Annotated in this window: 44 protein-coding genes and 2 tRNA genes; 7 read left to right on the top strand and 39 right to left on the bottom strand. The window is 60.2% G+C overall.

Features of this window, described 5'->3' with window-relative positions:
* The first annotated feature begins 501 nt into the window (after positions 1 to 501).
* From SOX55_RS03035 to SOX55_RS03025, 3 genes are all read left to right on the top strand, one after another.
* Positions 502 to 1,419 (top strand): tyrosine-type recombinase/integrase, encoded by a 918-nt coding sequence (locus SOX55_RS03035; RefSeq protein WP_325285959.1) that lies wholly within the window; start codon positions 502 to 504, stop codon positions 1,417 to 1,419.
* Positions 1,409 to 1,600 (top strand): helix-turn-helix domain-containing protein, encoded by a 192-nt coding sequence (locus tag SOX55_RS03030; protein WP_325285958.1) that lies wholly within the window; start codon positions 1,409 to 1,411, stop codon positions 1,598 to 1,600. Before SOX55_RS03035 ends, SOX55_RS03030 begins: the two co-directional genes overlap by 11 nt.
* Positions 1,601 to 1,690: 90 nt before the next feature.
* Complete coding sequence (locus SOX55_RS03025; RefSeq protein WP_325285957.1) at positions 1,691 to 2,884, top strand: tyrosine-type recombinase/integrase; 1,194 nt, start codon at positions 1,691 to 1,693, stop codon at positions 2,882 to 2,884.
* A 106-nt stretch (positions 2,885 to 2,990) separates the two neighbouring features.
* Here SOX55_RS03025 and SOX55_RS03020 read toward each other — a convergent pair.
* The 13 genes from SOX55_RS03020 to SOX55_RS02960 all read right to left on the bottom strand — a co-directional run bounded on the left by SOX55_RS03020 (position 2,991) and on the right by SOX55_RS02960 (position 16,576).
* Positions 2,991 to 3,064: transfer RNA gene (locus tag SOX55_RS03020), tRNA-Gln, on the bottom strand.
* 70 nt (positions 3,065 to 3,134) lie between these two features.
* Entirely contained in the window at positions 3,135 to 4,043 is a 909-nt protein-coding gene (locus SOX55_RS03015; RefSeq protein WP_325285956.1) for a tRNA 2-thiocytidine biosynthesis TtcA family protein, read from the bottom strand.
* A 12-nt stretch (positions 4,044 to 4,055) separates the two neighbouring features.
* The gene (cls, locus tag SOX55_RS03010; protein ID WP_325285955.1) at positions 4,056 to 5,612 is read right to left on the bottom strand and encodes a cardiolipin synthase; all 1,557 of its coding nucleotides are present in this window, start codon (positions 5,610 to 5,612) and stop codon (positions 4,056 to 4,058) included.
* A 226-nt stretch (positions 5,613 to 5,838) separates the two neighbouring features.
* On the bottom strand, positions 5,839 to 6,909 hold the full coding sequence (dctP, locus tag SOX55_RS03005; RefSeq protein ID WP_325285954.1) for a TRAP transporter substrate-binding protein DctP: 1,071 nt from the start codon (positions 6,907 to 6,909) through the stop codon (positions 5,839 to 5,841).
* Between the two features lie 72 nt (positions 6,910 to 6,981).
* The gene (locus tag SOX55_RS03000; RefSeq protein WP_325285953.1) at positions 6,982 to 8,283 is read right to left on the bottom strand and encodes a TRAP transporter large permease; all 1,302 of its coding nucleotides are present in this window, start codon (positions 8,281 to 8,283) and stop codon (positions 6,982 to 6,984) included.
* Positions 8,284 to 8,300: 17 nt separating this feature from the next.
* Positions 8,301 to 8,804, bottom strand: a complete 504-nt coding sequence (locus tag SOX55_RS02995) for a TRAP transporter small permease (RefSeq protein WP_325285952.1) — start codon at positions 8,802 to 8,804, stop codon at positions 8,301 to 8,303.
* A gap of 408 nt (positions 8,805 to 9,212) precedes the next feature.
* Positions 9,213 to 9,932: an SdpI family protein gene (locus tag SOX55_RS02990; RefSeq protein WP_325285951.1), complete on the bottom strand. Its 720-nt coding sequence runs from the start codon at positions 9,930 to 9,932 to the stop codon at positions 9,213 to 9,215.
* 261 nt (positions 9,933 to 10,193) lie between these two features.
* Positions 10,194 to 11,930 carry a dihydrolipoyl dehydrogenase gene (lpdA, locus tag SOX55_RS02985; RefSeq protein WP_325285950.1) on the bottom strand — a complete coding sequence of 579 codons (1,737 nt, stop codon included), beginning with the start codon at positions 11,928 to 11,930 and terminating at the stop codon, positions 10,194 to 10,196.
* A gap of 16 nt (positions 11,931 to 11,946) precedes the next feature.
* On the bottom strand, positions 11,947 to 13,209 hold the full coding sequence (locus SOX55_RS02980; RefSeq protein ID WP_325285949.1) for a dihydrolipoamide acetyltransferase family protein: 1,263 nt from the start codon (positions 13,207 to 13,209) through the stop codon (positions 11,947 to 11,949).
* A 12-nt stretch (positions 13,210 to 13,221) separates the two neighbouring features.
* The gene (locus SOX55_RS02975) at positions 13,222 to 14,205 is read right to left on the bottom strand and encodes an alpha-ketoacid dehydrogenase subunit beta (RefSeq protein WP_325285948.1); all 984 of its coding nucleotides are present in this window, start codon (positions 14,203 to 14,205) and stop codon (positions 13,222 to 13,224) included.
* Positions 14,202 to 15,218 (bottom strand): thiamine pyrophosphate-dependent dehydrogenase E1 component subunit alpha, encoded by a 1,017-nt coding sequence (locus SOX55_RS02970; protein ID WP_325285947.1) that lies wholly within the window; start codon positions 15,216 to 15,218, stop codon positions 14,202 to 14,204. Before SOX55_RS02970 ends, SOX55_RS02975 begins: the two co-directional genes overlap by 4 nt.
* 46 nt (positions 15,219 to 15,264) lie before the next feature.
* Positions 15,265 to 15,741, bottom strand: coding sequence for a PPC domain-containing DNA-binding protein (locus SOX55_RS02965; protein ID WP_325285946.1), 477 nt, complete (start codon positions 15,739 to 15,741; stop codon positions 15,265 to 15,267).
* A gap of 73 nt (positions 15,742 to 15,814) precedes the next feature.
* Positions 15,815 to 16,576, bottom strand: a complete 762-nt coding sequence (locus tag SOX55_RS02960; protein WP_325285945.1) for an MBL fold metallo-hydrolase — start codon at positions 16,574 to 16,576, stop codon at positions 15,815 to 15,817.
* 269 nt (positions 16,577 to 16,845) lie between these two features.
* Between SOX55_RS02960 and SOX55_RS02955 the strand changes: the two genes are divergently transcribed.
* Complete coding sequence (locus tag SOX55_RS02955) at positions 16,846 to 17,532, top strand: FadR/GntR family transcriptional regulator (RefSeq protein WP_325285944.1); 687 nt, start codon at positions 16,846 to 16,848, stop codon at positions 17,530 to 17,532.
* 68 nt (positions 17,533 to 17,600) lie between these two features.
* Here SOX55_RS02955 and SOX55_RS02950 read toward each other — a convergent pair whose 3' ends face one another.
* The 23 genes from SOX55_RS02950 to SOX55_RS02840 all read right to left on the bottom strand — a co-directional run bounded on the left by SOX55_RS02950 (position 17,601) and on the right by SOX55_RS02840 (position 38,350).
* Entirely contained in the window at positions 17,601 to 18,053 is a 453-nt protein-coding gene (locus tag SOX55_RS02950; protein ID WP_325285943.1) for a helix-turn-helix domain-containing protein, read from the bottom strand.
* Between the two features lie 172 nt (positions 18,054 to 18,225).
* Positions 18,226 to 18,936 carry a V-type ATP synthase subunit D gene (locus SOX55_RS02945; RefSeq protein WP_325285942.1) on the bottom strand — a complete coding sequence of 237 codons (711 nt, stop codon included), beginning with the start codon at positions 18,934 to 18,936 and terminating at the stop codon, positions 18,226 to 18,228.
* A 14-nt stretch (positions 18,937 to 18,950) separates the two neighbouring features.
* On the bottom strand, positions 18,951 to 20,339 hold the full coding sequence (locus SOX55_RS02940) for a V-type ATP synthase subunit B (protein ID WP_325285941.1): 1,389 nt from the start codon (positions 20,337 to 20,339) through the stop codon (positions 18,951 to 18,953).
* On the bottom strand, positions 20,336 to 22,111 hold the full coding sequence (locus SOX55_RS02935; RefSeq protein ID WP_325285940.1) for a V-type ATP synthase subunit A: 1,776 nt from the start codon (positions 22,109 to 22,111) through the stop codon (positions 20,336 to 20,338). The genes SOX55_RS02940 and SOX55_RS02935 overlap by 4 nt, the downstream gene beginning before the upstream one ends.
* Positions 22,112 to 22,425: 314 nt before the next feature.
* A complete protein-coding gene (locus SOX55_RS02930) occupies positions 22,426 to 22,743 on the bottom strand; it encodes a V-type ATP synthase subunit F (RefSeq protein WP_325285939.1) in 318 nt (105 codons plus the stop codon).
* Positions 22,744 to 22,755: 12 nt separating this feature from the next.
* Complete coding sequence (locus tag SOX55_RS02925; protein WP_325285938.1) at positions 22,756 to 23,760, bottom strand: V-type ATPase subunit; 1,005 nt, start codon at positions 23,758 to 23,760, stop codon at positions 22,756 to 22,758.
* A 15-nt stretch (positions 23,761 to 23,775) separates the two neighbouring features.
* Entirely contained in the window at positions 23,776 to 24,366 is a 591-nt protein-coding gene (locus SOX55_RS02920) for a V-type ATP synthase subunit E (protein ID WP_325285937.1), read from the bottom strand.
* Between the two features lie 22 nt (positions 24,367 to 24,388).
* Positions 24,389 to 24,880 (bottom strand): V-type ATP synthase subunit K, encoded by a 492-nt coding sequence (locus tag SOX55_RS02915; protein WP_325285936.1) that lies wholly within the window; start codon positions 24,878 to 24,880, stop codon positions 24,389 to 24,391.
* Between the two features lie 17 nt (positions 24,881 to 24,897).
* A complete protein-coding gene (locus SOX55_RS02910) occupies positions 24,898 to 26,823 on the bottom strand; it encodes a V-type ATP synthase subunit I (RefSeq protein WP_325285935.1) in 1,926 nt (641 codons plus the stop codon).
* Between the two features lie 4 nt (positions 26,824 to 26,827).
* Positions 26,828 to 27,139, bottom strand: coding sequence for a hypothetical protein (locus tag SOX55_RS02905; protein ID WP_325285934.1), 312 nt, complete (start codon positions 27,137 to 27,139; stop codon positions 26,828 to 26,830).
* Between the two features lie 698 nt (positions 27,140 to 27,837).
* Positions 27,838 to 28,308: a low molecular weight protein-tyrosine-phosphatase gene (locus SOX55_RS02900; RefSeq protein WP_325285933.1), complete on the bottom strand. Its 471-nt coding sequence runs from the start codon at positions 28,306 to 28,308 to the stop codon at positions 27,838 to 27,840.
* A 71-nt stretch (positions 28,309 to 28,379) separates the two neighbouring features.
* Positions 28,380 to 29,264: a helix-turn-helix transcriptional regulator gene (locus SOX55_RS02895; RefSeq protein WP_325285932.1), complete on the bottom strand. Its 885-nt coding sequence runs from the start codon at positions 29,262 to 29,264 to the stop codon at positions 28,380 to 28,382.
* A 112-nt stretch (positions 29,265 to 29,376) separates the two neighbouring features.
* Positions 29,377 to 31,626, bottom strand: a complete 2,250-nt coding sequence (locus SOX55_RS02890; RefSeq protein WP_325285931.1) for an excinuclease ABC subunit UvrA — start codon at positions 31,624 to 31,626, stop codon at positions 29,377 to 29,379.
* Positions 31,627 to 31,772: 146 nt separating this feature from the next.
* Complete coding sequence (locus tag SOX55_RS02885) at positions 31,773 to 32,237, bottom strand: GNAT family N-acetyltransferase (RefSeq protein ID WP_325285930.1); 465 nt, start codon at positions 32,235 to 32,237, stop codon at positions 31,773 to 31,775.
* Positions 32,227 to 32,757 (bottom strand): hypothetical protein, encoded by a 531-nt coding sequence (locus SOX55_RS02880; protein WP_325285929.1) that lies wholly within the window; start codon positions 32,755 to 32,757, stop codon positions 32,227 to 32,229. The genes SOX55_RS02885 and SOX55_RS02880 overlap by 11 nt, the downstream gene beginning before the upstream one ends.
* Before the next feature lie 29 nt (positions 32,758 to 32,786).
* A complete protein-coding gene (locus SOX55_RS02875; RefSeq protein WP_325285928.1) occupies positions 32,787 to 32,984 on the bottom strand; it encodes a PspC domain-containing protein in 198 nt (65 codons plus the stop codon).
* A gap of 108 nt (positions 32,985 to 33,092) precedes the next feature.
* Positions 33,093 to 33,995: an alpha/beta fold hydrolase gene (locus SOX55_RS02870; protein WP_325285927.1), complete on the bottom strand. Its 903-nt coding sequence runs from the start codon at positions 33,993 to 33,995 to the stop codon at positions 33,093 to 33,095.
* 133 nt (positions 33,996 to 34,128) lie between these two features.
* Positions 34,129 to 34,605: a GNAT family N-acetyltransferase gene (locus SOX55_RS02865; protein ID WP_325285926.1), complete on the bottom strand. Its 477-nt coding sequence runs from the start codon at positions 34,603 to 34,605 to the stop codon at positions 34,129 to 34,131.
* Positions 34,606 to 34,607: 2 nt separating this feature from the next.
* A complete protein-coding gene (locus tag SOX55_RS02860; protein WP_325285925.1) occupies positions 34,608 to 35,363 on the bottom strand; it encodes a response regulator transcription factor in 756 nt (251 codons plus the stop codon).
* Positions 35,360 to 36,661 (bottom strand): sensor histidine kinase, encoded by a 1,302-nt coding sequence (locus tag SOX55_RS02855; protein ID WP_325285924.1) that lies wholly within the window; start codon positions 36,659 to 36,661, stop codon positions 35,360 to 35,362. The genes SOX55_RS02860 and SOX55_RS02855 overlap by 4 nt, the downstream gene beginning before the upstream one ends.
* Positions 36,662 to 36,853: 192 nt before the next feature.
* Entirely contained in the window at positions 36,854 to 37,414 is a 561-nt protein-coding gene (locus SOX55_RS02850; RefSeq protein WP_325285923.1) for a DUF7832 domain-containing protein, read from the bottom strand.
* Positions 37,415 to 37,553: 139 nt separating this feature from the next.
* Positions 37,554 to 38,156: a DUF4304 domain-containing protein gene (locus tag SOX55_RS02845; RefSeq protein ID WP_325285922.1), complete on the bottom strand. Its 603-nt coding sequence runs from the start codon at positions 38,154 to 38,156 to the stop codon at positions 37,554 to 37,556.
* A gap of 118 nt (positions 38,157 to 38,274) precedes the next feature.
* Positions 38,275 to 38,350: transfer RNA gene (locus tag SOX55_RS02840), tRNA-Pro, on the bottom strand.
* Positions 38,351 to 38,719: 369 nt separating this feature from the next.
* On the opposite strand from SOX55_RS02840, the gene SOX55_RS02835 reads away from it, so the two are divergent.
* Together SOX55_RS02835 and SOX55_RS02830 are read left to right on the top strand one after the other, a co-directional pair.
* Positions 38,720 to 38,965: a hypothetical protein gene (locus tag SOX55_RS02835; RefSeq protein WP_325285921.1), complete on the top strand. Its 246-nt coding sequence runs from the start codon at positions 38,720 to 38,722 to the stop codon at positions 38,963 to 38,965.
* A 155-nt stretch (positions 38,966 to 39,120) separates the two neighbouring features.
* On the top strand, positions 39,121 to 40,158 hold the full coding sequence (locus SOX55_RS02830; protein ID WP_325285920.1) for a replication protein: 1,038 nt from the start codon (positions 39,121 to 39,123) through the stop codon (positions 40,156 to 40,158).
* A gap of 251 nt (positions 40,159 to 40,409) precedes the next feature.
* Here SOX55_RS02830 and SOX55_RS02825 read toward each other — a convergent pair whose 3' ends face one another.
* A complete protein-coding gene (locus tag SOX55_RS02825; RefSeq protein ID WP_325285919.1) occupies positions 40,410 to 40,595 on the bottom strand; it encodes a hypothetical protein in 186 nt (61 codons plus the stop codon).
* Positions 40,596 to 40,647: 52 nt separating this feature from the next.
* Positions 40,648 to 41,301, bottom strand: a complete 654-nt coding sequence (locus SOX55_RS02820) for a SprT-like domain-containing protein (RefSeq protein ID WP_325285918.1) — start codon at positions 41,299 to 41,301, stop codon at positions 40,648 to 40,650.
* A 448-nt stretch (positions 41,302 to 41,749) separates the two neighbouring features.
* On the opposite strand from SOX55_RS02820, the gene SOX55_RS02815 reads away from it, so the two are divergent.
* Positions 41,750 to 42,751, top strand: coding sequence for an IS30 family transposase (locus tag SOX55_RS02815; RefSeq protein WP_325285917.1), 1,002 nt, complete (start codon positions 41,750 to 41,752; stop codon positions 42,749 to 42,751).
* A gap of 199 nt (positions 42,752 to 42,950) precedes the next feature.
* Here the strand turns inward: SOX55_RS02815 and metK are convergent.
* The coding region (gene metK, locus SOX55_RS02810; protein ID WP_325285916.1) for a methionine adenosyltransferase at positions 42,951 to 44,126 on the bottom strand (1,176 nt) is incomplete at its 5' end.

Below are 44,126 nucleotides of genomic sequence, written 5' to 3'. Positions count from 1 at the left end.
AGGAGGTTTTTGTATGTTGAAGCTTTTTATTACCAGAGGAAATGATTTCAGACCGGTCTGGACTGCCGGTCACTCCCGCTTCTGGCAAAGCGTGAGGTCCTTTTGTCGTGTTATCCAGTTGTGCCAGCAACTGGGCTTTGTATCCGGGCAGTCAGAGTGTCCGGCCGGTTATGCAAAGCTCTCTCAGCAAATCAGACCTGCACCGGAAGGTCGAAGAACACGAGTGGCAGTATGCCGCAGCCGTTCCCAACGGTCGTGTTCGCCGCAGTCTCACCAGGCAGGGAGTTCCCCTCTCTATGCGGCGTTGATACTAAACAGCCAATTTCATAATTTCATAAACAGAGACAGAGAACGGAACAGAGTTCCTAAGTGCTGATACAGCAAGGTTTCCTCAAGTGATCGGTTCCTGTTTCTGCGGAGATTATCTGGAAACGGGGCGTTTGTGCCAACGGGTGTACTGCGTCCATTGGGCATTTCAGAACACAGGAGGAGCCTTTTTATATGAGGATCAAGATTCAACAAGTCGGCATCTACGAGACTCTGGTATCCCAGTTGGATCGTATTTTCCGGCACAATCGGCAAGGCAGCTTTCATACGAAGCGGCGCTATTATGAGGCAATGAAGCGATTCTGTGCCTATCTGGCCGATGAGTTCCATCTACAGAAGCTGTCCAACGTTAGTGGGAAACATCTGGTCAGTTATGTGATCTATCTGCAGGACACCGGTAAATCGGCCAGTACCATCAAAACTGATCTGGCCGCCATCCGGTTTTTCCATGACAAAATGGATCACAAGTACACACTGCCTTCCAATGACGAGTTGGGCGTTGCATTGGAACGCCGCAGGTTTGGACAGGATGACCGCACCTGGAGCATGACGGAGTTCAACAAGATGCTAGGCAAGGCCCTGGCTATTGACCGCTATGACTTCATCCTTGCTCTGTACCTGGCCCGGTATGCAGGTCTCCGTATCCATGAGTGCTTTCGCATCGATACCGCTACGGCGGAGCGGGCGCTCCGGGAGAACGCCATCACCATCAAGGGAAAGGGCGGCAAGGTGCGGACTGTCCCCATCAACGAGAAAATTGCCATCGCCATGCGAAAGCAGCTGGAGCGCACGCCACGGGGTCATAAGCTGCTGGTGCCCGATGATATGCCCACGGACCGGGCCATCAACCATCTGCAATTTTTCATTATGAAGCACCGGGACGAAGTGCGAGATGTGGATTCCGACCGCCCTATGACCTTCCATGGGCTCCGCCATACCTATGCGGCAGAGAAGTACCAGGAGCTGGTCGACAGCGGTAAGAGCGCCCTGGATGCCCATTTCGAAGTTTCCCGTCTATTAGGCCATGAGCGGCCGGATGTGACCAATATCTATCTGGCCTCTGTGAGAAAGGAGACCGTGGATGAACACTAAATATCGCTCTTACGATGAACTCCCTCTGACCCTTCGGGTAGAGGACTTAACATTCATTCTCGACATCGGGAGAAATACAGCTTATGAGCTGGTGCGCTGTGGAAAGATCCGCAGCATTCGCATCGGGCGTCAGCTGCGCATCCCCAAAGATGCTATACAGGACTACTTAGCGCAGCGTTAAGTGAGAGAAAAATTGACCAGTCCCCGTGTTTGGAGTACAATAGAGGCACCCCAAACACGGTGGACTGGCCCACGCTCGGAAAGGAGTATTATGAAGCGCAATAAGAAAAATGCGCAGGGAGCAGGGACCATCCGCAAGCGTTCTGATGGCCGGTGGGAAGCACGATTTACAATCGGCTTCGATCCCGTCAGCGGAAAGCAGAAGCAAAAATCAATTTATGGAAAGACGCAGAAAGATGTCCGGGAAAAGCTCGCGCAGGTCACGGTTGAGATCGATGAAGGGACCTATATAGAGCCCTGTCAGATGACGCTGGAAGAATGGATGACCATTTGGCTGGCGGAATATATGGGTGATAAAAAATGGTCTACTATCAAGCACTACAAGGCTCAGGTAAAAGCCCACATTCTCCCTGCCCTGGGACATTATCCGCTGTCACAGTTAAATCCTCACATGATTCAGGCATTTGACAATGCATTGCTGCGGGGAACTGGGAAAGAGAAGCCTTTGACGCCGAAAAGTGTTCGCAATGTGCACGGTGTTCTGCGAAAGTGTTTGGCCGTGGCTGTGCAGCTGGAGTATATCCGCCGCAATCCCGCAGAGCCGGTGATCCTGCCACGGGTAGAAAAGAAGATCATCAAGCCGCTGACAGATGAAGAGGTTCGAAAGATGATCTGCGCCGCAGGTGACGATGGCTTCGGGACACTGTTCAAAGTAGTGGTATTCACAGGGCTCCGGCTCGGTGAGGCGTTGGGCCTGACCTGGGACTGCGTGGATTTCACCAAGCGGCGACTGACCATTGACAAACAGCTGCAAAAGCGCCCGATTGCTGATGGTGGATTCGTTTTTGCCTCCTTGAAAAACGATAAGGTGCGTGTTGTCGCGCCGGCTCCCTATGTGCTGGATCTGCTGAAAGAGTGGGAACAGCGTCAGAAAGAGTGGCGTCTGAAGTGCGGCCCGGAATGGCAGGGGTGGAAAAATGAAAAAGAGCGGCGGACCGCTCTTGTATTCACCAATGAGTTCGGCGGACATCTGCATCCCCAGACCGTATACAATCACTTCAAGAAGCTGGCAGCATCTGTCGGCGCTCCCAATGCCAGGGTGCATGATCTTCGTCATACCTACGCCGTCCTGTCTCTCCAAAACGGAGATGATGTCAAAACGGTGCAGGGAAATCTGGGGCATGCGACAGCGGCCTTCACGCTGGATGTCTATGGTCATGTTTCGGAACGTATGAAAGAGGACAGTGCCAACCGGATGCAGCGGTATATTGAGGGACTTCGTTAGCTTTTGCGCTGGCCCCAAAAGATTGTTAAAAAATCTCGTAAGGGTCAACGTAAGGGTCAAAACGCAGAAAAAAGTCCTGAAACCCTTGGGATTTCAGGACTTTTTATGGCAGCGGGTGAAGGATTCGAACCCTCACATACAGAGTCAGAGTCTGCTGTGCTACCTTTACACAAACCCGCTATACTGTCCGCCGCTCTTGCAACGAACAGATATTATTATACTGAAAGCAAAGAAAATGTCAATAGGGTTTTTAAAAATTTTTCGCCGATTTTCCGTTTTTTTCTTCCTCCGGAGCCGCCTCCTCCGCCGGGCCTGCCAGCCGGTCATAATACTCCACCAGCGGGTAACTCCGGCCCCGGAATTTGCAGCCGGCAAAGGTGTCAATCTGGGCGTCATGGATGGCGGCGAACATGCTCTTTTCCACGGTGGGATTGGTTTTCCGCAGCTCCCGCAGCAGCATCTTCATCTCCTGGCGCTTGCTCTCCCCGATTCCGTCGCCGGAGGCCTCCCGGGCCTCTGTGAAGCGGCAGGCACACTGGAGGAACCGCAGGTGATTGTAGTCCTTCCAGGCGATGATGCTGTCCTCGTGGACGCAGTACAGCGGCCGGATCAGTTCCATGCCGGGGAAGTTCTTGCTGTGGAGCTTGGGGGGCATGGACTGGAGCTGGGCGCCGTAAAACAGGCCCAGCAGCGTCGTCTCGATGACGTCGGACATATGGTGGCCCAGGGCGATCTTGTTGCACCCCAGCTCCTGTGCCTTGCTGTACAGAAATCCCCGGCGCATTTTGGCGCAGAGGTAGCAGGGATTCCGGTCCACCTGGGTGGTAACAGCGAAAATATCGCTTTCAAACACGGTGATGGGGATCTCCAGCAGCCGGGCGTTCTCCTCAATCAGCTGGCGGTTGGCAGGGTTGTAGCCTGGGTCCATCACCAGAAACACCAGCACAAAGGGGGCGTCCGTGTGGCGCTGCAGCTCCTGCATCAGCTTGGCCAGCACCATGGAGTCCTTGCCGCCGGAGATGCAGACGGCGATGCGGTCGCCGGGTGCAATCAGCTCGTACCGCTTCACGGCGGCGATAAAGGGGTTCCAGAGGCTTTTGCGGTACTTTTTGATCAGGCTCCGCTCGGCGATCTGGCAGGGTGTCAATTCTCTGGGCATGGGGTCCTCCTCTCACAGCCAGATGGCAAACAGCTTCAGCACCGAGGCAAAGATCCGCCGGTACCAGGGCCGTTTCTTCCACTCCTGCAGGGTGTAGGGGCGGCTCTCCCCCATGATATGGTCCATGTCCTCCAGCAGCTCCTCCACCACCGGCGCGTAGTACATCAGCACGGCGCACTCATAGTGGAGCTGGAAGGTCCGGTAGTCCATGTTGGTGCTGCCCACCAGGGCCACCTCCCGGTCCACCATCACGCTTTTGGCGTGGAGGAAGCCGGGGGTGTACTTATAAATCCGGACGCCGTGCTCCAGCAGCTGGCCCCAGTAGGTCTCCGCCACCAGATAGGTGAACTTGTGGTCCGGCACGGCGGGGATCATCAGCCGCACGTCCACGCCGGAGTCCGCGGCGATGCACAGGGCCTTCTGCAGGGAGTCCTCCACCGCGTAATAGGGCGTGGTGAGGTACAGCATCCGTTTGGCGGAGCTGATCAGCTGGAGATACGTCTCCTCAATGGGGTTGTCCGGGTTGTTCAGCGGGCCGTCGGTAAAGGGCTGGCAGTAGCCCCTGGCCCGAATCTCATGGCGGGGGCGGTAGTAGTCGTCCTCGTTGGGCAGAGTCCGGCCGATCATCTTCCACATACGGATAAACTGCATGGCCAGGCCCCAGGCCCCCTCCCCTTCCAGCCGGATGGCGGAGTCCTTCCAGTGGCCGAAGCGGTTCACCAGGTTGGCGTATTCGTCGCCGATGTTGATGCCGCCGGTATAGGCGAAATAGCCGTCGATGACGGCGATCTTCCGGTGGTCCCGGTAATTGAAATACAGGCGGTTTACATAACGATGGACCGGATTAAAGATTTCAATCTCGATGCCCGCCTGCTGAATCTCCTGGAGCATTTCGTCAGACAGCCGGGTGATATTGCCGAAGTCATCGAAGATGATCCGGATCTCCACGCCCCGCTCAGCCCGCTCCCGCAGCACGGACAGCATCCGGTCCCAGATCTTCCCCTCCGCCAGGATGTAGTACTCCAGAAAGATATACGTCTCCGCCCGGGCCATATGGTCCAGCAGATCGTCGAAAAAGGCGGCGCCGTCGCCGAAGTATCTGGCGTCTGTGTTCTCGTACAGCAGGAAATTCCGTTTCTGCAGGTAGGTGCTGAGGCGGCCCCAGGCGGGGTCCAGCTTCCGCAGGCGGCTGATATTGGCCGCGCTCTTCCGGCGGGCGCCTTCTCTATCAGACAGTTCCGGAACCTTCTTCAGGCTCAGGGTCTTGGCTTGGTGGGTTCCGCCCCACAGCAGAAACAGCAGCATTCCCGCCACCGGGACTGCCAGCAGCAGGCACATCCAGCTGAGCTTGTAGGAGGGGCAGCTGTCCCGCCGGGTGTAAATCCAGATGGCCACCGCAAAGCCCACCGCCTGCAGCGCTCCGTAGATAAAGCCCACATAATCGTGGAGGAAGCGGCTCAGCAGCAGTGTCAGGGCAATCTGCACCAGAATCACAGCCGCGCACATGGCAATGCTGGCAGCCGCGGAGATCCGCCGCTCCGTTCTTTCCGCTACAGCTGTTTTCCGCATAGTCGCTCCTTCCCCGCAAACGCCTTCCGGCGGGCCCGCGCCGGGTCATGTTCCCGCGGCAGCAGGCGTATAATCTGTCTGATTGTTCTATTATATCACGTTCTCCCGGAAATTCCACCGGATAATTCGATAAAGCGCACGTAAAAGAGAAAACGCACGGCCGCCGAAAGCAACCGTGCGTTTCCACAACGCAACTTTTTGAATGGGTCAACCGAAAATGCTATTCTCAGGCAGTGAAAGCGTTGATCAGATCCTCGGTCAGCAGGCTGACGATCTCGGGATCGGTGTACATGGGCTCGGTGGCAGCCTTGAACTCGGCAACAGCCGCGTCAGACAGCTCGGTGATGGTGACGCCGGCGTCGGTCCACTTCTTCATAACCTGCTCAACGCCCTCGCGCTGCAGTTTGCGCTGATTCTCAGCAGCCTTGGCACCGCACTCGTCGACGATCTGCTGCAGCTCGGGAGACAGGGAATCATACAGATCCTTGTTCATGGTGAAGAAGATGCAGTCATAGATGCCGGTCCAGTTGGCGCAGTACTTGTTGACTTCCTGGATGGAGGCGCCGTCAGCGGTGGGCAGGGGGTTCTCCTGGCCGTCATAAGTACCGGTCTGCAGGCCGGTGTAGACCTCGGACCAGTTGGCGTTGGACCAGTTGGCGCCCCACATGCCGTAAGCGGTGTTCAGAACCTTGCAGCCGGCGACACGGATCTTCAGGCCCTGCATATCAGCCAGAGACTCGATGGGACGCTTGCTGTTGGTGATGGCACGGAAGCCGTTCTCGCCGACACCCAGCAGGTGCAGGCCCAGATCCTCAACGACCTTGCCCACAGCGGCACCGGGCTCGCCGGTCAGCTTGGCGTCGACGTCATCATAGGAGTCGAACAGGAAGGGCATGGAGACCACGTTCAGACGCTGGTCAAAGTTGGCATAGATGATGTTGGAGTGAGCGGACAGCTCAATGGTGCCGTCGATGGCGCCCTGAATGCCCTCGGTCTGGTTGCCGGCAGTCAGCTGGTCGGCAGCGTAGACCTCAACGGTAACAGCACCGCCGGTAGCGTCGCTGACCATCTGGCCGAAGTCACGGCCCATGTCAGCCCAGCAGGTGTTCTCGGTAGCGGAGCAAGCAAACTTCCAGGTCTGCTTCTCGAAGGTGGTGCCGGTGCTGGCAGCAGCGCTGGAGGCGCCGCTGGCGGCGGGAGCGGGAGCGGCGCTGCCGCTGGAGCTGCCGGAACCGCCGCAGGCGGCCAGGGACAGAGCCATGGTCAGAGCCAGAGCCATTGCAAGAAACTTTTTCATGGGTTTTCCTCCTTAAAATTTTAGTTGCGTTTATCTGAAATCACTTCCGTGACAGCAGATCGAAAGGGGTTCTCAGCCCAGCAGGCAGGTGGAGAAGAAGGGCACGTAGGTGACGACCATCAGGGTGATGACGCAGGCCAGAATCATGGGCCACACGGCCTTGGAAATGGTCTCGATGGTGACTCTGGTCTTGTCGCGGACCTCACCCAGCTTGCCGGACACACCGATGGCCACGAACAGGTTGACGCCCACGGGAGGAGTCACCTGGCCGATGGCGAGGTTCACAGTGGACAGGACGCCGAAGTGGATGGGGTCGATACCAAGCTGAGTCGCCACGGGGTACATGATGGGGATGAAGATGTACATGGCGGAGTTGGCGTCCACGAAGCAGCCGGCGATCAGGAAGATGACGTTGACAATCAGCAGGAACACGATCTTGTTGCCCGCGATGGTCAGCAGCAGCGTCTGGGCGGCCTTGGAAATGCCGTGGACGGTGCAGATGTAGGAGAACAGGGTGGCAGCGCCGATGATGATCATGATGCCGCCGGTGGTCTTGGTGGAATCCACCAGCAGGTCATAGACATCCTTCAGCTTCATCTCGCGATAGATGAACAGGCCCACAATCAGGGCGTACACCACGGAGACAGCGGCGGCCTCGGTGGGAGTGAAGATACCGCCGTAGATGCCGCCCAGGATGATGACGGGCACCAGGAAGCCCCAGAAGGCGGTGCGGAAGGACTTCCAGCGCTTGCTCCAGGGAGCCTTCTCACGGGAGGCCTGCAGGCCCTTGCGGCGGACCTCGATCATGATGACAACCACCAGAGCCAGGCCCATCATGATGCCGGGGAGAATGCCGCCCATGAACATGTCGCCCACGGAGACGCCGGTGATGGAGGCGTACACCACGAAGGCAATGGAGGGCGGGATGACGATGGCGATGGAGGAAGCAGTGGCCATCAGGGCGGAGGCGAAGGGTGCGGAGAAGCCGCCGCGGTTGATCATGGCAGGGATCAGGATGATGCCCAGCGCGGCCACGGTAGCCGGGCCGGAGCCGGAGATGGCGCCGAAGAAGCAGGCCACCACCACGCAGACGATAGCGATGCCGCCTCTGCGGTGGCCGATGCAGTCATCGATGAATTCCACCAGACGGGTGGAAATGCCGGCCTTGGCCATGATGTTGCCGGACAGCACGAAGAACGGGATGGCCAGCAGCAGGAACTTCGCCATGCCGTTGTACACGTTGGTGGGGATGATGGAGAACTTGTCTCCGGAGAACGCCATTGCGAAGATGGAGGACATGCCCAGGCTCACCGCGATGGGGATGTTCAGCAGCAGCATCAGGAAGAAGGAACCAAACAGAATAAAGTTAATCATGTGTTTCTCTCCTCCCCTTACTCTTCCGTCTTCACGCAGTCGGCGTTGTTGGTCATCACGTCGATGCAGTACTCAATGGTGTGCAGGATCATAAACGCCGCGCCGATGGGCAGGAAAACAGTGAAGATCCACTCAGGCAGCAGCAGAGAGGGGGTCTGCTTGCCGTTGGCCATCTGGGTCAGCACTTTGTCAATACCGGTCTTCAGCAGGATGCTGCAGAAGGTGATGTTGGCGAAAGTAATGATGATGACAAAAACCTTCTTGCCCACGACACCCAGCCGGTCAAAAATCAGGGACAGGCTGATGAGACTGCCGTCGCGGGTGCTGAGGCCGCAGCCCAGCATGATCAGCAGGACGAACAGGTTGATCGTCAGCTCCTCCGACCAGGCGAACTGGTTGGGGGTCAGATAACGAACACACACGTTGGTAAACGTCAGCACCGTAACAAACACGAGAATCACGCTGGTGACGATCTTCTCAAAGCCGGCTACAATGCCCATTACCCTTTTGTAGGCTTTCATTGAATCAATCCCTTCCTAATTTGCGAATTGCGGTCGGAGCGCCGGAGCACAAACCTGCATAATCCCGAAAGATTCACACATTTTCATACATCTGACGCCTGTTTTGACCGCTCCACAGAAACAAAACGATTTTCTGCTCACGTGGACAAGTATAACACCGCGGCAAAATAATATCAATTCCCCCTGCCGGAATCCGGCGAATTTCAGCGAATCGTCAATCTTTCAGGACATTTTCGCACACTTTAAACAATTGCTGTACACGCCGGAACGCCGGGAACCGCTCTGTTCACCGGAGGGTTTCCCTCCGGGCAAAAACGGCCGCGTTTCCTGTTTCCCGCCCGGCATCAGCCGTTTCGCGGCCGCAGGGAACGCAAGAATATTCTGCCGCCTCCCGCCGCGGGAGGTGCTTCACCTCCGGGGCCGGCACAGGCCGTAGGCCATGGGCGCCGCCAGGGAGAGAAGGATCACCGCCGCCGTCAGCGGTGTGGAGCCGGAGGTGGCCATCACGCCGGCCAGGACCACAAGGCCCGCCGCCATCCACAGCCACCCGGCAAAACGATGCACGGTTTTCCACGCATCCGGACTTTGCTCAGTAAAGGAGAACCGCAGCGCCACCCGGGCGTCGCGGGGACAGTCCCACACGTGGGCGCCCAGCATCAGCAGGGCCAGTCCCATCACGCAGGGCGTCACAAAGGTCAGTGACAGCGGAATGCCCACCGCCTCCAGAATCATGCCGCTGCAGAACACCACCGACAGGATGGGAAAGCCCCACCGGCCCAGCAGCCGCACCGGCGTGGGCGGCAGCGTCATCCGCTTCTGGTTGAACCACAGCTGTCCATGGGCGACAGTATCCATCAGGCACATGAACGCCGGGAGGCCGAAGGCCACCATCCAGCGGGGGAAGGAATCGTCCTCCCCGTTGGCGCCGATGAGTCCCGTGGGGACGATCTCCGGGATGCGGCTCCACAGCCGCAGGCCCATCAGCATCGGCATGGCGCAGGCGGCCATCGTCACCGCGTACAGGATCACCGCCTTCTCTTTGGAGACGTGCTTCCCGAAAATCCGGGCGCTCTCGACCTCCATCTGCCGCTCAATCTCTGTTTTGTTTTTCTTTGCTTTGGAACTCATAGCCGCCTTGATGCTCCTCCCCGGCGCAAACTGCAAATCCTGTCCTATCATACGCTTCTCCCCCGCCGTTGTAAAGGGCGATTTGGGGAAAATGGGTACTTTGAACCGTTTTTCAGCGCCGCGCCGTGGCCTCTGAACAGCCTGCCTGCACAAAAACAGGCGGAACGCACCCAGCCGGCAGCCCCTTAGTGGAAAGACCCGAAGGGGTCGGCTTCGGGTCTTTCCACGGGGGTCACGGTTCGCGGCCGGAGCCGCGGAAACTTACTTGTTGGCGGTATGAATGGCGCGCTTGCGGGCGTGCAGGGCAGCCTCCCGCATGGTTTCGGTAACGGTGGGATGAGAGTGGATGGTGTTGATGATCTCCTCCAGCGTCATCTCCTCGCCGATGGCCAGAGCGCCCTCGGCAATCAGATCCGTGGCACGGGGCCCGATGATGTGCATGCCCAGGATCTCGCCGTACTCCTTGCCGGCGATGATCTTCACCAGGCCCTCGCCGCCGTTGAGGATCAGGGCCTTGCCGTTGGCGCTCATGGGGAACTTGCCCACGATGTACTCCAGGCCCTGGGCCTTGCACTGCTCCTCGGTGAGGCCCACGGAGGCCGCCTCAGGCTCAATGTAGACGCAGGTGGGGTTGGTCTTCTCGTCGTACACCGCATCCTGGCCCATGATGTTCTCGGCAGCCACCTCGCCCATGGCGGAGGCGGTGTGGGCCAGCTGAGCGTGGCCGAACACGCAGTCGCCGATGGCGTACACGCCGGGAACGGAGGTCTGCATCCGGTCATTGACGATGATGCGGCCACGGTCGTTGTCCAGCTTGCCGGCCTCCAGGTTCAGGGAAGCGGTGTTGGCACGGCGGCCGATGGCCACCAGCACCTTCTCCGCCTCAAAGCTGACGGTCTCGCCGGCCTTGTTCTTGCAGACCACCTTGGCGCCCACGGGAGAGGGTTCCACGGACTGCACGGGGCACTCCAGGTTGAACTCCATGCCCATCTTCTTCATGTGGGCCACGCCGATCTTGGTGAGGTCGCCGTCCAGCATGGGCAGCATGTGGTCCATGGCTTCCACCACGGTGATCTTGGTGCCGAAGGCCGCGTAAGCGCAGGCCAGCTCCAGGCCGATGACGCCGCCGCCGATAACCACCATGCTCTTGGGCAGCTTCTCCAGGCTCAGGGCGCCGGTGGAATCGATGCAGTTGGGGTTCTCCTTCAGACCGGGGATGGGAGGCTGGGCATTGACGGAGCCGGTGGCCACGATGATGGCGTCGGCGGTCATGGTCTCTTTGGTGCCGTCAGCCTTCTTCACCTCCAGGGTCTTGGGAGCGGTGAAGGAAGCCTCGCCGTCGATCTTCTTCACCTTGTTCATCTTCAGCAGGCCGGCCACGCCGCCGGTCAGCTTCTTGGAGATGTCATTCTTATGGGCGATGACCTGGGGGAAGTTGACGGTGACGCCGCTGACTTCCACACCGATGTCCTTGCCCTGGTTTCTGATGTCCTCCACCAGCTCGGCGCTGTGGAGCAGGCACTTGGTGGGGATGCAGCCGATGTTCAGGCAGGTGCCGCCCAGGTGCTCCTTCTCGATGAGGGTCACCTTGGCGCCCAGCTGAGCGGCGCGGATGGCGGCCACATAGCCGCCGGGGCCGCCGCCGATGACGATGACGCTGGTGTCACCGGCAGGCTTGGCGGGAGCGGCGGGAGCCGCAGGCGCAAAGGGAACGGCAGGTGCTGCGGCAGGCGCGGGAGCGGCGCCGCCGATGGCCTCGCCGGGCTTGCCGATCCAGGCCAGGGTGCCCTTCACAGGCACATCCTCGTCCTCCTGGGCCACGATCTTCAGCATCGTGCCCTCCACTTCGCTGACTACCTCGTTGGTCAGCTTGTCGGTGGTGATCTCCACCAGCACGTCGCCGACCTTCACTTCATCACCCTCATGCTTCACCCACTTGGAGACGGTACCCTCCTCCATGGTCAGGCCCAGCTGGGGCATTTTCAGTTCATAAGCCATTGGTCGTTTCCTCCCCTTACAGCAGGATGCTCATGGGGTTCTGCAGCAGATCCCGCAGATCCATCTGGAACTTGGCCACCACGGCGCCGTCCAGGGTGCGGTGATCCAGCGTCACAGACAGACGCATGACCTGCTTCTTCACCACGTTGCCCGCATCGTCCAGAGCCAGCTCGTCCTCGATGGCGCAGACGCCCACGATGACAGAGTCAGGCTGGTTGATGATGGGAGTGAAGGTCTCAATGCCGAACATGCCCAGGTTGGACACGGTGATGGTGTTGCCCTTGTACTCCTCGGGCTTCAGCTTGTTCTCCTTGGCACGGGTGGCCAGATCCTTGGCGGTAGCGGCCAGGGTATCCAGACCCATCTTATCGGCGTCGCGGATAACGGGAGTGATCAGGCCGGAGTCCAGAGCCACGGCCATGCCGATGTTGACATGGGCGCGCTGGATGATCTGATGGTTGGCCTCGTCGAAGCTCACCAGAATCTCGGGATGGCTCCGCAGGCAGACAGCCAGAGCCTTCAGCACCAGATCATTGACGGAATACTTCTTGCCGGTCATGGCCAGCAGAGTCTTGCGGAACTTCATCAGCTCGGTGACATCCACCTTGATGTTCTGGGTGACGGGCGGGATCTCGGTGTGGGAGGCCAGCATCCGCTCGGCCACCACCTTGCGCATACCGGACAGCTTCACCACGGTGTCGCCTTCCATCAGATCCAGGCCGGCCTTGGGAGCGGCCTTGGGAGCGGGCGCAGCGGCAGGAGCGGGAGCAGCCTCCACAACGGGAGCGGGAGCGTTCTTCTGGGCCTCAGCGGCAGCCAGAATGTCGGCCTGACGGATGCGGCCGGCGGTGCCGGTGCCCACGATGTTGGTGTAATCCACGCCCAGCTTGGCCGCGGTCTTGCGGGCCAGGGGGGAGATGCGGATGCGGGCGCCGTTGGCGGCAGCCGCGGGAGCGGGAGCGGCGGCGGGAGCGGCAGGAGCAGCCTCCGCGGCAGGCGCGGGAGCGGCAGCGGCGGGGGCGGCACCGCCCACAGCCTCGCCGGGCTGGCCAATGTAAGCCAGCAGGCCCTTGACGGGGATGTCCTCGCCCTCCTGGGCCACAATCTTCAGCAGAGTACCCTCATACTCGCTGACCAGCTCGTTGGTCAGCTTGTCGGTGGTGATCTCGGCGATCACGTCGCCGACCTTCACAGCATCGCCCTCATGCTTGATCCAGGAGGAGACAGTACCCTCCTCCATGGTCAGACCCAGCTGGGGCATCACAACTTCATAAGCCATGTTTTTCCCTCCTCACTTGTTCAGCACGCGCTTGACGGCCGCAGCGATGTCATCGGGATGGGGGAAGTTCTTGTCCTCCAGCACGGGGCTGAAGGGAGAGACGATGTTCAGGCCGCAGACACGCTCCACGGGAGCATCCAGCTCGTCGAACAGCTCCTCGGCGATCTGGGCGGAAATCTCGCCGGCATAGCTGCCGCGCTTGACTTCCTCGGACACCACGATGACGTTGTGGGTCTTGGAGACGGAGGCCTTGATGGCTTCCCAGTCGATGGGCACCAGGGTCCGCAGGTCCAGGACTTCCACATCAATGCCCTCGGCGGCCAGCTTCTCGGCGGCTTCCAGGGCGAAGTTGACCTCGCGGCTCCAGGTGATGATGGTCAGGTCCTTGCCCTCCCGCTTGACGTCGGCCTTGCCGATGGGCACCAGATAATCCTCGTCCTCGGGAATCTCTTCCTTCTTGGCGTACAGCAGCTTGTGCTCAAACACCACCACGGGATCGGGATCCCGCATGGCGGACTTGATCAGGCCCTTGGCGTCGGCGGCGGAGCAGGGAGCAACCACCTTCAGGCCGGGGAAGTGGCAGGCCAGAGCCTCCAGGGACTGGGAGTGCTGGCCGGCGTTGCGGCGGCCGGAGCCCATGGGCATCCGCAGCACCATGGGGATGGAGCACTGGCCGCCGGACATGTACTTCAGCTTGGCCGCCTGGTTGAAGATGGGGTCGGCGCAGACGGTGATGAAGTCGTTGTACATCAGCTCAATGCAGGGATGCATGCCGCGCATGGCCGCACCCACGGCCATGCCGCAGAAGCCCTCTTCGGAAATGGGGGTATCAATGACGCGCAGGGGGCCGAACTCGTCCAGGAAGCCCTGGGTCACGGCAAACACGTTGCCCATCACGGCCATATCCTCGCCCATGATGAACATCTTGTCATCACGGCGCATCTCTTCCAGCAGGCCCTCACGAATGGCCTTGCTCACGGTAATCTTCTTGCTCATCTTGCCACACACCTTTCGTTATCGGCAGTATACATGTCGTCAGTGACCTCGGAGGGATCGGGATAGGGAGACTCGTCAGCGAACTTCACAGCCTCGTCCATCTCAGCGGTGGCGGCGGCCTTGATCTCGTCCAGTTCCTCCTGCTTCACGCCCATGTCCATCAGCTTCTTGCCCAGCTTCTCAATGCCGTCGTTGGCCAGAGCGTCCTCCATGTACTTGGCGGGACGATACACGGCGGGGTCGCCGCAGTAGTGGCCCTGATAACGATAGACCTTGGCCTCCACCACATAGGGACCCTTGCCGCTGCGGGCGTGGTCCATAGCAGCGGTCATAACCTCGTAAACGGCAACGGGATCGGTGCCGTCCACCACGGCGTAGGGAACGTCATAGGCGGCGGCGCGGGTGGCCAGGTCGGGGGTGTTGGTAACGCGGTGAATCTCGGTGGACACGCCGTAGCAGTTGTTCTCGATGAACCAGACCATGGGCAGCTTCCAGGCGGCGGCCATGTTCAGGGACTCGTGGAACGTGCCCTCGTTGGTGGAGCCGTCACCGAAGCAGCCCACGGTGACGGAGTTGTCACCCATGATCTTGGAAGCCAGGGCGGAGCCGGCGGAGATGCACTGGCCGGCGCCCACGATGCCGTTGGCGCCCAGATGGTTCATCTTGGCCATATCGGCAATGTGCATGGAACCGCCCTTGCCCTTGCAGTAGCCGGTGCGCTTGCCGAACAGCTCGGCCATGGCCAGCTTGGGATCGCCGCCGCGGGCGATGACGTGGCCGTGGCCGCGGTGGGTGGAGGTAAAATAGTCCTGGGGCTGAATGGTGGCGAAGGCACCGGCCTCAGCGGCCTCCTGTCCGATGCTCAGATGGATGTTGCCGGCCAGCATGCCCTTGGTAAAGCATTCAGCCGCGTGCTCCTCAAAGGAACGGATTCTGCACATTGTGCGGTAGAAATCCAGCAGCATTTCCTTGGAGTACTTCTCAGTCTTCTTCTTGTTAGCCAAAGTTTTCACGCCTTTCTGTAAAATTAAGGGTTTATTTGGGGTATATCTGAAGTCCTTACGCCTGCCGAGGGGCAAACAGGGCATATCCCAGATCGTCATAGAACTTCCGGCCCATGACAAGACCGGAAATCTCGCCGATAATCACGTCCACCGTCAGCAGCACCTTGGTGCCCTCCACCAGGTGGCCGCCATGGGCGTTGCCGTGGCGGTCGGTGACCGTCATGTGAACATGCAGGTTGGTGTTTCCTTCCTCATCGTGGCAGATGATGCCGGCCGCGCTGGTCAGCTCAAGGGGACCGGTGAGGTGCAGCGTTTCGCCGTAGCCGTAGCCGGCCTTGTTGTCCATCTCCACGGGGTTGCAGAAGTGGGGGTCTTTCAGGCTGCCGATGGCGCTGATAATCACACCGTTGTTGATTCCGTTGGCCTTGCAGGCCTCCTCCAGGCCCAGCAGAACGTCGGTACCGGGCTTCAGCCGGACAGCCAGAATACGGCTCAGGCCGCCGACCGCAGTCTCCATCGTATCGTTCATCATTGCTTTTGCCTCCTTATTATAAATATTGTACAACTCTATCATTGTCCGGCGGAAACCGTCGGGAACAAACACATCAGAGCAGCAGCTGCTGGAATGGCTCCGTCAGCGCCCGCGCCTGCTGCCCGCCTTTCGGCCACTGCTCCAGATCCCGGAACAGGATCCGGCGCATGCCCATGGAATCGTCTTCGGCGAAGGGCACGTGGTACACGCAGATCTCCTCCGCGTCCAGCCGGCCGGAGAAGAATTTGGGCCGGTCCAGCACATGGAAAAACAGCGGGTTGACAAATGCTGCCCGCAGGTTCTTTCCGGAGAGCGCCGGGAACGTCTCGCTGGTATAGTCCGTGTCCACGGTAAAGAGCACCTGCTTATCGTCAAAATCAATGAGATAACAAAAATGCGGAACTCCGTAGTACTTCTTGTCCAGATGGCGGGTGGCGAAGGCCCGCACGGTGATATGAGGCTCGATGCGGTAGGCGGCCCGGTCCGTCTCCCGGGACAGCGACACACAGGGAATCCGGTGCTCCAGCATCCAGCTGTCCAGCCGGCTCTCCCCTTCCGCCGCCGGCTTGAACACGCCCTTCACCGGCCGGCGCTGCAGAAACTCCAGGGTCATGGCCGGGGAAAAGTGGTCCGGGTGGTGGTGAGTGAACAGCAGGTAGTCAATCTTCCGGAAGCGGCCGGTGCCCTCCAGCATCTGCTGCCACAGCTCCGGTGTCAGGTTGCTGAAGGGATGGCCCTCCGTGCCGTAAATGCCGTCCATCAGCAGCGTCACGCCCCGGTACTCCAAAAGAAGCCCCGCATTGACCACCAGTGTCACCCGCAGCGCTTCTCCCATGCTTCAACCTCTCTCCCGCCCATCAGACAACTCAAAAACCGAAAACACTCAAGTTGTCTTATGTCTTTCTCTGCCTCCTATATTAGTCACTCTCCCCAGAAAAGTCAATTCTCAAATAAACACATCTTCCATTTTTGTTAGAACATCTAATTTTTCCCTATTTTTTTAGACGCTTTTTCAGTTTCGTAAGGCAGTAGAAAAAGACGATTGCTTTTTCGAAATAAGTGTTGTAAGATGTCTTTCAGAAAGCAACTTACATAGGAGGGCTTATGGCTGCTACAACTTTTTCTCTGTCCGAACAGGCGGCAAACCGGATCATGGACATGATCCTTGTGCAAAAGCGCTTTCAGGCGGGAGACAAGCTGCCCAACGAACTGGAACTGGCCCAGGAGCTGCAGATCAGCCGGGTGACACTGCGGGAAGCCATCCGCATTCTCTGCACCCGGGGATTTGTGGAGATTCAGCGGGGGCGGGGCACCTTTGTCACCTCCAGCGGCGCCCTTCCCTCCGGCGAGACCCTGAGCCGGCTGGGAAACATGGCCATCAGCCGGCGGGACCAGCTGGAGGTGCGGCTGATGTTTGAACCCACCGCCGCCTATTACGCCGCCAAGCGGGCCGCCCCCGAGGAGCTGCAGTCCATCCGGGAGCTGGCCACGAAAATCGAGGACGTGGTGGCCGCCGGGCAGAGCCGGGACGAGCACGAGCAGAACTTCCACAACGCCATCGCGCTGGCCAGCCACAACGAATTCATGACGGTGCTGACGCCGGTCATCAACAAAGCCCTGGCTGACACCATCTCCGAGTTCGACCGCGGAACCGATCTGGTGTACCACTCCCTGCAGGATCACCGGCAGATCGTCCGCTTCCTGGAGCAGGGCAACGCGGAGGGCGCACGGTCCGCCATGCACCTGCACATCGTCCGCGCCTTCGACATCAACGGCATCCAGATCGACTGATCCGCGCCCCGAAGAGCCAAGAATTCCCCGGCGGAATTGTGTTTCCGCCGGGGAATTTTTCCGCGTATTTACATCTTGTTCAGCTCCCTGCGGATGGCCTTACCCAGCAGCTCCTGGCCCTCGGGGGACTGCAGCGTCTCCAGCACGGCAGCCCGCAGCACCTCCCGGAACTTTTTGCTGTTGATGAAGGCGTCAAACACTGCGCCCTCGCCGGGCTCCGCTTCGGCGGCCCTCGCCTCCCGCCTGGGGGCGGGGGCGGGCGCGGCAGGCGTCACGTCCAGAAGCGCGCCGTCCATCCAGTCGTCCATCCGGGTGGGATCGTCATTTTCTCCCCGCAGATAGGGCAGGGACACGCCGAAATAGTCGGCGATCTTCTTCTGCTGGTCCTGGGTAGGCGTCTGCCGGCCCGTTTCAAACTTTTCGACGGCCATTCTGGGGAACCCCAGAGCCGCCGCCAGCGCCGGGCGGCTGAGATTCCGCTCCGTGCGCAGCTGTTCCATGCGCTGTGCCAATGATACCATGGTCCATTCCTCCTTGTTTCCAATGGCACCATCATAGCACAAACCGACCGGGGGATACAACCCGTCATTTCCGAATCTCCCTACGCACGAACACAGGGCCTGCAGGAAAGGCCGCAGGCAGAAAACCGCCGCCGCGCAAAAAAGTGCGGCGGCGGTTTTTGTTGACAGCCGGTCAGGTGGACTGAGGCGGTTCGCCGTGGCCGAAGGTCTCCACGGCCCGGGCGGTCTCCGCCCGCTTCTCCTCCAGGGCATCCTTCAGCAGCATGTCCTTCACCTTCATCAGCCGGGTGGTGGTGGCGCGGTCATTCTCGTCCAGCTTCATGGAGATATAGCGGATGGTCTCCTGGGTATTGGGGATCATCACATACTCCAGCGCATTGACCCGGCGGCGGGTCTTTTCGATTTCCTCCGCCATCAGCTGGGCGGACTTTTCCACCTCCGCCAGCTTCAGCATCTTCCGGAACACCTTGCCCAGGGCATCCACCGCCGTGTCCAGCTCTCCGGAGGTGGCGGCGAAGCCGTAGGGATAGATGTCGCTGTCGGAGCCGGTGCGGGTCCTGAAATCGTACACCGGCACGTTCACCGACATGATGTTCTTATACTGCATGGTCAGCTCCACGCTCTGCTTGGGGTACATCAGCGCCTGCTCCATGGCCTGGGCGGACATGAGGGCGGAGGCCACGGTAAAGGAGGCGTGAACGGTCATCAGCTCCTCCTCCACCTCGGCCCGGAGGCTTTTCACCTCCCGCACCGTGTCCAGGAACTGCTTCATCAGCTCGTCCCGCTTGTCCTTCAGCAGCTTGTGGCCCCGCTGGGCGGTGCGCAGCTTGCCTTTCAGGCGGGTCAGCTCCATGCGGGTGGGGTTCACCGTGATATTCGCCATGGTTTCCCCCCTCCTTACTTCTGCTGGTCTTTCTTAGGCAGGTACTTGTCGATATACTCCGGCTTGATGCGCTTCAGTTCCGCCCTGGGCAGAATGCTCAGCAGCTCCCAGCCCAGGTCCAGCGTCTCCTCAATGGAGCGGTTCTCCTCGTAGCCCTGGTTGACGTAACGCTTCTCAAACTCATCGGCGAATTTGGCGTACAGCAGGTCCGTGGGCGTCAGGGCGGCCTCGCCCAGAATGCTCATCAGCTCCTTGTTGTCCTTGCCGGTGGAGTAGGCGGCGACCAGCTGGTTCATGGTGTTGGCGTGGTCCTCCCGGGTTTTGCCGGCGCCGATGCCCTTGTCCTTCAGACGGGACAGGGAGGGCAGCACGTCCACCGGGGGATGGATGCCCTTGCGGTACAGCTCCCGGGACAGGATGATCTGGCCCTCGGTGATATAGCCCGTCAGGTCGGGGATGGGGTGGGTCTTGTCGTCCTCGGGCATGGTGAGGATGGGGATCATGGTGATGGAGCCGGGGCTGCCCAGACGGCGGCCCGCCCGCTCGTACATGGTGGCAAGGTCGGTGTACAGGTAGCCGGGGAAGCCGCGGCGGCCGGGGACCTCCTTCTTGGCGGCGGAGACCTCCCGCAGGGCCTCGGCGTAGTTGGTGATGTCGGTCATGATGACCAGCACGTGCATGCCCTTCTCGAAGGCCAGATACTCGGCAGCGGTCAGGGCCATGCGGGGGGTGGAGATGCGCTCCACCGCCGGGTCATTGGCCAGGTTGGAGAACAGCACCGTCCGGTCGATGGCGCCGGTGCGGCGGAACTCACTGACGAAGAACTCCGACTCCTCGAAGGTGATGCCGATGGCGGCAAACACCACGGCGAAGTTGGAGGCGTCATCTCCCAGCACCCGGGCCTGACGGGCGATCTGGGCCGCCAGGTTGGCGTGGGGCAGGCCGGAGCCGGAGAAAATCGGCAGCTTCTGGCCCCGGACCAGGGTATTCAGGCCGTCAATGGTGGATACGCCGGTCTGGATGAACTCGTTGGGATAGTCCCGGGCGGCGGGGTTCATGGGCAGGCCGTTGATGTCCCGGTATTCCTCCGGGATGATCTCCGGGCCGCCGTCGATGGGCTCGCCCATGCCGTTGAACACCCGGCCCAGCATATCGGCGGACACGCCCAGCTGCAGCGGGTGACCCAGGAAGCGGACCCTGGCGTTGGCCAGGTTGATGCCGGCGGCAGACTCAAACAGCTGCACCACGGCGGTGTCGCCGTTGACCTCCAGCACCTTGCCCCGGCGGACGGAGCCGTCGTGGAGCTGGACTTCCACCAGCTCGTCGTAGGTGACGCCCTCCACGTCCCTGACCATCATCAGGGGGCTGACGATCTCCTCCACGGTTTTGTATTCACGGATCATGCCTGGTCACCTCCCTGCGCGGCCACAGCCTCGATCTGGGCCGCCATCTCCTGACGGATGGTCTCATACACCGCCTGGTACTCATCGGCAGGCACGCTCTTGGCGCGGCCGATGCTCTCCCGGGCGGGGATGTCAAACAGCTGCATCACCGGCGCGCCCTTGGCGATGGCGTCCCGGCACAGCCGGTCATACTCCAGGATCATGGCCAGCAGGCGGGCCTGCCTGTCATACTCGGAGAAGCTGTCCACGTCCATGAAGGCGTTCTGCTGCAAAAAGTCCTCCCGGACCATGCGGGCCGTCTCCAGCGTCAGCTGGTCGGCGGGAGACAGGGCGTCCTTGCCCACCAGCTGGACGATCTCATTGAGGCTGGCCTCGCTCTGCAGCAGGCTCATGGCCTGGGCCCGGTTCTGCATGAAGGCCGGGCCGAAGTTCTCGTCAAACCAGGGCTTCAGGGAATCCAGATACAGGGAGTAGGAGTTCAGCCAGTTGATGGCCGGGAAATGCCGCTTGTAGGCCAGGGACGCGTCCAGCGCCCAGAACACCTTCACGATGCGCATGGTGGCCTGCGCCACCGGCTCGCTGAGGTCGCCGCCGGGAGGCGACACGGCGCCCACGGCGGTGAGGCTGCCCCGGCGCTCCTCGGAGCCGATGCACTCCACGCTGCCGGCCCGCTCGTAGAACTGGGCCAGACGGGAGGCCAGGTACGCGGGATAGCCCTCCTCGCCGGGCATCTCCTCCAGACGGCCGGACATCTCACGGAGGGCCTCGGCCCAGCGGGAGGTGGAGTCGGCGATGACGGCCACGTCATAGCCCATGTCCCGGAAATACTCGGCGATGGTGATGCCGGTGTACACCGACGCCTCACGGGCCGCCACGGGCATATCGGAGGTGTTGGCAATCAGCACCGTCCGCTTCATCAGCGACTCACCGGTGCGGGGGTCCTTCAGCTCCGGGAACTCCCGCAGCACGTCGGTCATCTCGTTGCCCCGCTCGCCGCAGCCGATGTAGACCACAATGTCCACGTCGGACCACTTGGCCAGCTGGTGCTGCACCACCGTCTTGCCGGAGCCGAAGGGGCCGGGCACGGCGGCGGTGCCGCCCTTGGCGATGGGGAACATGGTGTCAATGACCCGCTGGCCGGAGCACAGGGGCTTCGTGGGGGGATACTTGTGCTGATAGGGGCGGCCCACACGGACCGGCCACTTCTGGGCCATGGTCAGGGGGATCTCCTTCCCGTCCTCGGTGGTGAGGGTGGCAATGGTATCCAGCACCGTGTACCGGCCCGCCGGGGCGATGCCGGTGACGGTGCCGCTGACCCTGGGAGGCACCATGATCTTGTGGAGCACCACCGGCGTCTCCGGCACGGTGCCCAGCACGTCGCCGCCGGTGAGCTTGTCGCCCACCTTGGCCACCGGGGTGAATTCCCACTTCTTCTCGTGGTCCAGGGCCGGGACCTCCACGCCGCGGGTGATGCAGGGGCCCACCTTCTCCACAATCTTCTCCAGGGGGCGCTGGATGCCGTCATAAATGCCCTCGATCATGCCGGGGCCCAGCTCCACGCTCATGGGCGCGCCGGTGGTGACCACCTCGGCCCCCGGCCCCAGGCCGGAGGTCTCCTCGTAGACCTGAATGGAGGCGGAATCTCCCTTCATGGTCAGAATCTCGCCGATCAGACGCTGGGGACCTACACGGACCACGTCGGACATATTGGCGTCCGACAGGCCCGTGGCCACCACCAGCGGACCGGATACCTTCACAACTTTACCGCTCAATTCGTCAACCTTCTTTCCCAGCAGTATTTGCCAGAGAAACACCTCAATGAAAGTGTCTCGTTTATTCGATAAGGGAACAAGAAATTGCAATTATTTTCGCCGCGGCGTGTACGTGGCGAAAATACCTCGACCCAGCCGCCCTGGGCGGCGTCACCAGTCCGCAGACTGGTGCGGGGGGATCTAACGGGGGGAACGCGGCGAAGCGCCGCCAGCGGCGGATAAAGCGAGCCGCTTTCGAGGAAGTGCCGCGATTGGCGGCCCTAACAGGGCCGGGAATCGCATCGGCACGACGGTGTGCCTGCTCCCCCTTGAATTTAAAGGATGTCAGCGCCCACGGCCCGCTCGATGGCGCTCTGGATGGCCTTGCGGCCCAGCCCCAGAGAGCCCTCCGCGCCGGGGATCAGGATGATGGCGGGACGCAGCTCGTCCTTGTACCGGGCGATGACATCCTCCAGCCCCGCGGCCAGCTGCTCCGTGAGATAAATCACGCCGCAGTTCTCCTTGGCCAGCCGGTGGATGATCTCCCGGGCCTCCTCCCTGGTGTCAGCGGGGTAGGTCTCCAGCCCCAGGGCCCGAAAGCCCATGACGGACTGCCAGTCCCCCACCACCGCGATGCGATACGTTTCAGCCATACGCTCTCCTCCTTATCCGGCGCTCCGGCGCAGCCGGGAGCGGATGACCTCCGGCGCAAGGCCGGCCCTGCGGCCCAGCAGCAGGATGCGGAGATTGGTGATCTCCGTGTCCCGGGCCGCCAGATACGCCACCAGCGGCGCCTCCCCGAAGGGGATCAGCTGCGCCCCGGCCAGATAGCCGTTCACCGCTTCGTCGCACAGCTTTTCAAACTCCGTCAGTGGTCCGCCCCGCAGCGCTGCCGCGCCGGCCTCCGCCGCGCCGGCCAGCACCGTGGGAGCGTACAGCTCCACCAGGCCCCGGCCCCGGTCATCGGCCACTGCCGTCAGCGCGTCGGCGGGAACCTCGCCGCCCTCCGTCAGCACGCCCTGCAGGAAGTCCGCGCCCTTGCCCATCCGCAGCGTCCGCACCAGCGCGCGCAGATTGGCGCTGTCGATGCGGGCACGGACGTACCCGGCGAGAAAGGCGCTGCCGGCGTCCTCCGCGGCGGCCAGCTCCTCCCAGAAGCTCCGGCGGTCCAGCAGCACGTCACACAGCTGGGGGTCCCGGGTGGTGTCCAGCACATCCTTCGCCTCCGCCACGGCGGCGGCCAGCATGGGCGGCAGGGCACCGTACTCGCCGGTGCGGATGGCCTCTCGCAGCTCCTCCGCCGGAACGCGGCCCAGCTCCGTCAGCATGGAGGCCGGGTCCGTACCCATGGCGCCGGCCTTCAGAATGGCCTTTGCATTGTGGTAATCATATTGCAGCTTGAACACGTCCAGATACCCGGCGTCGGGAACGCCGCCGGCCAGATCCGCCAGCGTCTCCCGCCGGACGGCGGACAGCGCCGCGTCCATCTCGTCGGGCGCCATGGCGCTCAGCGCCGGATAGCCGCAGTCCTGCAGCACCCGGGTGACTTCCTCCTCCGTCCGGGCGGAGAGCAGCTGCTCCATCCGCTCGTCGGTCAGCAAGCGGGTCTCCATGGCCCGGATGCGGGCGGAAACGGCCAGATAGTCCGTGTCCCTGATGGTCTTGGACAAAATACGTTCCCCCCTTTACGCTTCGGGAAACAGCAGTTTCGCCACTTCGCCGGACATCTCCCCCTTGCGCAGACGCACCAGCGTCTCGAAGGTGCAGTTCACCTCCACGTCGCCCCGGGACAGGATGAAGCCGCCCCGGATGTTCCGGGTCTCGGGAGAGAGGGTCAGGCTGCCGCCAAGACGGCGGTTGGCCTCCGCCACTGCCGCCGCGCCCACGCGGTCCCGGTCCTTCGGGGAAAACACCGCCGCGCCCACGCCGTCGGGGGCGGCACGGACCAGCAGGTCCGCCGCCACGGCAGCGGCCTGCTCCTCCGGCAGATCGCAGAGCCTGTCCAGCGCCAGGCCGAAGGCCCGCTCCACCATCTCCTGCTTGGCGGCCAGCAGCACCTTCCGGGACTCCATCTGGGCCACGCTCACCAGCCGCTCCTCGTGCTCCGCGGCGGCCTTCTCGTTTTTGGCCTTCCGCTGGGCGGCCTCGCTGTCCGCCTGGGCCTGCCAGCGCTCAGTGACGGCGGCGGCCTGCTTCCCGGCTTCCGCCAGAATGCCGTCGATCTCCGCCTGCATCTCCTGATCGATGCGGCGGGTGATGGTCTCGATACCTTTCATGGTCACACCCCTTTCCGCGGGGTCATCCGATATTAATGATCATCAGCATGGAGGCCAGCAGAGACAGAATCGCGTAGAACTCCACGGTGATGCACAGCACCATGCCCTTGGACCAGTGGTCGGGCTTCTTGGCCAGGATGTTGATGGAACCGGCAGCCACCCGGCCCTGGGCAATGGCGGAGAACAGGCCGCCCAGCGCCATGGGCAGGCAGGCGGAGAAGTACTGCAGGCCGGTCTGGACGGACATATCAAACACGGAGCCGTCGCCGCCCAGCAGACCCATGGAGAAGATGGCGAAGAACCACACCACCAGGCCGTACAGGCCCTGGGTGCCGGGGATCACCTGCAGGATCATGACCTTGCCGAACTTGCCGGGGTCCTGGCACAGCAGGCCCGTGCCCGCCTCACCGGCGATGCCGGTGCCCTTGGCGGAGCCGATGCCGGGGAGAACAGCCGCGAGGCCGGCGCCCAGAAGAGCCAGTGCCAGTCCGCCGAAAGATTCCAAGAAACTCATAATTTTTTCCTCCTTAATTATTCTACGTCCACGTATTTTGTATTGATTGCCAGAGGCTGGAAGGGCTTTCCCCCATCCTCATAGAATTTGTTGAAGTACTCCAGGCACTGGAGCCGCAGGTCGTGGACGTAGCAGCCCAGCAGGTTCAGCGCAAAGTTCAGCGCGTTGCCCACCATGGAGATGACCACAAAGATCACAATATTACCGGGGATGGCGCCCAGGGTGTTGAACACCTGGGCAATGACGCTGCCGGCCAGCATCAGCGCCATGATACGGGAATAGGACAGGATGTCGCTGAAAAAGCCGGTCACATGGTTATAAAGGGAGGCGAACACGCCGGTGAGCTTGCCCAGGCCCTTGCCGGTGATCAGGGGGCCGGCCACCACCAGCGCCACGCCGATCCACAGCACCGCGTTGGTGACCCCCAGGGCCATGCAGCCGATGCCGGCAAACACGATCCACCAGGTGACCTCCTCCAGCAGGGCGTCCAGATACGCCCCACGCTTCACCTTCCGCACAAGGCTGACAGCCATACCGGTGACAATCTGGACGAAGCCCAGGGCCATGGAGCCGATGAGGATGGGCAGCGTGTCATTCAGGGGCGTGAACAGCGCCGGCAGGGCGAAGTCCCCGCCGGTGGTCAGCTTCACCACCTGGGTCAGGAAGTCTCCGAAGAAGCCGCCGGTGACGGCACCGAAAATAAAGGTGCTGACACCGCACAGCCCCACCAGGCTGAACATATGGCCCATGGTGCCCTTGGGGCGGTAGCGGGTGGTGATATACCACCCCGCCAGCATCATCAGGATGCCGTAGCCCATGTCCGCCATCATCAGCCCGTAAAACAGGATGAAAAACGGCGCCATCAGGGGGTTTGGGTCCACGTTGTCGTAGGCCGGCAGGGAGTACATCTCCGTCACCATGTTCAGCGGGCGGGTCAGCCAGTTGTTTTTCAGCTGCACCGGCACCTCCGGATACTCCTCCGGCAGCGGGTCCGCCAGCTCGTAGGCGCAGCCCTCCTTCTCCAGCAGGGATTCCAGCTTCCCGGCCTTTTCCGCCGGCACCCAGCCCTCCAGAAAAAGGATGGTGCCGTCGGTCAGCAGCCGCTCCTGGCTCTCCTGCTGGGCGGCTTCCGCCGTCAGCCGGTCGGCGTACAGCCGCAGCGCCTCCTGGTGTTCCCCCTGGGACGCCAGGGCCGTCAGCGTCTCCTCCCGTTTCCGGGCCGTCTCCGCCAGAGCCAGGTCCAGCCGCCCCAGCTCCTCCGCCGGGGTGCCGGAGACCTCCGGGAAGGCCACGGCGCCAAAGCCCCGGTGCCGCAGCACCTCCATGGCCCGGTCCTCTCCGGCCCGCCAGCAGATCAGCAGCAGATAGTGCTGCTGTCGGTCGCTGCTGATTTCCAGCAGCTCCGCCGCCTCCTCAGCGGCGGACAGTTCATTTTTCACTTCGCCCAGGTCCACTGCCGCCGGGCAAACGCCCAGCCGGAACAGCACATGGGCCGTGCCCGGGCTGTTCAGCGGCAGGTCCATGGCCTGCCAGGGCAGCAGCACCGCCCTCCGGGACGCCAGGCCGGACTCCTCGTTCTGCAGCCGGGCCAGCGTCTGCAGCAGCCCGTTGATCTCGTCCGTCACGGCGCCGGCGGCCTTCACGGCGCCGTCACCCAGGAACTCCTCCTCCGGGATGGACCGGCGCCGGATGAACAGCCCGTTTTTCACGCCGCTGTACTTTCCCAGGGCGTCCAGCGCCGTCTGAACCTCCGCCAGCCGGGTCCGCATGGCCGGGAGCTCCGAATTCTCCCGGTGCAGCAGCGCCGCCCAACGGGGGTCCGACAGGATTTCCTCCGGCTGGCTGACCTCCACGCAGCCCAGGCGCAGCAGCTGCCGCAGCAGCTGCTCCCGCTGGCTGCTCAGCGCCACCACCCGGAGCTTTTTCATTTTGACGATGGCCATAGATTTACCTCACGACTCTTTCCACGATCAATGCCGCCGCGTCGGCCAACCGGCCCTCCGCGGCGGTGCGCAGCGCCTCCGCCTTCTCCTCAGCCTCCCGCCGGATGACCTCAGCCCGGGCGGCCGCCCGCTCCTCCGCCTGACGCAGCAGCTGTTTTCCCTCCGCGTCGGCCTGTTCACGGACGGAGCTGACCCCGGCCGCGCCATCCCGCTCCGCGGCGGCCACCAGGTCTTTGGCCTGCTGACGGGCGGCAGCCCTGCGCTCCTCGCTTCTGTGCTCTGAACTCAGAATTTTTTCAACAGCCTCAATGGACATATGCTCACCTTCTCTCCACAGCCGCGTAATCCGACTGTCAGACTTAAAATCCGCTTTCCAACAACGAGATATGACTTTATTATAATGAATCCCGCGTAAAAGTGCAAGGGGGTTTGGTGATTCTTCCGAATATCCGTGCCGTATGCGCCGGTTTCTCAGGCATTTTTGAGAAGATTCGCCAAAAACCGCGGTTTGTCCGGATTTTGTCCGCCCTGCAGGGACTTTCCCCTCTCCGGACGCTTCCGCCCCCAATTTTCTCATTGTTCCGGGGATGGCTCCATTTTATCCTCCTCCGGCCGCCCGAAAAATAGACAAACGGCCCGGATTGTCCAAAAACCGGACAGTATGCCTGATTTGTCTGCCCGGCAGAAGCAGAGAGAAGATACGCTGTCCAAATTGTACGGACACTTTCGTAATTTTGACGTCCCGTCTGTAGAATCAGTCATTTTGAACCATAGTTCTCCTTGGATGCACCGGTTTTGTTCATATTGTCAAAAAGTAAGGCCGGCGTCTATACCGGGGTAAAGCCCCGACGCAGGACACCCGCTGCCGCAGAAAAGCCGCTAAGATGGTGTTTGACCGGCCGTCCAAGACCATTCGGGCTCTGTATGAGCAGCCGGAGCGAGAACCGGCGGGTGCCGCCGGGCTGAATACTTCCGGATAAAAAAGCACATCCACCATCCGGTGGATGTGCTTTTTCATTTGCGGTCCGTTTTTCCGCCGGTGATGGCCTCCAGCAGCCCCCGGCAGCCCTCCTCCACGTCCCGCCACGTGGCGTCGAAGTCGCCGGTGTACCAGGGGTCCGCCACCTGGCCGGGCCGGTCCGTAAAGTCCAGCAGCAGGCGCAGCTTGCCGTCGGGGTCGCCGCCGCAGATGCGGCCCATCTCCCGCAGGTTCCCGCGGTCCATGCCGATGAGCCAGTCATACCGCCCGTAATCCTCCCGCCGCAGCTGCCGGGCGGTTTTTCCGGCGCAGCCGATGCCGTGTTCCGCCAGCTTCCGGCAGGCCGGCGGGTAGACAGGATTGCCGATCTCCTCGGTGCTGGTGGCGGCGGACTCAATGTGGAATTCCTTTTCCAGCCCCGCCTTTTTCACCAGGTCCTTCATCACAAATTCGGCCATAGGACTTCTGCAGATATTGCCCAGGCAGACAAAGAGAATACTCGTCATGTTCTCCGCTCCGTTTCCGTGTTTTGCCCAGTATACCACAGAACTCCGCCGCCGTCGAGAGGCAGCGCCCCTTACGCGCCGGTTTTCCGGACCGCCCGCAGCTCGATGTAGCCCCGCCCGCCCCGGGGTTCCATCTGAATGCGGGGGTTCTCGTCGTCCCAGCGGTAGCCGATCACCGCCGGATCATAGCCGTCCATGGCCTGCTGCACCGCCCGGATGGCCCCGCAGTAGTCCTCCTCCCGGAAGGGCTGGCCCTGGAACATCAGGTACTCCGCCTCCGGCAGGCGGATCACGTCAAAGCCCTCGGGGACGGCGCCGGCGTAGTCCGTCTCCACCTCCACGCCCTGCACGTAGGTGGAAGTGCCTGGCTTTTTGTACCGCGGCGGCAGCCACATGCACACCGGCTCGCCGCACAGCGAGCGCATGCTCATGAGGATGCCCCACACATCGCAGCCCACCTCCTCGCAGTAGGGGAAGTAATCCTCCGAAGCGGCGGCCCGTTTGATGATACACAGTCGCTCCGGCTTGCGGATGACCTGCACAAATACCGTCTGCAAATCGGACATGTTCAGATTCTCCTTTCGCAATTCCCTGTATTTCGCGCCGTAGGGGATGAACAGGGGGATGGGCACCGGGTCTTTGGCGTAATCGCCGGGATTGAGGCCGAACTCCCGGAAAAATGCCCTGGTAAACGTGTCCGCGCTGCCGAAGCCCAGGTCCATGGCGATGTCAATCACCCGGTCCCCGCCGGCCCTCAGCCGGGACGCCGCCCGGGACAGCCGCAGCCGCCAGACGTACTCCGCCGGGGTCAGGCCCAGCGTCTCCCGGAACAGGCGGTAGGAATACCAGGTGGAATACAGCGACACCCGGGAGAGGTCCGACAGGTGAATCTCCCCTGTCAGGTGCTCCCCGATATAGTCCTGCATCCGCTGGACTGCCAGAATCTGCTCTTTCATTCCGCTCACCCCCACAGTTTCCATTGTACCCCATCTCCCCGCCGTTTTCTCGACTTTCTTTGCTTTTCCGGAAAAAACAGCGGGGCGGAAACGTGTTCCGCCCCGCACAGGTTTACAGAGACCGCCGGAGATAGTCCGCCGTGATGGTCCGGCTGCAGCGCACCATCTCCTCCGGCGTGCCGGCGAACACCACCTGTCCGCCGGCGGTGCCGCCGTCCGGCCCCACGTCGATGAGCCAGTCCGCCCGCTTCATCACCTCCGTGTTGTGCTCGATGACGATGACGGTGTTTCCCCGGTCCACCAGACTGTCCAGCAGCTCCATCACCTTCCCCACGTCGGAGGCGTGGAGGCCGGTGGTAGGCTCGTCCAGCACATAGATGCTGCCCTTCCGGTTCAGGCATTTGGCCAGCTTCACCCGCTGGCGCTCGCCGCCGGACAGGGTGGACAGGGGCTGGCCCAGGGACAGGTACGGCAGCCCCACCTCCAGCATGGCGTCCAGCGCCCTGCGGAGCTTCTGATTGTCCCCGAAGAACCCGCGGGCCTCCCCGGCGGACATTTCCAGAATCTCCACAATGTTCCTGCCCCGGTACCGGCAGGCCAGGGCCTCCGGGCTGTACCGCGTGCCCTCGCAGGCCTCGCACACGGTGGTCACCGGGTCCATGAACACCAGCTCCGTCACCCGCTGTCCCCGGCCGCCGCACACCGGGCAGCCGCCCTTGCTGTTGAAGGAGAACAGAGACGGGTCCGTGCCGTTTTCCGCCGCCATCACCCGGCGGATCTCATCGAAAAACCCCAGGTAGGTGGCGGGGGTGGAGCGGCCGGTGGCGGTCACCGGAGACTGGTCCACCAGAATCACCCGGTCGGCGTACTGCTTCGCGAACACGTCCCGGATGAGGGAGCTTTTGCCGGAGCCGGCCACGCCGGTGACCACCGTCAGCACCCCCAGAGGGATGTCCGCCGACACGTTTTTCAGGTTGTGGACGCAGGCGTTCCGCACCGGCAGGAAGCCCGCGGGCTTCCGGGGCCGCTCCTTCAGGGGCGCTGCCTCCCGCAGGGCGTTTCCCGTGCGGGTGCCGGAGAGCAGCAGGTCCTCATAGCTTCCCTGAAACAGAATCTCGCCGCCCTCCTTCCCCGCCAGCGGGCCCACGTCAATCACCTGGTCGGCGATGGAGATCACGTCCTTGTCGTGCTCCACCACCAGCACTGTGTTGCTCTTGTCCCGCAGGCTCTGGAGAAGTTCGGTCATGCGGTGGACATCCCGGGGGTGCATGCCGGTGCTGGGCTCGTCGAAAATATAGATCATGCCGGTGAGGGCGCTGCCCATGTAGCGCACCAGCTTCAGCCGCTGGGCCTCGCCGCCGGAGAGGGTGGCCGACTCCCGGTCCATGGAGAGGTAGGGCAGGCCGATGCCGATCATCCGGTTCAACGACGCCGTCAGGGCCTCCACAATGGTTCTGGCCCGGGGGTCCCGGATGGTCTGCAGCACCCGCACCAGCTCCGGAAACTCCATGGCGCACATCTCGTCGATGCTGTATCCCGCCACCTTGCACGCAAGGCTCTTTTCGTTCAGCCGCCGTCCCCGGCACACCGGGCAGGGCCGCTCCTCCACCAGGTACATCAGCCGCTTCACCGACGCCTCCTTCAGATTGGAGGTGTCCCGGTTGATGAGCATGCGGTGGAGATAGTGGGACACGCCGTCCACCTTTTTGCTGAGCCGGGGGCCGTCGGGGGTGTCCGCGCCGTAGAGCAGGCGGCAGCGCTCCTGCTCCGTGAAGTCCTTCCACTTCTTGTCCAGAGGGAACAGGCCGGACTCGGCGTACTGCTTCCAGTACCAGTTGCCCACGTGGAAGGCCGGCAGGTCCGCCATGCCCTCCTGCCACGTCTTTTCCGGGTCGATGCGGCTCTCCACGTCCACCGTCATCACCTTGCCGATGCCGGAGCACTCCGGGCACATGCCGTTGGGATCGTTGAAGGAGAAGTAAGAGGCGGTGCCGGCATAGGGCTCCCCGATGCGGGTGTACAGCAGCCGCAGCGCGGCGTACATGTCGCTGATGGTGCCCACGGTGGACCGGGCGTTGCCCCCCAGCCGGGACTGGTCCACAATGACGGAGGCGCTGAGGTTCTCAATTCCCTCCGCTTTGGGCTTTTCGTACTTGGGCAGCCGCCCCCGCATAAAGGCGGTGTAGGTCTCGTTCATCTGCCGCTGGCTCTCGGCGGCGATGGTGTCAAACACGATGCTGGACTTGCCGGAGCCGGAAACTCCGGTGAATACCACAATCTTCCCCTTGGGAATCCGCAGGGAGATGTTTTTCAGGTTGTTCTGCTGCAAACCCTTCAGGACAATGAACTCCTGGGATGCCATAGGCACGCCTCCTTTTTCTTTTCTCCTTCTGATCATACGCCCTTTCCGGGGCGGATTCTCGACGTTCCTTGCCAAAAAGAGGACACGCCGCTGCCGGCAGCGGCGTGTCCGTGTTCCGATTACAGGGGCCGGCGGGCCGTTCCCGGTCAGGCTTCCCCGGCCGTTCCCTCCTCAAACCGCATGGGCGTGTAGCGCAGCCCGTCGGTGAGCCGCTCCGTGTCCGTGGGGACAAAGCCCAGGCGGCGGTAGACCTCCACCGCGCCGGGGGCGGCGTTGACGGTAAAGACCTGCCGGGCGTAATCCCGGCGCATGGACTCAAACAGGCGCCGGCCGATACCCCGGCGGTGATACGCCCCGTCCACAAAGAAGTCGGCAATGTGCTGGGGCGGGCGCATGCACAGGACCCCCACCAGCGTCTCCCCGTCAAATGCTCCGTAGAACCGCAGGCTCCGGGTCCGCTCCCCGTCATCCAGACTGGCCCGGAAGGCGGCCACCCCCTCCGCCGGATACTCCGGGGCGTCAAACTCCAGAAACACCCGCCAGCACAGCTCCAGGGCCGCCGGGTATTCCTCCGGCGTCAGAGCGCGGACGGTGCAGCTGTCAGCACACACGGCTGCACTCCTCCAGCTCCGCGCCGCAGCGGAAGATCAGGGAGGCCAGAATCAGCACGACACCCAGGGTGACGCTGAACCGGTTCCCCCAGTCCCCGGCCCCGGAGACGCCGAACACCTCCCGGAAGGCGGAGGCCAGAACCACCGCCGCCAGGGGCAGGGCGATGGTCCAGATGCCCAGATACCTGATCTGCTCCGCGCCGTCCCGGGTAAAGGGGGTGCCGTCCTCCTGCTCCTGACGGAAATACCGGAAGGACAGCAGGAACAGCGCGCCGTCCGTCAGGGCGAACACCAGCTCCGACAGCAGCACGCCGGTCATCTGGTTCAGGGTGCTGCTCCGGGTCATCACCAGCAGCGTCTCCCGGCTCACGCCCGCCACGCTGACGCCGGAATACCACGCGAAGCCGCACAGCAGGCCGGCAGCCGTGACGGCGGCCCACAGGAAAGACAGGATCATGGCCGCTTTTGAGAGAATCTCAAAGACCCGGAAGGTCTTCTGCACCCTGTTCAGACTGTTCATACCTGTTTCCCCCTCCCAAAACGCTCATCTCACAGGCTGCCGCCGGGGTCCCGGGGGATCACGATGGCAGCCACAATGTACGCCAGAATCCCGCTGCCGCCCATGGCGCACAGCAGCACCCAGGCCAGCCGGATCAGCGTGGGGTCCACGCCGAAATACTCCGCCAGACCGCCGCACACGCCGTCCAGCATCTTGTCCTTGTTGGATTTGTAAAGTCTCTTGCCCATCTTCGGTTCCTCCTGTTTCTGTTTTTCAGGTTTTCTCTCAGCCTGTTCTGATTCTACCCCATTCTCCGCCGGGGCGATAGGCCCGTTTTGCAGGCGGATGTGTCGGATTTATAGACCCAGCAGCTCCCACACCAGCGCTTCGTCCGTCAGGTGGATGTAATGGCTGCTGTGCTCCGCCCGCACCGGCGTGCCATGAGCGGCGCAGACGAGATAGGATTCCATCAGCCGCTGCCACAGTGCCTCGATCTTCCGGGCCTGAGCCTCCGACGCCCCGCCGTAGTCCCGGATCTCCCGCTGGGCGATCTCGGAGCTGTGGGTCACCAGCACCACCGGAATCGCCGGGAAGCGCTCTTTGTCCAGCAGGCCCGTCAGGTTCTCCGCCTCGTGGGCCGCGGCGTACTCCGCCAGCGCCGTCTCATAGGTCCGCCGGCGGCTCAGCAGGTCCAGAATCTCCCGCTTCTCCCGGCCGGAAAACCCGTAGCAGCACACTGGCGGCGCGCCGGCCATGGTGCGGCGCACCAGCCAGCCCAGGTGCAGCCGGGTCAGCTTTTCGCTGAGCCGCAGCCCCGCGGTTTTATCCGCTCCGCTTCTGCGGAACTCCTCCTCCGTCAGCTCCAGCCGGAAGCGGTAGTCCTCCGGGGACAGGGGGTCCAGCAGCACCAGCCTGTCCACCAGCTCCGGGTACTTCCGGGCAAACTGCCAGGCGTACAGGCCTCCCTGGGAATGGCCCAGAAGGGTGATCCTGCCGGCGTGGCCGGTCTCCTCCAGCAGCTCCCGCAGCTCCGAGGCGATGTGCTCCGGCGTGCGCTCCAGCGACGACGGGCCGCTTTCTCCGTACCCCGCCCGCTGATACACCAGCACCGTGTACCGCTCCGCCAGCTTCTCCGCCATAGGCCGCCACTCCGCCATGGAAGCGCACAGCCCCATTTCAATCACCAGATCCACCGGGCCGCAGCCGTGGATTTCAAAGGCCAGCTCCGCGGTGGAAACCCGGGCCGTTCCGCTTGTCATAACATCCGCTCCCTTCTCATCCGGTGTGCCCCGGATGATTGTATTTTAACGGAATCATTCCCGGGAGAATAGGCCGGTTTTGCAGGCGGATGTGTCGGTTTTCGATACTTTAATACAAAACGAAACGGAGGCCTTACGCCTCCGTCTCGGGGAAGATGTTCCTGTTTCCGGGCCGCCGGAACTCCTGGACAGGGCTGCCGAACTCCTCCGTCAGCCGCCCCTCCTCAAAGCCCATCCGCTTGTAAAACGCCCGGGCCGCCGCGCCCTCCGGCACCCCCGCCCGGTAGGTGGTGACGGTGATCTCCCGCTCCGGGCCCAGCAGCGCCAGCATGCGCTCCACCATCCTCCGGGCGATGTGCCGCCGGCGGCAGCTCCCGTCCACCGCCAGAAAGCACAGCTCTCCCGCCTCCCGGGAAAACAGCAGCGCGCCTTTCACTGCTCCGCTCTCCGCGGCGCAGATGGCCTCCTGCCGGGCCATGAAGGAGCGCACTGTGTTCCGGTGCTCCTCCATGGCCTCCCGGGTCTCCAGGCCGGGAAAGCTGTCCCGCACCTGCTCCACCAGCGCCATCCAGCCGTCCAGATCCCCCGGGGCCGCCAGTCTGATTTCCATGCTCACTTCCCCTCTCCGCCCGTGCTCTCCAGGAAATCCCGCCGGTACTGGGACGGCGTCACGCCCTCGTTCTTTTTGAACACCTTGGTGAACACCCGGTAATCCCCGTAGCCGGACTGCTCCGCCACCTCCGCCACCGGCAGAGGGGTGGAGAGCAGCAGCTTTTTCGCCTTCTCCATGCGGATATTGGTGAGATAGGCCAGGAAATTCACGCCGATCTCGTTTTTGAACAGCTGGCTGATATACTGGGGGTTCAGGTGAAACTGCTCCGCCAGCACGGAGAGGCTCACCTCCTCCGCCAGATGGTCCCGCAGGTACCGGGTGATGCCGGTGATGGCCCGCTCCCCCTGCTCCGCCGGCTCTTCTGCCACCCGCTGCTCAAACAGGGAGATTTTCAGGTTGTCGATGCAGCTGCCGAACTCCTCGTAGTTCACGGGCTTTAAGATGTAGTCCGTGATCTGCAGCCGCAGCGCCTGCTGGCAGTAGGAAAAATCGTCGTAGCCGGACACGATGACATAGGCGGTCCGGGGATGCTTGATGCGGCTGAGCTGAATGACCTTCAGCCCGCTCATGATGGGGATGTTGATGTCCATGATGACGATGTCCGGGCAGAGGGCGTCAATCCGGGTCAGGGCCTCCATGCCGTCGGCGGCCTCCCCCACCACCTCGCAGTCGTGGGCCTCCCAGTCAAAGAGCCGCTTGAATCCCTCCCGGATCATGATCTCATCGTCCACCAGCAGTACACGCAGTTTTTTCATTTCAATTCCTCCTGCAGCGGCAGCAGCAGATGGGCCGTCACGCCGCCTGTGGGATTTTCCGTATACCAGAGGCCGTACTCCCGGCCGCACAGCAGCTTGATCCGCTTCTGCACGTTCAGAATGCCGATGCTCCTGCCGGTGAGCTTGGGGGGCTGCTTGGCGTAATGCAGCAGCATTTCGTCAATGGCGGCCTTCTTTCCCTCCGCGAAGCCGCTGCCGGTGTCGGCCACCTGCAGCTCCATGCCCGCCGCCGTTTTCTGCGCCGAAATCCGCACCTCGCCCCGGTATCCCTTGTTTTTCAGGCCGTGGAGCAGGCTGTTTTCCACAATGGGCTGGAGAATGAAATTGGGCACCTGGGCGCCTCCCAGATCCGGGTCGATGTCATATTCGCACCGCAGCTCCGGATAGCGGCAGCACATCAGCTCCAGATAGGCCTCCAGCAGCTCCAGCTCGTCGTCCAGGTCCACCATCTGCCGGTCCACCTTCACGCTGAGCCGGAAGAAGTCCACCAGACGCATCAGCAGGTCCGCCACGGTTTTGTCCCCGTTCAGCTGGGCCTGGATGCGGATGGTGTCCAGGGTGTTGTAGAGGAAGTGGGGATTCACCTGGCTTTTCAGGTACAGCATGGACATCTTCTGCTCCGTCAGCTCCGCCCGGAGGATATCCGGGTTTTCCAGGGTCAGGTAAAACGACAGAGTCATCAGGGTGATGCCCATGCCGCTGATGAGCCAGGTATGGTGCAGCCCCTGCAGGGTGCAGACGGTGAACTCAATGCACAGCGCCGCGCCGATGACAATCTTCTTTTTCTGATTGATCTGCCGCCAGTTGACCGTCAGAAGTCCGGCGCAGAGCAGCAGATAGAAGGCGACGCCGCAATAGGGCACCAGCATATACAATCCGGAGGAGTAATTTCCCTCCGGGGTCACCGTGTAGGAGATGGGCAGCAGGAAATTCCCCAGCTCCGCCACGGCCAGAAAGATTCTGGCTGCCCGGTCCAGCCGCCGGGGCTTTCCGGTTTCCTCCTGCACCAGAATGGCGATATACTGATAGAACAGATAGATCACCAGCACCATGCTGCCCAGAAACAGCCTGTGGACGGCATCGTTCAGAAACCGCGGCACCGTCTCCAGATGATTCACGGTGTAAACCGTGACGCCGTCCAGCACCAGATGCACCAGAACCGTTACCAACAGCAGGGAAAAGGTTCTGTGCAGCTGGGTATAATGCTTCTCCGCCGAAAAGTAGATGCTCGCCACAAACACCATCACCAGAAACAGCGCAATCTCCATGCGCAGCATACGCCCTCACCTCTCTCCCCCATTGTAGCCCCTCCGCCCCCGCCGGGATAGGCCGGAAATGCAGGCCAATGTGTCTTTTTTGCAGGCTTCTCTGTCAATCCGATCTTACTATATCCGCCTCTCCCGGTCAAGAACGGCGGAAACAGGTATGACAAGAGGCGGGAGCATCTTCAACGACGCTCCCGCCTCTTGTTATCTCTTTAAATACATTTTATAGGCATGATCCATTATATGCCGGAACTGATGGTATTCCTCCCACGTAAAGCCGATGCCCGGCACCGTTTTTCGCAAGTCATTTTCCACAAAAGAAGTATAGGCGTTCAGGTAATCCGGATCATAATAAAAATCCGCAAACCCGCATATTTCGGGGCTTAAATCCTCTCTGTTCAACACGCCGTCACAGTATTGCATCAGGATCGCGGTGCCGGTCATTGTTTCGTGTTTTACTGCCTCCGCCGCCTCCAGAATATCTTCAGGAGCATCGGTTGTATAAAACCCGTTTTGAATAATCCACGTCAAAAAGAACGCTATGTGATTCGCGGCATATTCATCAATCACATCATAATCATCGGCTTCCAGCTCATCCATGGTTTTATTGAATTGCCGGCAGTATTCTTCCGCGGATGAATCCCATTGATACTTCGCTTTGTCCCACTCAAATGGTTTTATGGTTTTGGCGGGACGTCCGCCGCCGGGTTTTGCTTTCCTGAAAAAATCAAGTATTCCCATAAGAACCTCCCCGAAATCAGCCATACAGTCAAGCGCAAGGCGCCGATGCTCTCAAACCACAATCTCAATAGAAATGACAAATCCGAACACACTCCCCACCCGAATCATGCTGTTCGGGTGCCATAAAAGAAGCGGAAAACCCAGGGAAATCAGTTTTCTCCGCTTACTCCTGAATCAGGCTTTCAGGGAGTTTCAGTTGTTTTACATTTTCCCGAATCACCGCGGTCCGGCCGCTTCTGCTGCCAATGGCGCTGAGCCATTCCTGATCGTAGTCGGATACTCCGCCTGTCAGCTTTTGCCGGATCAGCCGCATGGCAATGCCGCGTTCCCTTTCCATCTTTCGGAACCAGGGAACCGCAAACAGCCCGATTGCGTCCCTGACATTGTCCATGCTTTTCCCGCAGACTGTTTCGTCCGCGAAGTCCCACCAGATATCACGGCCGCAGATCAGTTTCCCCAACCGTTCAGAGAATCCGAACACCATGAATTCGTGGGGTATGTACAGGGGCATCACGGCCAGATTCACCGTAAATGTTTTGGAACCGTAGTGTTCTTTCTGGAAGTCCATATATTCCAGCAGATCGATGCTGTTTTTCCGCACATAGGCATTGCTTTTATACTTCAAAAACCCCTGTGCGCTCATATAAGGGTCTATGATTTCTCTTTTGTGCTTTCTGAAAGCAGCGTCGGCCGCCTTTTTATCAACCGAAGCCAGCTCTTCCTCCAGCCGGATGTGGGGACGGTCTCCAGCAAGTTTGAAATTCATGACTTCCCCTCCCCGGGTAAAGGATTCCATACAGCCGGCAGGAGAGCATGCGGGCAGGGAAACCGTCAGGGCAGAAGCTCCGCCAAACAAAAATCGGCTTGCACAGCAAGCCGATTTTTGGTCCGAGTAGCGGGACTTGAACCCACGGCCTCGTGGTCCCGAACCACGCGCGCTACCAACTGCGCTATACCCGGATATGCGGTTTTCCGTGCACCGGCGCAATCCCGCCCCGATACAGCAACTTATATTATACGGAAAGGCGGCTGAGATGTCAAGGATTTTTCTCCAATTCCCGGCAGCGGACTTAAGCAGGCGGTCCCGAAGGACCGCCACGCGTTCTCAGCCCCAGGTTTCCGGTTCCGCCCGCAGGCGGGACACCCGGGACTGCAGCTGGGAAAAGCTGGTGATCTCGCTGCCGTACCGCCGCAGGCCGCTCTGCTCCGCCGCCGACAGCGTCTGGAAAAACTCGTAGGCCGACAGGTCCTGGTCCAGCAGGTGTTGATTAAATCTTTTATTCGAACAGGGGCTTAACCTGTAATTTAATCGAATAGGAGTAAATCAATATGAAAATCAAAGTCATCGGTAAGGCCCATCTTCGTGGAACTTCTAAGCGGACTGGTAACGCTTATGACTTCGTGCAGGTCCACTATAACGGCCCCGCTCGTGGTGTAGAGGGCGAAGCAGCCAAAACGCTGATGCTGGACCCGCTGTATTTCCCGCTGTCCTCCATTGTCATCGGCGCTACCTATAACGTCGATTTCGACGATCGGGGTTACGTCGTGGACTTTGTTCCCGCCAGCGGCAAGTAAGTTGTTATGGCCCCACCATGTGAGCGTTTCTTTCTTTCCCGATCACCACCATTCCCTCGTGTGGAAACCCGCCGGGCGCAGCCCGGCGGGGGCAGGGGGGTCAATATTACCCCCCTGCACTTCTGTGTTTTGTGTTTTTGTTTAGGTGGTGACATATGGTTACTTTGGATTCTTTGCGTTCACGGAAATGGTTGATTACCATTAATAATCCTGTTGATAAAGGTTTCACTCACGAATCTATTATCCAGATTATGTCCACTGTCCGTGGCGCTTCTCTTTATTGGTGCATGTGCGATGAAAAGGGCGGTGAGTGTGAAACTCTTCATACTCATGTTTTTATATATCGCGCAAATGCTTTTACGGCGGCACAAATCGCAAAACTATTTCCTAATATTGATCGTGAGATTTGTCACGGTACAACTCAGGAAAACCGGGCCTATGTCCTCAAGGATGGTTCGAAGTTCAACAAGCTGCCTGACGGCCATTATTCCTATGTGGATTCCGGCGGCAAGCGTCATTCCGGTATCAATTTCTCTGATACCTTTTTCGAGTTCGGCGAATGCCCTAATGAGCATCAAGGAAAAAGCACAGCTTCTGAGACTATCCTTCAAATGATTCGTGACGGGTGTTCAAACCGTGAGATTGTGGATTGTGTTCCTTCATCATTCAAGGACTTGGAAAAAATTGAACGTACTCGGTCTATGTATCGTGACGCACAATTTGCCAACTCTTGGCGTGATCTGGAAGTTACTTACATTTTCGGCGATACCGGCAGCGGAAAGACCCGTTCTGTCATGGATAAGTACGGATATTCTGCCTGTTATCGTGTGACGGATTACAAGCATCCTTTTGATACTTATGATGGTCAGGATGTAATCATTTTTGAGGAATTCCGTGGTGGCCTGAAACATGGTGATATGCTGAACTATCTGGACGGTTATCCGCTGTTGCTCCCTTGTCGGTATTTCAATCGTCAGGCATGTTACACGAAAGTTTTCATTATCACGAATATTCCTCCGGATGACCAATACCCGAACATTGACCCGGAATCTCGTGCTGCTTTCTTTCGTCGGATTCACAGGGTTAAACAGTTTACTGCCCGTGGTATTTCTGAGTGGTCCGGTGTACAAGCCTATTTGGACCGTTATAAGTGGGCTGAGGGTTTGCAAACTGCTGTTCCGCTCCCGCTATGATTTCTCCCTCCTAAAGCCGCCCCGGCTCGTGTTAAGCGAGTGGGGCGGCAATCAAAAAACTATCTCTTTGAAAATACACTTTCAAAGTCTATTTTGAAAATGCACTTTCAAAAGGAGTGTTGATATGAAATATAGGATTCTTGGTGTTATCGCCGGATTAATTACTATTGTTGCGGCTTTTATGTATCGGATTTTCCCTTGCTTCTCCACCACGTTGTAATAGATGGCCTGTCCGATCTCGTTTTCCATTTTCATGCGTTTTCCTCCCCGTCGTGCGGCCAGAACTTGACGCTGATGCTCTCCACATTCGGATGTGTGAAAAGGTAGGCTTCGATCCATTTCGGGATGTCCCGCAGCGGCATTGTCTGGTAATGGTTCACGATGTTTCCCGCTCCCGGAAAGTAGCAGCGGAAACTGATTGGGTATGCTTTTTTCATTGGTTGCCCTTTCTCCCCGTGTAGCCGATAGGACAGCTTTGAATGTGCACTTTCAAACCTCGATCATTTTCTCCATGCAGTCTCCGCAGAGGATATTGACTGTCTTTGTGGCCCTGACGCTGCATTTGCACTTAGGGCAAATCAGCTTTCTCGTGCTGCTTTTCTTTGGCTTCTCGTTGGTCCCGGTTGGTGTGCCGCCGTTTCCATTCTTCGCTCCTGTGCTTGGTGGTGGCGTCCAGTTGCCGCCCCGGTTGATGCTGATTTCCGTCCAGCCCTGTTCGATGATGAATTCCAGTAGCTTGTCAGACGGGTTTGTGATCGTCCATCCGTATTTCTCATGATGCCCGATGACCAGTCCCCGCCGCTCTGCTTCATCCCGGAATCTCCGATTGTGGTAGCTGCCGCCTCTGCTGCAATCCTGTACTTCGTGTGCAAGGTTGTACAGGTGTACCATCTCATGCAGCATAGTTGCGGCCACGTCCTCGATGGGCCTGTCCAGCGTCTCCGCTCCGATGTTCAATTCATGCCGCCAACTGTCTTTGCGCTTCCATGCTTTCCTTACGGTAACGTGGCCGTATGCTCCCGGTGTGCTCTGAATAGTAATAATTGGCTCCTCCAGTTCTCCGCTGAAAAACTCTTGGTTCAGTGCCCTGAACATTTTTTCAAGGTAGCCGGCCGTTCTGCTTGTCTTTGTTGTCTCTTTCATGTGTGCTCCTTTCTCCAGAATAAAGAGTGTGTGTAGCAAAGCTCGCTCGCGAGCTTTGTTGACCCCCTGCAGCCCGGAATTCTAATTGTTGTCAAGGCATTAGGGTGGAGATTCTCAACCGTAATCAGTGCGCACACTGTTTCGGTTGAGAATACTACCCGCCTTGACAACAATTCGATTTTCGGGCCATCGTCCGCCGCATGGCGGACACTCTATTCCCTCGTCCCGCCGCAGCGGTGCAGGCTTCCGTAACTGCCCAGGCCCCCGTATATTCACGCATGTTCTCCCGTGTCTCTTTTTTCTCTCAGAAAAAAATCCAGCCATTGACAAGAAACGCTGTTTTCTGATACTCTATAAGCAAGAAAAAACACCAAACCCGGTTGGGTCTGGTGTTTCTGTCATTTTATAGGCATTTTGAATCTACACTTTCAAGACAGGAGGAAAAGCTATGAAACAGTATCGGCGTATGACATATACGGATAGGCTTGTTATTGAAAAACTCTATAATTCCGGTTGTTCCTATCGTGCGATTGCTCAGCAGCTTGGTTTCTCTGTTTCCTCTGTCCATTATGAGGTAAAGCGTGGCCTGTATCTTCATCGTGACTACAAAACATGGAAAGATATTCCCCGGTATTCTGCTACGATTGCTCATGATAATGCTCAATGGCAGGCCACCGCAAAGGGCGGTTCTCTTAAACTTGGGAATAATCATGCTTATGCCTATGATGTTGCGTCTCGTTTGAAAGCTGGTGAATCTCCGGATTCTATTGTTGGTAGTATGAGGAATAACGGGCAGTGGACCGTTTCAACTGTGACACTGTATCGCTATATTGAACAGGGTTTTATTCCTGGTATCACCAACAAAAATCTTCTTGTAAAGTCTCGGTCCCGCAAGCGTCCTTATAGGAAAACTCGTGCGTGTTCTGCCCCTCGTGGTGTTTCCATCGAAAAGCGGCCAGAGCCAATAAATGAGCGTTTTTCTCCCGGCCATTGGGAGATGGACACAGTAATTGGTAAGGCGAAAGGAACGGGCCAAACGCTTCTTGTTCTGACAGAGCGTTTGACCCGTTATGAGATCATATGTAAGTTGCAAAAGAAAACTGCTTGTTCTGTTGAAAATGCACTTTCAAAAGTTATTTCTCGTTTTCCAGCAGGAACATTTAAGACGCTCACCGTTGACAATGGTACAGAATTTTCTTCGTATGAATCACTTAAATCTCTGGTTGGCGAAGTTTACTATTGCCATCCATATAGCAGCTATGAACGAGGAAGTAACGAAAATGCAAACCGTTTGATTCGCAGATTCTTCCCAAAGGGTAAAAGCATGGAACATAGGACACAAGCGGATTGTGATGCTGCCGCCCGTTTTATCAACAATATGCATCGGAAAGTTCTTGGTTATGCTACCGCCGCAGAACTCTTTGATGCATGGCAGCAAATCCTCCTATAAAATTTTTTTGAAAAAAGTGTTCGAATGGGCTTGACAATTCTCACCTGGTCCAGCAGGTCCGTCAGGCAGAGATAGTGGTAAAGCTCGTCCATATCCGTCACCTCCCGCCCTATTGTGTGCGGCGGAACGGCTGGTTATGTGACAGAATCCGCGAAAAAACGACCGGCCCGGGGCCGGTCGTTTTCGCTCTTTCTCGGTTTTACAGCTCCGCCGCGGCGGCTTTCAGAGCCTCCGCCCGGTCGGTGTCCTCCCAGCGGACGCCCAGGTCCTCCCGGCCCATGTGGCCGTAGGCCGCCAGCTGGCGATAGATAGGCTTTCTCAGGTCCAGATCCCGGATGATGGCGGTGGGCCGCAGGTCAAAGACCTTCTTCACAGCCTCTTCCAGCTTCTCATCCCCCACCGTACCGGTACCGAAGGTATCCACCAGTACGCTGACGGGCTGGGCCACGCCGATGGCGTAGGCCAGCTGCACCTGGCACTTCCGGGCCAGTCCTGCCGCCACGATGTTCTTGGCCACCCAGCGGGCGGCGTAAGCAGCGGAGCGGTCCACCTTGGTGGGGTCCTTGCCGGAGAAGCAGCCGCCGCCGTGAGGGGCGCTGCCGCCATAGGTATCCACGATGATCTTCCGGCCGGTGAGACCGCTGTCACCCTGAGGGCCGCCGATGACGAACCGGCCGGTGGGGTTCACATAGATCTTCGTATTCTCGTCCAGCAGCTCCGCGGGAATGGTGGGCTTGATGACCATGTCGATCATATCCTTGCGGATCTGCTCCAGCGTCACCTCGGGGCTGTGCTGGGTGGAGAGCACCACGGTATCCACCCGGATAGGCTTCTCGCCGTTATACTCCACAGTGACCTGAGTCTTGCCGTCAGGCCGCAGATAGTTCACAAGTCCGGTCTTGCGGACCTCGGTAAGCTTCCGGGCCATTTTATGAGACAGAGAAATAGGCAGGGGCATCAGCTCCGGGGTCTCGTCGCAGGCGTAGCCGAACATCATGCCCTGGTCGCCGGCGCCGTTATCCAGCTCGGCCTCGCCGGATTCCTTGGCCTCCAGAGACTTGTCCACGCCCAGAGCGATATCGCTGGACTGCTCGTCGATGTTGGAAATAATACCGCAGGTATCGCAGTCAAAGCCGTACTTGGCGCGGTCATAACCGATGTCCCGGATAACTTCCCGGGCGATCTTGGGAATATCCACGTAGCAGCTGGTGGAGATCTCGCCCATGATGTGCACCAGGCCGGTGGAAGCGGTGGTCTCGCAGGCCACGCGTCCGTTGGGGTCCTTGGCCAGAATGGCGTCCAGCACCGCGTCAGAGATCTGGTCGCAGATCTTGTCGGGGTGGCCCTCGGTCACGGATTCAGAGGTAAATAAGTA

This window comes from Dysosmobacter sp., from assembly GCF_034093755.1.
Classification (GTDB): Bacteria; Bacillota; Clostridia; order Oscillospirales; family Oscillospiraceae; genus Oscillibacter.
The sequence above is the reverse complement of the archived record's forward strand: the minus strand, read 5'-3'. Positions and strand labels throughout refer to the sequence as shown.

Bases quoted from the DNA above. Each gene is read 5' to 3' on its own strand.
- SOX55_RS03035 (WP_325285959.1), top strand. From the start codon at position 502: ATGAGGATCAAGATTCAACAAGTCGGCATCTACGAGACTCTGGTATCC.
- SOX55_RS03030 (WP_325285958.1), top strand. From the start codon at position 1,409: ATGAACACTAAATATCGCTCTTACGATGAACTCCCTCTGACCCTTCGG.
- SOX55_RS03025 (WP_325285957.1), top strand. From the start codon at position 1,691: ATGAAGCGCAATAAGAAAAATGCGCAGGGAGCAGGGACCATCCGCAAG.
- SOX55_RS03015 (WP_325285956.1), bottom strand. From the start codon at position 4,043: ATGCCCAGAGAATTGACACCCTGCCAGATCGCCGAGCGGAGCCTGATC.
- cls (WP_325285955.1), bottom strand. From the start codon at position 5,612: ATGCGGAAAACAGCTGTAGCGGAAAGAACGGAGCGGCGGATCTCCGCG.
- dctP (WP_325285954.1), bottom strand. From the start codon at position 6,909: ATGAAAAAGTTTCTTGCAATGGCTCTGGCTCTGACCATGGCTCTGTCC.
- SOX55_RS03000 (WP_325285953.1), bottom strand. From the start codon at position 8,283: ATGATTAACTTTATTCTGTTTGGTTCCTTCTTCCTGATGCTGCTGCTG.
- SOX55_RS02995 (WP_325285952.1), bottom strand. From the start codon at position 8,804: ATGAAAGCCTACAAAAGGGTAATGGGCATTGTAGCCGGCTTTGAGAAG.
- SOX55_RS02990 (WP_325285951.1), bottom strand. From the start codon at position 9,932: ATGAGTTCCAAAGCAAAGAAAAACAAAACAGAGATTGAGCGGCAGATG.
- lpdA (WP_325285950.1), bottom strand. From the start codon at position 11,930: ATGGCTTATGAACTGAAAATGCCCCAGCTGGGCCTGACCATGGAGGAG.
- SOX55_RS02980 (WP_325285949.1), bottom strand. From the start codon at position 13,209: ATGGCTTATGAAGTTGTGATGCCCCAGCTGGGTCTGACCATGGAGGAG.
- SOX55_RS02975 (WP_325285948.1), bottom strand. From the start codon at position 14,205: ATGAGCAAGAAGATTACCGTGAGCAAGGCCATTCGTGAGGGCCTGCTG.
- SOX55_RS02965 (WP_325285946.1), bottom strand. From the start codon at position 15,741: ATGATGAACGATACGATGGAGACTGCGGTCGGCGGCCTGAGCCGTATT.
- SOX55_RS02960 (WP_325285945.1), bottom strand. From the start codon at position 16,576: ATGGGAGAAGCGCTGCGGGTGACACTGGTGGTCAATGCGGGGCTTCTT.
- SOX55_RS02955 (WP_325285944.1), top strand. From the start codon at position 16,846: ATGGCTGCTACAACTTTTTCTCTGTCCGAACAGGCGGCAAACCGGATC.
- SOX55_RS02950 (WP_325285943.1), bottom strand. From the start codon at position 18,053: ATGGTATCATTGGCACAGCGCATGGAACAGCTGCGCACGGAGCGGAAT.
- SOX55_RS02945 (WP_325285942.1), bottom strand. From the start codon at position 18,936: ATGGCGAATATCACGGTGAACCCCACCCGCATGGAGCTGACCCGCCTG.
- SOX55_RS02940 (WP_325285941.1), bottom strand. From the start codon at position 20,339: ATGATCCGTGAATACAAAACCGTGGAGGAGATCGTCAGCCCCCTGATG.
- SOX55_RS02930 (WP_325285939.1), bottom strand. From the start codon at position 22,743: ATGGCTGAAACGTATCGCATCGCGGTGGTGGGGGACTGGCAGTCCGTC.
- SOX55_RS02920 (WP_325285937.1), bottom strand. From the start codon at position 24,366: ATGAAAGGTATCGAGACCATCACCCGCCGCATCGATCAGGAGATGCAG.
- SOX55_RS02915 (WP_325285936.1), bottom strand. From the start codon at position 24,880: ATGAGTTTCTTGGAATCTTTCGGCGGACTGGCACTGGCTCTTCTGGGC.
- SOX55_RS02910 (WP_325285935.1), bottom strand. From the start codon at position 26,823: ATGGCCATCGTCAAAATGAAAAAGCTCCGGGTGGTGGCGCTGAGCAGC.
- SOX55_RS02905 (WP_325285934.1), bottom strand. From the start codon at position 27,139: ATGTCCATTGAGGCTGTTGAAAAAATTCTGAGTTCAGAGCACAGAAGC.
- SOX55_RS02900 (WP_325285933.1), bottom strand. From the start codon at position 28,308: ATGACGAGTATTCTCTTTGTCTGCCTGGGCAATATCTGCAGAAGTCCT.
- SOX55_RS02895 (WP_325285932.1), bottom strand. From the start codon at position 29,264: ATGAAAGAGCAGATTCTGGCAGTCCAGCGGATGCAGGACTATATCGGG.
- SOX55_RS02890 (WP_325285931.1), bottom strand. From the start codon at position 31,626: ATGGCATCCCAGGAGTTCATTGTCCTGAAGGGTTTGCAGCAGAACAAC.
- SOX55_RS02880 (WP_325285929.1), bottom strand. From the start codon at position 32,757: ATGAACAGTCTGAACAGGGTGCAGAAGACCTTCCGGGTCTTTGAGATT.
- SOX55_RS02875 (WP_325285928.1), bottom strand. From the start codon at position 32,984: ATGGGCAAGAGACTTTACAAATCCAACAAGGACAAGATGCTGGACGGC.
- SOX55_RS02870 (WP_325285927.1), bottom strand. From the start codon at position 33,995: ATGACAAGCGGAACGGCCCGGGTTTCCACCGCGGAGCTGGCCTTTGAA.
- SOX55_RS02865 (WP_325285926.1), bottom strand. From the start codon at position 34,605: ATGGAAATCAGACTGGCGGCCCCGGGGGATCTGGACGGCTGGATGGCG.
- SOX55_RS02860 (WP_325285925.1), bottom strand. From the start codon at position 35,363: ATGAAAAAACTGCGTGTACTGCTGGTGGACGATGAGATCATGATCCGG.
- SOX55_RS02855 (WP_325285924.1), bottom strand. From the start codon at position 36,661: ATGCTGCGCATGGAGATTGCGCTGTTTCTGGTGATGGTGTTTGTGGCG.
- SOX55_RS02850 (WP_325285923.1), bottom strand. From the start codon at position 37,414: ATGGCTGATTTCGGGGAGGTTCTTATGGGAATACTTGATTTTTTCAGG.
- SOX55_RS02845 (WP_325285922.1), bottom strand. From the start codon at position 38,156: ATGAATTTCAAACTTGCTGGAGACCGTCCCCACATCCGGCTGGAGGAA.
- SOX55_RS02835 (WP_325285921.1), top strand. From the start codon at position 38,720: ATGAAAATCAAAGTCATCGGTAAGGCCCATCTTCGTGGAACTTCTAAG.
- SOX55_RS02830 (WP_325285920.1), top strand. From the start codon at position 39,121: ATGGTTACTTTGGATTCTTTGCGTTCACGGAAATGGTTGATTACCATT.
- SOX55_RS02825 (WP_325285919.1), bottom strand. From the start codon at position 40,595: ATGAAAAAAGCATACCCAATCAGTTTCCGCTGCTACTTTCCGGGAGCG.
- SOX55_RS02820 (WP_325285918.1), bottom strand. From the start codon at position 41,301: ATGAAAGAGACAACAAAGACAAGCAGAACGGCCGGCTACCTTGAAAAA.
- SOX55_RS02815 (WP_325285917.1), top strand. From the start codon at position 41,750: ATGAAACAGTATCGGCGTATGACATATACGGATAGGCTTGTTATTGAA.